Annotated in this window: 48 protein-coding genes, 1 tRNA gene, 1 other RNA gene and 4 pseudogenes (2 of these 54 running past the window's edge); 35 read left to right on the top strand and 19 right to left on the bottom strand. The window is 49.9% G+C overall.

The genetic code is table 11. The annotated features are described in order from the left end of the window. Nucleotides 1–104: the 5' portion of an ABC transporter permease subunit gene (locus HRU77_14540; protein QOJ21787.1), read on the bottom strand. It extends 640 nt beyond the left edge of the window; only the first 104 of its 744 coding nucleotides appear in the window; the start codon lies at nt 102–104; the stop codon falls past the left edge of the window. Between the two features lie 19 nt (nt 105–123). Next, nucleotides 124–852, bottom strand: a complete 729-nt coding sequence (locus tag HRU77_14535; GenBank protein QOJ21786.1) for an ABC transporter ATP-binding protein — start codon at nt 850–852, stop codon at nt 124–126. 431 nt (nt 853–1,283) lie between these two features. On the opposite strand from HRU77_14535, the gene HRU77_14530 reads away from it, so the two are divergent. The 6 genes from HRU77_14530 (at nt 1,284) to HRU77_14505 (ending at nt 6,405) form a co-directional block, all read left to right on the top strand. Further along, on the top strand, nt 1,284–1,967 hold the full coding sequence (locus HRU77_14530) for an OmpA family protein (GenBank protein QOJ21785.1): 684 nt from the start codon (nt 1,284–1,286) through the stop codon (nt 1,965–1,967). A 79-nt stretch (nt 1,968–2,046) separates the two neighbouring features. Then, on the top strand, nt 2,047–3,378 hold the full coding sequence (locus HRU77_14525) for a TRZ/ATZ family hydrolase (GenBank protein ID QOJ21784.1): 1,332 nt from the start codon (nt 2,047–2,049) through the stop codon (nt 3,376–3,378). A 16-nt stretch (nt 3,379–3,394) separates the two neighbouring features. Next, nucleotides 3,395–4,102 carry a bifunctional 2-polyprenyl-6-hydroxyphenol methylase/3-demethylubiquinol 3-O-methyltransferase UbiG gene (gene ubiG, locus HRU77_14520; GenBank protein QOJ21783.1) on the top strand — a complete coding sequence of 236 codons (708 nt, stop codon included), beginning with the start codon at nt 3,395–3,397 and terminating at the stop codon, nt 4,100–4,102. 40 nt (nt 4,103–4,142) lie between these two features. Then, nucleotides 4,143–4,790: an HAD-IA family hydrolase gene (locus HRU77_14515; protein ID QOJ21782.1), complete on the top strand. Its 648-nt coding sequence runs from the start codon at nt 4,143–4,145 to the stop codon at nt 4,788–4,790. A 93-nt stretch (nt 4,791–4,883) separates the two neighbouring features. After that, nucleotides 4,884–5,243, top strand: a transfer-messenger RNA (tmRNA) gene (gene ssrA / locus HRU77_14510). A 106-nt stretch (nt 5,244–5,349) separates the two neighbouring features. Then, complete coding sequence (locus tag HRU77_14505) at nt 5,350–6,405, top strand: formylglycine-generating enzyme family protein (GenBank protein ID QOJ21781.1); 1,056 nt, start codon at nt 5,350–5,352, stop codon at nt 6,403–6,405. A gap of 159 nt (nt 6,406–6,564) precedes the next feature. Here the strand turns inward: HRU77_14505 and HRU77_14500 are convergent, their stop codons facing one another. Then, on the bottom strand, nt 6,565–6,738 hold the full coding sequence (locus HRU77_14500) for a hypothetical protein (GenBank protein ID QOJ21780.1): 174 nt from the start codon (nt 6,736–6,738) through the stop codon (nt 6,565–6,567). Nucleotides 6,739–7,195: 457 nt separating this feature from the next. On the opposite strand from HRU77_14500, the gene HRU77_14495 reads away from it, so the two are divergent. The 8 genes and pseudogenes from HRU77_14495 to HRU77_14460 all read left to right on the top strand — a co-directional run bounded on the left by HRU77_14495 (nt 7,196) and on the right by HRU77_14460 (nt 18,068). After that, entirely contained in the window at nt 7,196–7,873 is a 678-nt protein-coding gene (locus HRU77_14495) for a hypothetical protein (GenBank protein QOJ22204.1), read from the top strand. Between the two features lie 36 nt (nt 7,874–7,909). Further along, nucleotides 7,910–8,611 (top strand): hypothetical protein, encoded by a 702-nt coding sequence (locus HRU77_14490; protein QOJ21779.1) that lies wholly within the window; start codon nt 7,910–7,912, stop codon nt 8,609–8,611. A 6-nt stretch (nt 8,612–8,617) separates the two neighbouring features. Further along, a pseudogene (locus HRU77_14485) lies at nt 8,618–9,892 on the top strand (hypothetical protein). 83 nt (nt 9,893–9,975) lie between these two features. Further along, a complete protein-coding gene (locus HRU77_14480) occupies nt 9,976–12,105 on the top strand; it encodes a hypothetical protein (protein QOJ21778.1) in 2,130 nt (709 codons plus the stop codon). Between the two features lie 10 nt (nt 12,106–12,115). Beyond that, nucleotides 12,116–13,231 carry a pyridoxal phosphate-dependent aminotransferase family protein gene (locus HRU77_14475; GenBank protein ID QOJ21777.1) on the top strand — a complete coding sequence of 372 codons (1,116 nt, stop codon included), beginning with the start codon at nt 12,116–12,118 and terminating at the stop codon, nt 13,229–13,231. A 23-nt stretch (nt 13,232–13,254) separates the two neighbouring features. Next, entirely contained in the window at nt 13,255–15,636 is a 2,382-nt protein-coding gene (locus tag HRU77_14470) for an N-acetylmuramoyl-L-alanine amidase (GenBank protein ID QOJ21776.1), read from the top strand. Between the two features lie 188 nt (nt 15,637–15,824). Beyond that, on the top strand, nt 15,825–17,246 hold the full coding sequence (locus tag HRU77_14465; GenBank protein QOJ22203.1) for a dipeptidase: 1,422 nt from the start codon (nt 15,825–15,827) through the stop codon (nt 17,244–17,246). A gap of 18 nt (nt 17,247–17,264) precedes the next feature. Next, nucleotides 17,265–18,068 (top strand): amidohydrolase family protein, encoded by an 804-nt coding sequence (locus HRU77_14460; protein QOJ21775.1) that lies wholly within the window; start codon nt 17,265–17,267, stop codon nt 18,066–18,068. A 7-nt stretch (nt 18,069–18,075) separates the two neighbouring features. On the opposite strand, the gene HRU77_14455 is transcribed toward HRU77_14460, so the two are convergent. From HRU77_14455 to HRU77_14410, 10 genes are all read right to left on the bottom strand, one after another. Next, nucleotides 18,076–19,473, bottom strand: coding sequence for a sigma-54-dependent Fis family transcriptional regulator (locus HRU77_14455; protein ID QOJ21774.1), 1,398 nt, complete (start codon nt 19,471–19,473; stop codon nt 18,076–18,078). Nucleotides 19,474–20,559: 1,086 nt separating this feature from the next. Beyond that, nucleotides 20,560–21,624, bottom strand: coding sequence for a glycosyltransferase (locus tag HRU77_14450; GenBank protein QOJ21773.1), 1,065 nt, complete (start codon nt 21,622–21,624; stop codon nt 20,560–20,562). Nucleotides 21,625–21,628: 4 nt separating this feature from the next. Further along, complete coding sequence (locus HRU77_14445; protein ID QOJ21772.1) at nt 21,629–22,912, bottom strand: hypothetical protein; 1,284 nt, start codon at nt 22,910–22,912, stop codon at nt 21,629–21,631. A gap of 63 nt (nt 22,913–22,975) precedes the next feature. Next, on the bottom strand, nt 22,976–24,142 hold the full coding sequence (locus HRU77_14440) for an acylneuraminate cytidylyltransferase (GenBank protein QOJ21771.1): 1,167 nt from the start codon (nt 24,140–24,142) through the stop codon (nt 22,976–22,978). After that, a complete protein-coding gene (locus HRU77_14435; GenBank protein QOJ21770.1) occupies nt 24,142–25,020 on the bottom strand; it encodes an N-acetylneuraminate synthase family protein in 879 nt (292 codons plus the stop codon). Before HRU77_14435 ends, HRU77_14440 begins: the two co-directional genes overlap by 1 nt. Nucleotides 25,021–25,148: 128 nt before the next feature. Beyond that, on the bottom strand, nt 25,149–25,934 hold the full coding sequence (locus HRU77_14430) for a hypothetical protein (protein ID QOJ21769.1): 786 nt from the start codon (nt 25,932–25,934) through the stop codon (nt 25,149–25,151). Between the two features lie 28 nt (nt 25,935–25,962). Next, nucleotides 25,963–27,450 (bottom strand): hypothetical protein, encoded by a 1,488-nt coding sequence (locus tag HRU77_14425; GenBank protein QOJ21768.1) that lies wholly within the window; start codon nt 27,448–27,450, stop codon nt 25,963–25,965. Between the two features lie 5 nt (nt 27,451–27,455). Continuing rightward, nucleotides 27,456–28,538, bottom strand: coding sequence for a hypothetical protein (locus tag HRU77_14420; protein QOJ21767.1), 1,083 nt, complete (start codon nt 28,536–28,538; stop codon nt 27,456–27,458). A 63-nt stretch (nt 28,539–28,601) separates the two neighbouring features. Continuing rightward, complete coding sequence (locus HRU77_14415) at nt 28,602–29,555, bottom strand: Kdo hydroxylase family protein (protein ID QOJ21766.1); 954 nt, start codon at nt 29,553–29,555, stop codon at nt 28,602–28,604. A gap of 134 nt (nt 29,556–29,689) precedes the next feature. Beyond that, entirely contained in the window at nt 29,690–30,994 is a 1,305-nt protein-coding gene (locus HRU77_14410; GenBank protein QOJ21765.1) for a hypothetical protein, read from the bottom strand. Nucleotides 30,995–31,257: 263 nt separating this feature from the next. On the opposite strand from HRU77_14410, the gene HRU77_14405 reads away from it, so the two are divergent. Further along, nucleotides 31,258–33,843: a glycosyltransferase family 39 protein gene (locus HRU77_14405; protein ID QOJ21764.1), complete on the top strand. Its 2,586-nt coding sequence runs from the start codon at nt 31,258–31,260 to the stop codon at nt 33,841–33,843. 77 nt (nt 33,844–33,920) lie between these two features. Then, the gene (locus HRU77_14400; protein QOJ22202.1) at nt 33,921–34,388 is read left to right on the top strand and encodes an MEKHLA domain-containing protein; all 468 of its coding nucleotides are present in this window, start codon (nt 33,921–33,923) and stop codon (nt 34,386–34,388) included. A gap of 36 nt (nt 34,389–34,424) precedes the next feature. Here HRU77_14400 and HRU77_14395 read toward each other — a convergent pair. Further along, nucleotides 34,425–35,489 (bottom strand): annotated as a pseudogene (locus HRU77_14395) (IS3 family transposase). Nucleotides 35,490–35,511: 22 nt separating this feature from the next. Continuing rightward, a complete protein-coding gene (locus HRU77_14390) occupies nt 35,512–36,132 on the bottom strand; it encodes an IS5 family transposase (GenBank protein QOJ21763.1) in 621 nt (206 codons plus the stop codon). Nucleotides 36,133–36,424: 292 nt separating this feature from the next. On the opposite strand from HRU77_14390, the gene HRU77_14385 reads away from it, so the two are divergent. The 3 genes from HRU77_14385 (at nt 36,425) to HRU77_14375 (ending at nt 38,520) form a co-directional block, all read left to right on the top strand. Beyond that, nucleotides 36,425–36,516: transfer RNA gene (locus HRU77_14385), tRNA-Ser, on the top strand. A 166-nt stretch (nt 36,517–36,682) separates the two neighbouring features. Then, on the top strand, nt 36,683–37,915 hold the full coding sequence (locus HRU77_14380) for a tyrosine-type recombinase/integrase (GenBank protein QOJ21762.1): 1,233 nt from the start codon (nt 36,683–36,685) through the stop codon (nt 37,913–37,915). A 359-nt stretch (nt 37,916–38,274) separates the two neighbouring features. Further along, complete coding sequence (locus tag HRU77_14375) at nt 38,275–38,520, top strand: hypothetical protein (protein ID QOJ21761.1); 246 nt, start codon at nt 38,275–38,277, stop codon at nt 38,518–38,520. Nucleotides 38,521–38,539: 19 nt separating this feature from the next. Here the strand turns inward: HRU77_14375 and HRU77_14370 are convergent, their stop codons facing one another. Continuing rightward, a complete protein-coding gene (locus HRU77_14370; protein QOJ21760.1) occupies nt 38,540–38,926 on the bottom strand; it encodes a DUF3579 domain-containing protein in 387 nt (128 codons plus the stop codon). A gap of 469 nt (nt 38,927–39,395) precedes the next feature. Here HRU77_14370 and HRU77_14365 point away from each other — a divergent pair, with 469 nt between their 5' ends. From HRU77_14365 to HRU77_14310, 12 genes are all read left to right on the top strand, one after another. Beyond that, on the top strand, nt 39,396–40,217 hold the full coding sequence (locus HRU77_14365) for a hypothetical protein (protein ID QOJ21759.1): 822 nt from the start codon (nt 39,396–39,398) through the stop codon (nt 40,215–40,217). 144 nt (nt 40,218–40,361) lie between these two features. Next, nucleotides 40,362–40,640 carry an AlpA family phage regulatory protein gene (locus tag HRU77_14360; GenBank protein QOJ21758.1) on the top strand — a complete coding sequence of 93 codons (279 nt, stop codon included), beginning with the start codon at nt 40,362–40,364 and terminating at the stop codon, nt 40,638–40,640. After that, nucleotides 40,637–40,864 carry a hypothetical protein gene (locus HRU77_14355; protein QOJ21757.1) on the top strand — a complete coding sequence of 76 codons (228 nt, stop codon included), beginning with the start codon at nt 40,637–40,639 and terminating at the stop codon, nt 40,862–40,864. The genes HRU77_14360 and HRU77_14355 overlap by 4 nt, the downstream gene beginning before the upstream one ends. A 498-nt stretch (nt 40,865–41,362) precedes the next feature. Next, nucleotides 41,363–41,908 (top strand): hypothetical protein, encoded by a 546-nt coding sequence (locus HRU77_14350; GenBank protein QOJ21756.1) that lies wholly within the window; start codon nt 41,363–41,365, stop codon nt 41,906–41,908. Next, entirely contained in the window at nt 41,886–44,723 is a 2,838-nt protein-coding gene (locus HRU77_14345) for a DUF927 domain-containing protein (GenBank protein QOJ21755.1), read from the top strand. Before HRU77_14350 ends, HRU77_14345 begins: the two co-directional genes overlap by 23 nt. Then, nucleotides 44,716–45,369: a hypothetical protein gene (locus HRU77_14340; protein QOJ21754.1), complete on the top strand. Its 654-nt coding sequence runs from the start codon at nt 44,716–44,718 to the stop codon at nt 45,367–45,369. Before HRU77_14345 ends, HRU77_14340 begins: the two co-directional genes overlap by 8 nt. Before the next feature lie 514 nt (nt 45,370–45,883). Continuing rightward, nucleotides 45,884–47,602, top strand: a complete 1,719-nt coding sequence (locus HRU77_14335; GenBank protein ID QOJ21753.1) for a replication endonuclease — start codon at nt 45,884–45,886, stop codon at nt 47,600–47,602. Then, nucleotides 47,580–47,849: a hypothetical protein gene (locus tag HRU77_14330; protein QOJ21752.1), complete on the top strand. Its 270-nt coding sequence runs from the start codon at nt 47,580–47,582 to the stop codon at nt 47,847–47,849. Before HRU77_14335 ends, HRU77_14330 begins: the two co-directional genes overlap by 23 nt. 81 nt (nt 47,850–47,930) lie before the next feature. Continuing rightward, nucleotides 47,931–48,353 (top strand): hypothetical protein, encoded by a 423-nt coding sequence (locus HRU77_14325; protein ID QOJ21751.1) that lies wholly within the window; start codon nt 47,931–47,933, stop codon nt 48,351–48,353. 166 nt (nt 48,354–48,519) lie between these two features. Continuing rightward, nucleotides 48,520–49,605: a site-specific integrase gene (locus HRU77_14320; GenBank protein ID QOJ22201.1), complete on the top strand. Its 1,086-nt coding sequence runs from the start codon at nt 48,520–48,522 to the stop codon at nt 49,603–49,605. A gap of 36 nt (nt 49,606–49,641) precedes the next feature. Continuing rightward, nucleotides 49,642–49,944 carry a type II toxin-antitoxin system HigB family toxin gene (locus HRU77_14315; GenBank protein ID QOJ21750.1) on the top strand — a complete coding sequence of 101 codons (303 nt, stop codon included), beginning with the start codon at nt 49,642–49,644 and terminating at the stop codon, nt 49,942–49,944. A 16-nt stretch (nt 49,945–49,960) separates the two neighbouring features. Beyond that, on the top strand, nt 49,961–50,335 hold the full coding sequence (locus HRU77_14310; GenBank protein ID QOJ21749.1) for a transcriptional regulator: 375 nt from the start codon (nt 49,961–49,963) through the stop codon (nt 50,333–50,335). A 12-nt stretch (nt 50,336–50,347) separates the two neighbouring features. Here HRU77_14310 and HRU77_14305 read toward each other — a convergent pair. Continuing rightward, nucleotides 50,348–51,159: pseudogene (locus tag HRU77_14305) on the bottom strand (transposase family protein). A 505-nt stretch (nt 51,160–51,664) separates the two neighbouring features. On the opposite strand from HRU77_14305, the pseudogene HRU77_14300 reads away from it, so the two are divergent. Further along, a pseudogene (locus tag HRU77_14300) lies at nt 51,665–52,476 on the top strand (transposase family protein). Continuing rightward, nucleotides 52,427–53,113 (top strand): site-specific integrase, encoded by a 687-nt coding sequence (locus HRU77_14295; protein ID QOJ21748.1) that lies wholly within the window; start codon nt 52,427–52,429, stop codon nt 53,111–53,113. Before HRU77_14300 ends, HRU77_14295 begins: the two are co-directional and overlap by 50 nt. A 153-nt stretch (nt 53,114–53,266) precedes the next feature. On the opposite strand, the gene HRU77_14290 is transcribed toward HRU77_14295, so the two are convergent. Next, nucleotides 53,267–53,602, bottom strand: a complete 336-nt coding sequence (locus HRU77_14290) for a DUF1311 domain-containing protein (protein QOJ21747.1) — start codon at nt 53,600–53,602, stop codon at nt 53,267–53,269. 545 nt (nt 53,603–54,147) lie between these two features. Beyond that, the gene (locus HRU77_14285; protein QOJ21746.1) at nt 54,148–54,810 is read right to left on the bottom strand and encodes a PEP-CTERM sorting domain-containing protein; all 663 of its coding nucleotides are present in this window, start codon (nt 54,808–54,810) and stop codon (nt 54,148–54,150) included. A 371-nt stretch (nt 54,811–55,181) separates the two neighbouring features. Here HRU77_14285 and HRU77_14280 point away from each other — a divergent pair, with 371 nt between their 5' ends. Further along, complete coding sequence (locus HRU77_14280; protein ID QOJ21745.1) at nt 55,182–56,447, top strand: MFS transporter; 1,266 nt, start codon at nt 55,182–55,184, stop codon at nt 56,445–56,447. A gap of 207 nt (nt 56,448–56,654) precedes the next feature. After that, nucleotides 56,655–57,671 carry the 5' portion of an MFS transporter gene (locus tag HRU77_14275; GenBank protein ID QOJ21744.1) on the top strand. The gene runs 603 nt beyond the window's last position, so only the first 1,017 of its 1,620 coding nucleotides appear in the window; the start codon lies at nt 56,655–56,657; its stop codon lies off the right edge, out of view.

The following is a 57,671-nucleotide window of genomic DNA, read 5'->3' as shown; positions in this document are numbered from 1 at the left end:
AGGAAAACCCACGCCGTCACGGCCTGAATCAATGCCAGCAACAGCCAGGCAAGCGGCGAAATAAATAGCATGTGCAGCTCTTTACGGATAATAGTGGCGATCATTTTGATAATTCCGCTTTGCTTATTGCGTCAGCTGCGTAAAAACCATCTCCAGGCTGTGGCCCTGCTGGTGCAATTGCGCCACGGTTTGATCGAATACCACGCTGCCCTTATGCATGAGCTGTACCCGGTCACAAACATTCTCAACCTCGGACAGAATATGGGTCGACAAAATTACACTGCTGTCAGCGCTCAACTCCCGGATCAACTCACGGATCTCACGCATCTGATTGGGATCAAGTCCTACCGTCGGTTCATCGAGAATAATCACATCCGGATGATGAATGATGGCTTGTGCAATGCCGGCACGCTGCTGATAGCCTTTCGATAAGGTACCGAGCAAATCCCTGCCGTGATGTCCCAGGCCGCACCGCTGCTTCACATTATTCAGTGCCGCCCGAATTGATTTTTTGCCGACTTGGTGCAGCCGCGCTGCAAACAGCAGATATTCATCCACAGTCATATCCAAATAAAGCGGCGGAATCTCGGGCAAAAAACCCAAATGCGACTTGGCTTCCCGCGGTTTTTCCAGCAAATCGATGCCGCAAATCGAAATACTCCCGTGACTCGGCGCCAAATTACCTGTCAACATACGTAATGTGGTGCTTTTGCCCGCACCGTTCGGGCCGAGCAACCCCAGTACTTCACCGCGCTTTAATTGCAAATTAACTTCATGCACGGCAACAAAATGGTCATATTTACGCCACAGATTGTGCGCCGACAAGGTTAAGGCTGCTGTTTCATCAGTCATACAACAGTGTCTCTGGGATTGAATGGTTTCATCAACAATTTTCTTTCATTTTATACGTAGAGTTTCACAATCTCGGCGGCCTGACAGTATACGTCCGATAAACCGATAATTCACCGACTTCAGTATGATTTAAACATTCGCATCGCATGCAAAAAAAACAATGCTCTATTAGCATACCTTTAATTCTATTAAGAAAAACACCAAAACATGATCACTCAATTGCACAAGACGATTAGGTTTATTTCGACTCGCTAAACGACGCAGATTTGTTGCAATTTTACAACATATTGATTTGATAAAATAAACAAACAAACTGATAATTGCACACTTAAAAGCTTGAAGTAGTAGAATGCGAGAAAGCTTTTAGATGCAAAATGCTTTTTTGCATTATCAATATAAAATCCGTAGTTTTCATTAAAAAGGACAACAGCATGAAGAAAATATCAGCTAAAAATACTCTCATGGGAATGATTCTTATACCGGCAATGTTTTCTGGTGCTGTTCTGGCACAAGAAACAGTTATTGATAAAGATAAAACCGTAAAAAAACCTGAAGCTTATGGTGTTGACGATCGCGGTGTAGTTGCAAGAAACACAACAGGACTTTGTTGGCGCACCGGTTACTGGACACCGGCCATGGCAATTCACGAATGTGATCCAGATCTTGTTAAAAAACCGGAAGATGCAGCCGCAGCCGCTGGAGCTCCAGCTGCCGGTGCGGCAGCCGCCAAAACCGCACCGGAGAAAATTACATTCTCTGCCGATGCGTTATTTGACTTCGACAGCGCAAAACTTAAACCCAATGGCGTTCAATCTTTGAATGAGTTTGTTAATGGTATAAAAGACCTTAAGTACGATACCATTATTGCAGTGGGCTACGCCGACCGCATCGGTTCCGATGAGTACAACAAAAAACTTTCGATACGCCGCGCCGAATCGGTTAAAGCACACTTGGTTTCCAGAGGTATAGAACCAAGCCGCATTTTTGTCGACGGCAAAGGCGAAGCAAATCCTGTGACCGGCAATAGCTGCGTTGGCGATAAAAAAACCAAAGCCTTGATTGAATGCCTGGCACCGGATCGCCGTGTTGAAATCGAAGTAGCAGGTACCCGATAAGCGAATACCAGTTATCTTTTAACTGATAAAGCCCTGCCCTGATGTGCAGGGCTTTTTTCTTTCCAACGATTCGAATCGCATGAATGGTTTGCAGCCGATCGATACTCTGATAGAAGCGAAATGGATTATTCCCGTTGAACCGGCCGGGATTGTTCTCAATCAGCACGCCATCGCCGTCGATGAAGGAATCATCCGGGATATTTTGCCGATATCCGAAGCGAAGCTCCGTTACGAACCCCGGCAAACAGTCACACTGAACGATCATATTCTCATCCCCGGCTTGGTTAATCTGCACACCCACGCAGCCATGACTTTGATGCGCGGACTGGCCGATGATTTACCGCTGATGGAATGGCTCCATCAACACATCTGGCCGGTAGAAAATCGTCATGTGAATGCGCAGTTTGTACTGGATGGCGCGCAGCTCGCGTGCGCCGAGATGATCAAAGGCGGCATTACCTGCTTCAACGACATGTATTTTTTCCCGGAATCTTGTGCGCAAGCTGTCATCAGTTCCGGGATGCGTGCCGCCATCGGCATGGTGGTGATCGACTTCCCCACTGCCTACGCCAGCGATGCGGATGATTATCTGGCCAAAGGATTGCAATTGCGCGACCTATATCAGCATCCGCTGCTATCCTTCTGTTTTGCGCCGCACGCGCCTTACACCGTCAGCGACAAAACCTTCCGCAGCATACTGACTTACGCAGAACAACTGAATGTGCCCATCCATACGCATTTGCACGAAACGCGGGACGAAATCCGCTTAAGCTTGCAATCCTCGGGCGTGCAGCCGATCGAACGCTTTCGGCAATTGGGTCTGCTCAGTCCGAATCTGATCGCCGTGCACATGACGCACCTATCCGATCATGAAATAAAACTTGTACATCAATACGACTGTCATATCGCACACTGCCCCTCCTCCAACATGAAACTCGCCAGCGGATTGGCTCCGATCTCGTCCTTATTGAATCAAGGCGTCAATGTCGGCCTTGGCACCGATGGCGCAGCCAGCAATAATCGCCTGGATATGTTTGAGGAAATGCGCCTGGCAGCGCTACTGGCAAAAGCGACCAGCGGTCGGGCCGATACTCTGCCGGCGCACCAAACTTTGCAAATGGCTACCCTGAATGGCGCCAAGGCATTGGGGTTGGGAGAAATAACCGGTTCATTGACCATCGGCAAAGCGGCTGACATCACGGCGATCGACTTCTCCGATCTCAATCTCACACCGTGCTACGATCCGGTCTCACATTTGGTTTACACAGCAAGCCGCGAACAAGTGAGCCATGTGTGGGTAAATGGTAAAATGCTGCTGCACGGCAAAGAACTGACGACACTCAACTCGGTTGAATTGCAATACCGCGCGACATACTGGCATGAGCGTATCGCAGCTACATCTCAACACTAGGCACAAAGGAACGCATATGGAAAATGACGGCATCAACGCTGACCCGCTGGAACTGGAAAAATTCAGCCAACTCGCGCACCGCTGGTGGGATCCCAACAGCGAATTCAAGCCATTGCATGAAATCAACCCATTGCGTCTGAATTACATCAACGACCTGACCGGCGGATTGACCGGAAAAACAGTATTGGATGTCGGCTGCGGCGGCGGTATTTTGTCGGAAGGCATGGCGTCGATGGGTGCGCACGTCACCGGCATCGATCTCGGCGACAAAGCGCTCAAAGTCGCCAAGCTGCATCTACTGGAAAGCGGGCATCACGTCGACTACCGCAAGATCAGCACGGAATCGCTCGCCAAAGAACAACCGCAACATTACGATGTGGTCACCTGCATGGAAATGCTCGAACATGTGCCCGATCCCATGAGCGTAATCCGCTCCTGCGCACAATTGGCCAAACCGGGCGGCTGGGTATTCTTCTCAACCATCAACCGCAATCCGAAATCCTATTTGTTTGCCATCATCGGCGCGGAATATATCCTCAAGCTGTTGCCGCGCGGCACGCACGAATACGCCAAATTCATCAAACCGTCCGAACTGGCCCGCATGGCGCGCAACGCCGGTTTGACGGATGAAGAGTTGATCGGCATGACGTACAACCCGATTACCAAAGTCTACGCTCTGGAAAATGATACCGACGTCAACTACATCATGGCTTACCGCAAATAATCCGATACCACTCTGTCATTCCTTCCGCACCCGCTGATTCATGATTAAAGCCGTACTTTTCGATTTCGATGGCACATTGGCCGATACCGCACCCGATCTCGGCCATGCACTAAACCGGCAGCGCATTGCGCGCGGCCTGTCCGAACTGTCCATCGCGCAAATCCGTCCGCTGGCTTCCGCCGGCTCACGCGGCTTATTGGGACTCGGCTTCAGCATTAAACCGGGCGACAACGGTTATGAATCCATGCGCGACGAATTTTTGGATTTCTATACACAGCGCCTTTGCCACGATACCTGTTTGTTCCCGGGCGTCAGCGAATTGCTCGACCAACTGGAGCAACGTAACCTGCCCTGGGGCATCGTAACCAATAAACCGGCTCGATTCACCCATCCGCTGATTGAAACGCTCGGCTTGGCACAACGCGTAGCCTGCGTCGTTTGCGGTGATGAGCTGGCGAATACCAAACCGCACCCGGAACCGCTGTTAACAGCCAGCACCAAAATCGCCATTTCCCCCGCGCATTGCATCTACCTCGGTGACGACATCCGCGACGTTCAGGCCAGCCTGGCCGCCGGCATGCAGTCGATCGTGGCACGCTATGGCTATCTAGGCAACGATCAGCCGCCCGAAACGTGGGGCGCCCGGCATCTGATCGATCACCCCGAAGAACTGCTCGCTTATCTATAAAGAAACGCTCGCTGTTTCTGTTAAAATGCGTAGCCATAGGATTTGAACTTTTCAGTACCATCACTATCCTATGCACAACCATTACGAATACCTGGGGGCGATCCGGTTTCGACGTGGGTTGCAAAGCAGCGCAGGGCATACCGAGGATCAGATTACCTCGTAAATCCATCTGAAAACAATAGTCGCAAACGACGAAAACTACGCTTTAGCCGCTTAATCGGCTAGCCTCTGCACCGGTGGGCCTCAACGCCGGGTCTGGCAACAGACAGCAGAGTCACTAACGGGGATCGCGTTCTGTAGGGTCACTTTATAGAACGTTAAACAATAGGTGACTCGCCTGTCATCAGCCTGCCGGTTGGCGGTTGCCAGGTCAAATCAAATAATCAGGCTAAGTATGTAGAACTGTCTGTAGAGGGCTTGCGGACGCGGGTTCAATTCCCGCCGCCTCCACCAATCGCAAAACCCCAATCGTTCCCGGCTGGGGTTTTTTTTCGTCTGATCGGGCCGGTTCCCGCATGTTTTGGGGTCAAAGCCGTCCTCAATTGTGTCTGGGGAGAGTTTGCATGAGCAAAGATCCGGCCAATTCAGCTGCCGGCCGGCAGAATATGCTGAGAAACCCTTATCGATCTATCGAACTCAATTTGAGCGTCAGTTTGCTACAACCGTGCCGTGTAAAAAAATGAAGACTCAATATAATCCAGGAAAAGGCAGCGTACGTTTTTTATTACTCAGTAGATTTCTGTGGATTTCAGTTATTGCGATTCTGGTAATCATGAGCGTGCCTTTTGTTACGTCAATTTATGACAAACTCATTCGAGATCAAATGAATTCTGACAGTGATTCAATGCAATCCGGTGAAATAATCCTTCCCGAACTCGTGTTGATCCCGGCCGGTTCTTTCGATATGGGTGAGCAGAACGCTGCGTTTAGAGAAAATCTGAAGGAGGAAGAAAAAAAGTATTTTGGTATCCCGGGTAAACATATCCAAATTGACCGGCCTTTTTACATGAGCAAATACGAGATTACCAACGAACAGTACGGTAGCTACCTACGAGCGCAGAAATCCAGAAACCCGGCAGAAAAAAATTCGAATATTCCGCCAGCCGGTCAAGAAAACACTGCAGCAAAACTACCCGCGGTAGAAATCAATTGGCAAGGGGCGATGGCTTATGCAGCCTGGCTGGGGGAACAGAAACAGCTCAGCTGCCGTCTGCCCACCGAAGCGGAATGGGAATACGCCGCCAGAGCGGGACTGAAGACTGCTTATCCGTGGGGTAATGAAGTCGGAAGTAATAATGCCAATTGCAGTGAATGCGGCAGCCAGTGGGATAGCCATCAAGCGGCGCCAGTGGGGCAGTTCAAGGCAAATCCTTATGGCTTGTACGATACATCCGGAAATGTCTGGGAATGGACCTGTTCGTCATGGCACGATCAATACGACGGACAGGAACAGCAATGCGCCCGTATGGATGAATTTGGCTCACGTGTGTTACGTGGCGGTTCCTGGGCCTATGACTCGAAGTATATGCGCTCATCCGTTCGTGGCGAGTTCGATGCCGGCATCCGGTACAATAATTTTGGATTTCGGGTGATGTGTCTTTCTCCCGCCCAATAGCCGGCAGGCTGTAAGACTAGCCGCTCCCTGCTCCATCCCGCAATACCGGCCGTAGCACCGAATTCCGCCCCCCCGCCGTACCGCCCGTTCACCGATGGCCTGCAACGAGGTCATCTGTCAAACTTGCGACGATTTAACAAGCCGCTCCGCATTTAGGTGTCACGAAGGAAACCGCTCGCCGCCACTTCCGGGCAAAACAACAAGCACGATTGAATAAATATCCGGCAACTCGAAAATGAACTTTGGGAAGCTGCCGACCAATTGCGTGCCAATTCCAAGCTCACCGCCGCCGAATACGCCATGCCGATGCCCGGTCTGATTTTTCTGCGTCACGCCAGCAATCGCTGACCTTACCTCTAATTCTGATGCAATACAGCCGGTATGCTTTGGGCACGAAGCCGTAATCCTGCACCATTTGAAGCAATTATTATTTCCCTGAGGCTGCTCGTCGTCATGAGCACCACAGTCAAGCATGATGCACTTTGGAGTGTATCACCTCAGGGCGAAATCTTTTTCGCTCGCAAGCGGGAAGAGCATCCAATACCGAAGTTGATTTCGCTGAATTTACTCTTTCTTTCTATTCAATTCCTTTGAATCATTCTTTACTTTCATTTCTATTTTCAAGCCATTAGATATTTTCTTTGAGATTTATTGCAACTTTGATTTTCTTGGCATGTGACTTGCAAATATCAAGATGAAGGAGATTGGGATAAAACCGATTTACCTGACGGGGGCTTACAACACTTATTTACGCAAGCACTTGAATAAAAAAATTGTGGAGGGCTATACCATGTATCAGAGCGAAAATACTTTTGAATTTAATCCAGAAATGAGCGGCTTTGAAGCTGAACAATATGAAGGCGAACAGTTCGAGCAATTTGAATATGGCGAAGCGGAATGGGGGGAAGTATTTAATGAAAGTGAAGTAATGGAACTCACTGCCGAGCTTCTGGAAATCACTAACGAAGCAGAACTTGACCATTTTCTGGGTAATTTGATTAAGAGAGCTGGCAGTGCCTTAGGTAAAGTAGTGAGATCTCCCATCGGTCAAGCAGTGGGCGGAGTGCTCAAGGGCGTCGCCAAAAAAGCTTTACCGATTGCCGGTGGCGCGCTGGGTGCTTATTTTGGCGGGCCTCTTGGCGCTAAGATCGGCAGTGGCTTGGCTTCCGCAGCTGGAAGCGCGCTTGGACTCGAACTTGAAGCAATGAGCCAGGAAGACCGCGAATTTGAGGGCGGAAAACAATTTGTGCGTTTTGCCGCCAATACCGTGAAGAATGCCATATCAGCACCGCCTGCCGCCAATCCCCGCAGCACCGCGCAAATAGCCGCTAATAAAGCCGCACAAGTCTATGCGCCCAATTTGATAGGATCAGGATCAATATCAACCATGCCTTCAGCCATATCTGACAAAGGGCGCGGAGGCCGATGGTTCCGGCGTGGGCGCAACATCATCATTGTTAATTGCTAAGCAGTTTCTATAAACATATCGATGAGGAGAACAAAAATGCACGATATCGATCGCACACAACTAGAAAGCAACCCCGAGCTGGAAAATTTTGAACATGAGCAATACGAATATGGAGAATTCGGTGAATATGGCGAAACAGAATGGGGAGGCGAGACCGGTGCTTTTAGCGAGGCAGAAACCATGGAACTCGCCGCTGAACTTCTGGGAGTCAGTAACGAAGCAGAGTTGGACCGATTCTTGGGAAGTCTTATTAAAAGAGCAGGACAAGCAGCTGGAAAATTTATCAAATCCCCTGTCGGTCAACAGCTTGGCGGCTTGTTGAAAGGCGCAGCCAAGCAAGCTTTACCCATGGTTGGCAGTGCCATTGGCGGTTATTTTGGCGGCGCTGGTGGCGCCAAAATAGGCAACCAGGTTGCCTCTACCGCGGGGCGGATTTTTGGTCTGGAACTGGAAGGGCTGAGTCATGAAGATCAGGAATACGAAGCTGCCAAAAGCTTCGTGCAGTTTGCCGGAACAGCTGCAAGAAATGCAGCACTCTCACCGCAGGCAGCCAATCCGAGAGCAGTTGCGCAATCAGCAGTTGCAGCGGCCGCCCGTCAACTTGCTCCAGGTTTGGTGCGCGGCGCGCCTGCTGTAAATCCCGGTGCTTTAGGCAAAGCATGCCCTTCCTGCGGGCGGGGTGCCATGAGCGGGCGCTGGATGCGGCGCGGAAACAAAATCATATTGTTTGGAGCTTAACTTGCCATGCGCGCCGCTCCTTACGCCACATGGATGCTCGAGCAAGAAGCTCGTGCTTTGCTAACCAGGTTGAAACGCGTCAAGCCATTCGCCTTGCATGAAACCATGCTGCCAGCGGCCTCGCTATTACCGGCAACGCAAACCGGCATCGAGCGTTATCTAATGCAGGGGCGGCGAGAACTAAGGGATCTGATCCAGCGTTACATCGCCTGGTTGCGCGGGCCGTTGGGCCGTAGAGCAACCCCTGCTCATGCGCAACAGCTGTTTTCCCTGTTGCGGTTGAGATTTAATGCCGTGCTGACACAATTTGATTTATTCAACGATGCGATCACGCAGCGCAGCGAGAATGAAATCGGTGTGTGGCTTTCCGGCCTTGAAGTTGTCTCAGCGGATGCACTTGCCATTCCGGGACATTATTACGAGGTACCTCCCGTTATCTGCTATCTCGATCGTGGTGTTGGTGCGGCGATCCGTCGCGCCAGAACACGGTTGCCAGGTGGTGGTGAAAATCCGGTAGCGGTGATTCGTATTCCCAGGGAACGTATGGTAGGCAGTGGTATCGCTTCCTCCCTGATTCATGAGGTGGGGCATCAGTCGGCTGCATTGCTCAACTTGGTAAATTCCTTGCGGCCTGTGTTAAAGGGAATGCAACGCGGCAGTGGCGCTTATAGCACCACCTGGTCGTTGTGGGAGCGGTGGATTTCAGAAATCATCGCCGATTTCTGGTCGATTGCCCGTATTGGCATTGCTTCCACGCTCGGGTTAATGGGCGTAGTCAGCTTGCCGCGTGCTTTCGTGTTTCGTCTGAACCGCGATGATCCGCATCCGTCGCCTTGGATTCGCGTCAAGTTGAGTTGTGCGATCGGCCAAGCACTCTACCCGCATCCGCAATGGCAGCGTTTGGCAAGGCTATGGGAATCGTACTATCCGCTGGATGGTTTGGACGCGGCGCAACGGCAGAATTATCAGGCATTGCTGGCGACTTTGCCCGGCTTCGTAGCATTGCTGATCAACCACAGGCCTGAAAGCCTGAGCGGGCGCAGCCTGACTGAAGCCTTGCAGGTGCAAAACCGTCAGCCGCACCGTCTTCAGGCATTGTTCCTAGCGTGGCGCAAAAATCCAGTGAAAATGTACCGCGCATCACCAGTACTGACTTTTGCTGTGATCGGTCAAGCACGCGCCGACGGCCACATGAGCCCGGAACAGGAAAGCGCCATACTGGGAAAACTGCTCACCCACTGGGCGCTGCGCAACACCTTGGCAGTATCTGCAGTTTGTTCGATGCGATCAGAGCAACCGAAATCTTGGCTTGAGAATTACTACCAACAAAATCGTTTTATTAACTATTCACTTAGGAGAATGCCATGATTACAAAATCCAAAAAAATGCCGAACTGCGAAGCTCCCTGCAATGGCACGTTGAGAGTTCGTTTATATGATTCTGGGGGCAATAAAATACCGATTAAAGGAGCGAGCATTAAAGTTCTGGAATGGACACTCAGTAAATGGCGGCATATTGAAGCACAGATCACTGATGAAAATGGGCATGCCGTTTTTGAGCTTCTAGGGGGTGATTCACATCGATATGGTTTAGCTTATGAAAATGCCTTTGGCTTTCATGAAGAGCCGGCTGCGTGCTTAGGTGATGAACCACAAGAATTATTTTCGATAGACTGTAATTGCACCAAGCAGATTAATCTTGGGGTGCCAGTAAACTTCACACAGCAGCTTGTGATGTGTGGCCCTAGATCTGAGGAGCTGCTATGTCAAGATATTGTAGCGGGTCAACCGGCTAAACTTCGTATATCGCATAGTGCTGCTTTAGGGACCCCGGATATTAAATTGTCTTCTAATCAGGGTGGTTTATCTCAACCTTCAATCTTTATCGATGGCATGGATCGAGTATATGAAATAGCCGTCGATACGACAGGAATGCAAGGTGGTTATTCCTTTAATGCATCTCTCAAGCATGCTGACGGCTCATCAATCGCCACAAACTTGATTGGCACGGCAGTGCGCAATGTACAACATGTCGATGCCAGAACAACGACCAGCCTTACTCGGACAGAGACATCTTTCACAGAAGATACCGCGTTTTGGACAGGTATTCGTAATAGTGCAGAAGCACTTTCGTTTAATAATTATCTGAGTTTCATGGATTGGATTTTCTGTGGTAAGCAGAAACCCCGGGAATTAAGTCAATTCGAGAGTGATCGTTATGATGAAAAGCATGTGATGTGGCGGGATAAATTATTGAAGAATCGTTTTTTACCTTTCACAGATTCCGATGCATATCGTGTTGTTAAGGCGGCTACAGAAGCTTTTGTAATGGTAAATTGCGGTATTCATCGCAATGATTTGCAACCTTTTGACCCAGCCCGAGATGAAGCATATTTGAACCGCCGTGATCTGCCAATACCACCGAGCGGTCTGAATCATGCCTTCAACAAAGATTATCTGGTAGGTGTCGATGGCAATGGTGACGTATTGCCATATCTCGCCGTTATCCGCCGCAAGTTGCCTGACATTCCGATCAAAATTAAACCATTCGAAGAAGCGAGCCCGAACGGTGACGCAGATGAATGTTTTGGGCTGCTGCAAGAAAAACTCGCTAATCCTTGCTTGTTGGAACTCATTTGGTCTTACTGGCACGAAGAAGGCATGCTGGTGCAAACGACCAATGCCGTTACGCGGCGGTTCCAGAATGTGCGCGCATCCGGCCGGGATCCACTCGCCAATCTGGAAATGGATCCATTGCGTCCGCTCAATAATGTGTTGTGGGGTTATATCCAGGACGAGCAACACCGTTTGACGGTTAACCGGCGTAATTACGAGTACGATCATCATTACGGATTACGTCTGGAGGGCAAAGCGGTGCAGAACTTCCGTCCCGCCGATACGCGTTCGAAATTCCTCGAAGCTTTTCATCACTTGCTTCGGTTGTGCACCGTATTTTATAAACAGGATGACGATACCACCGTCAAGGCCGACGCCTTCCCGGTACTCAATGCGCTGAAAGAAGTGCATCTGATTCTTTCGCAAGGGGCGCACAATCAGTTTGGCGACTTGCCGTCGACGGCTCGTATCGAAATGCTGATGCAGCAGTGGCTGCTGGCCAGGCCGGAGTTCCGCGAATTGCTGCCGACGCGCATCATGGTGGCTTATCCCGAGCCGTGGATGGATCGTGTTGACGCGATGAAGAAATTGCAAGGCTGGACGGACACCAGCGTGTTGCATTTCCGCAACCTGGGCATGTTCGGCGAGCAACTTTTGCTTTCTATCCGCTGGGGGCATTGGAGTGATGAATTCGAGCCTGTTAAGGCGCTCAACTGGGCACGGTTCTTCCGTCCTCAGGCACAGGGTTATATCCATGCCTACCGTGCCGCAACCGGAGTCGACTTATCGGTCGATTTGACCGCCAATGTGCCCGTGGATTCGACTTTGCCCTCGGTATTGTTGCAAAAACGCTTGGCAAGTCAGCAACGAGCCATGTGAGATGTAGGCGATGATCAATTTCACCTCAGCGCTCTATTTAGGATTGCATCATCCGAGCCATTTTTTGCAACCCTGGCAGCAGCTTACACTGGGGGTTCCGGCAGCGCTTACCGAACCACCCGGTGCCGAAGAGGTAGCAGGAAAATTGGCGCAGTTACAAGGGTGTGAACAAGGTGTGTTGCTGCCTTCCACGTTGCATCTGTTCTGGGATTTATTTGCCATGCTGCGCCAGCAACCAGCGGCGTTGTTTCTGGATGAAGAGGTTTATGCGATTGCCAGATGGGGAGCAGATCAGTTTCGTGCCAAAGGGGGCGATGTTTACACATTCCGACACCACGATCCTGATGCATTGTTGGTTCAAATCAAACGGCAAGTGCATAAAAAGAAATATCCCGTGGCGATTGCCGACGGTTTTTGCCCGGCGTGCGGACATGCCGCACCGGCCGGAGAGTATCTGGAGATTGTGAGGCGTTTTGGCGGTTTATTGGTATTGGATGACACCCAAGCTTTGGGAATTCTGGGCGAGTCGCCAACGTTGCACAATCCTTATGGCAAAGGCGGGGGTGGCCTGTTGCGCTGTAGTGGAAACTTTGGGCCGGACATCGTGGTGGGCTCATCACTGGCAAAAGGTTTCGGTGTGCCGATGGCGGTTTTAACAGGCAGCAATAAACTGATCAAGCGCTTTAAAACAGCCAGCGATACCCGGGTGCATGGCAGCCCGCCGTCAATAGCTGTTATTCACGCAGCCGCTCATGCATTAACGGAGAACAGAATCCGAGGTAATTTGCTGCGGCACAGACTGATTCAACGGGTTGCGCAATTTCGCAAAGGACTGGAAATAATCGGCTGGGATTCCATTGGCGCCTGGTTTCCGGTGCAAACCTTGCGAGGAATCGTTGGAAACGCAGCGATTCGAATGCATCAGTACCTTTCTCGGCACGGTATTCAAACGGTATTGTCTCGGCCCCGCGATAACGGCGAGGCACACCTGAGTTTTTTAATCACAGCACGGCATAGCGCCGGGGAAATTGATCATTGCATCGACATACTGAGCACAGTGACAAACAGCATCGACAAGGCTGCAAATCGCAGTGGCACGCCCGCGTATTCGGGCTTCAGAACATGACAACTATATGCGAGAGGTAAATCATGAATCAAGAACTGAGCTTTGAAACCATACCGTTAGAACTTACTCCAGCAATTACCGGAGAAATGTTTGAGGTGGAAAGCGAGCGAGGAATCCGCCGCTCATTTGCAGGGCCTAGAAACCGCAGTTCACGGCCTGGCATCCGTCCCGGTATGAGACCAAAAGGGACCAAACATCCGCCGTTCTCGAGAACAAGGCCTTTCGTAAAGGGATTGCGGCGGCCGTTTGGAAGCACTGTCTATGAACCTTATCCAATTGCGAGCGAGCCTTATTCCGGCGAACCAGAACCATCTTCCAGTTCAGAACACGTGCGCTGGGTACAGGATTGCTTAAACCAAGCGGCGGGAACGCAACTTCCTGTGACCGGAATCATGGGTCGGGATACACGTAGCGCCGTTCGGAATTTTCAGCGGCAGCAAGGACTGAGGGCGAGCGGTATTGTCGGGCCGGATACGGAAGATGCATTGAGGGCGGCGTGCACCGGACAAAATGCCGGGGAAAATTCCGAGCTTGAATCGTATATCAAAGAACCTGGTTTTATCGCGTGGTTAACTTGGCAACCCAGCAATGAAAAGCCGCAGCTGTATACCTGGGATGAAATTCAGAAGCGCCCGCGCGATCGGATCCATGGTGATGTGGGTGTGTATATTGTTGTTCTATTTGAACGAAGAACCATTGGCGGAAAAACAAAAAAAATAATCACCAAAATCCTGAAAGTTGGAAAGGCGATTGATGATTCCTTCCGGCAAAGGCTGGAGCGTGAAGATCATCAAAAAATACGCGCTAAGTATCCGGAAAAAGTTGGCTATTATCTGGCTAAAATACAAGCAAGCGGTACATGCCCTGTTCGCGGTTGTGGCTCTGTAATAGAACACTTGATAACACGCACCTTGATCCGGGCAGGGAAAATGCTGCCTGAACATCAACGACCGATTGTTCCCATCAAGGCGCTCGATCAAACTCAGGTGGCCAATATTCTGCCGAAACCTTTGGCTATAAATCTTGGAAAAGCCTATGCTGCAACCGGCCCCATGGATGTCCGGAAACAAAGAATCGGGCCTGTGGCAGCCCCAGCCAGCGGCTCCGGTAATTTGATTCTACCGAAGGATGCTATATGGGAACTGGAGTATCCCTTCAGCGAAGCCGAAGAATTGGAGCTTGCCGCCGAATTATTGGCCATTTCCAACGAAGAAGAGCTGGATCTATTTCTTGGCAAATTGTTCAAAGGGATCGGTAGAGGATTGAAGAAATTTGGCCGTTTTGTCGGCAAGAAAGTGCTACCCGCACTGGGCAAGGGCTTGAAAGCAATTGGCAAAGCTGCACTGCCGATTGTTGGCAAAGCACTAGGATCTTTTATTCCGATACCGGGCGTTGGCACGGCTATCGGTGGCGCCATCGGAACAGCGGTTAGTAAAGCGCTGGAGCTTGAATTCAGCGCTTTGCCTGCAGAAGAAGCAGAATTGGAAAGGGCGCGGCGTTTTGTGCGCATTGCCGCGACAGCAGCCAAACAAGCAGCATTAGCCGATCCGCATGCCAATCCCGAAGCTATTGCCAAGGCTGCCTTGATGGCAGCGACTAGGATGCACGTGCCGAGTCTTCCGGCAGCCGTTCGGGCAGATCTAGAAGTGAACGGCGTGGTTCGTAATGAATGGTACGCCAATAGTATTCAACCAGAACAATCCGATCAGGAAGCATTTCTTGGTGATGTATGGAACTCCATTAGCACGGGGGCTCGTAAGCTTTCCAGTGGGGTTGCCGATGTGCTGACTGGTTGTGCGCCCATTGAGGATCGGACAAGTTTTACGCCTAAAGATAAACGTAAAGGAAAGCCGCGCGATATGAGTAAAGTATACGCGCTGGTATTGCACCAAACTGCCGGCAATCAAAAAAATACACCACCAAACCGATACGATAGCGTGACTGCGCATTTTGTAATCAAGCCAAACGGACAGATATTGCAATTGCATCCATTGGCAGCCTACCTTAATGCCTCAAATGGGTTTAATGCTGGCAGCGTAGCTGTTGAATTTGCAGGTAATTTTCCTGATACAAGAGGCAAACGGTATGTCTATCCGAATGGCGCATCACCTCAAGGCATTGTGACCGCTGAACAGATAAAGGCTGGGCGCTGCTTGGTACGTTACCTGGTTAAAAATATGGGACTTACCCATATTCTGGCGCATCGGCAATCTAGTGCAACCCGTACAAACGATCCGGGGCCAGATATTTGGTATCACGTTGGCCAATGGGCGATTAATAATCTGGGTTTGCGAGATGGCGGGCAAACTTTTAAAGTTGGAAGCGGCAATCCCATACCGGATATTTGGCGGACATGGGGGAAAACAAGACAACAACCTGAGCTTGGTGAAGAAATCATTGCTTGAAGTCAGAAATTTGTTACCCGAGCTAGTCCTATACTGAAAGACGAGTGCCATGGTGAATATATTTAGCTTCAAAATATTACCATTCGAGGCTGTCGGAACGCTCAGAAGCAAAACAGTCAGGTCGGCCTTGTTCTCATTAGAGTTCGCGATTAATCGATATCTTGAGAGATTGAATTGCCGTGTTAAATATTTCAACTGATGTACTTGCTTATACACAGAACAAGCGCGCGCGCTTTATTTCTGAGTTGAAAGTATTTGTTCGCTTCCCGAGCATCAGCGTACAACCGCAGCATAAAGACGATATGCAACGTTGCGCGGCCTGGCTGGCCGGCCATTTGCAAAAAATCGGCTTGGAGCGGGTAGCTGTGATTCCTACCGACGGTCATCCCGTAGTTTACGCTGAGCACTGCCATGCAGCGGGAAAACCTACAGTACTGATTTACGGTCATTACGATGTGCAGCCGGCCGGTCCGTTGTCTGCATGGCAATCGCCGCCATTCGAGCCGGTGATTCGTGGAGACGATCTTTATGGCAGGGGTGCTTCGGACGATAAGGGGCAGCTTTTTACACATATCAAAGCATTGGAAGCATTGCTTCGGAATGGCCAGGGATTGCCCGTTAATATCAAGTGCCTGTTTGAGGGCGAAGAGGAAATCGGCAGTCCCAATTTACCTGCAGTCATAATCGCCAATCGGCAGATACTTACTGCTGATTGCGCCGTGATATCGGATACGCAAATTCCTGCTGCCGATCATCCTGCCATTACTTACGCCTTGCGAGGTTCAATCCATTTTGAGCTGGAGATCATCGGGCAAAAGCGGGAACTACACTCGGGCGTTTTGGGCGGCGCCGTTCATAATCCGTTGCAAGCACTCTGTGAAATGATTGCGCAATGGCATGATGAGGCTGGACGTATAGCTATTCCTGGATTTTATGATCGCGTGCGGCAATGGGATGCGAAGGAGCGCGCTTACATGCGCAGGGTTGGGCCGTCTGATGAAAAAATATTGCAAGATGCCGGAGCGGCAATAGGTTGGGGGGAACGGGATTATTCATTGTATGAGCGTACCACGATCCGCCCTTCTATCACGGTAACCGCCATTCATGGCGGATATCAGGGTGGCGGTGTTAAGGCGGCCATCCCGACGCATGCTCTGGCCAAACTGAATTTCCGGTTGGTTCCTGACCAGGATCCGCAGGAGATCGATCATTTATTCCGCAAATATGTGGCGAAGATTACGCCACCGGGTATGCGGACAAGAATTCGCACTTTTGCATCATCCCGGCCTGTACTGATCGGCCGCAACCATCCTGCAACAATTGCTGCGGCACACGCCTATCGTCATGGATTCGGGACAGCGCCGGTATTTTTGCGCAATGGCGGGACGATTCCGGTAGTTGACTTGATTCAGGAAATCTTACATCTGCCTGTTGTGCTAATGGGTTTTGGTTTACCGAACGATGGTATTCACGGAGCGAATGAGAAATTTCATTTACCAAACTTTTTCCATGGAATTGAGACCAGCATCCGGTTTTTGACGGCAATAGGACAGGGGCAACATGCCTACCCTATGACCAAGAGTAACGACTCATATTTATCGAATTTATGAAGTACTGAGGAGGCTAAGATGATCATCGATTGCCATTGTCATGCCGGGAGCGGCGATGGTTTTACCGGCCCCTGGGATACCCGTGCACCATTAGAGGATTATCTGCGCCGTGCCACCGCAGCAGGAATTCGGCGCAGCGTTTTGTTTGCTGCATTTCATTCGAATTATGCAACCGCCAATAAGGAGGTAGCAAGGATTGTGGCAAGCCAACCGGACAGGTTTTATGGATTTGCATTTGTGCATGCGGCCAGAGACCGGGGACGAGTGCATAAATTGATCGAAACCGCTGTCGAGCAATATGGATTTGCCGGAATCAAAGTGCATCGCCATGATGCGCCCATTACCCGGGAAATCTGTGATACGGCAAGGGTTTTCGCTTTGCCGGTACTTTACGATGTGGTGGGAGAAGTGTCGGTTTGTGAGTTGCTGGCGCAAGAATATCCGGATGTCAACTTCATTATTCCCCATCTGGGCAGCTTTGCCGACGATTGGCGTGCACAATTGGGTCTCATCGACCATCTGGTTCGTCACCCCAATATCTATACGGATACTGCTGGTGTGCGGCGTTTTGATTTGCTGGAACAAGCGGTGAAACGCGCCGGAGCGGGCAAGATTTTGTTTGGTTCGGATGGGCCATGGCTTCATCCAGGTATTGAAATGGCAAAAATCAAGGCATTACGCCTTTCACCGCAGCAGGAAAAATTGATTTTGGGAATCAATCTGCTAAATTTAATCCATACTGCACAGCAGCAGTGGCCACCTGCTTTATCCGAAAAGCAGAACGTGCAATTCGCTTTTACGAATAAAGCCATCAAGCAGTGATGCGTAATTAATACTCACTGTTTTCCTGGCGTTGTGCTGCCCGGCGCAACTGTAAGGCGCGGTCAGTTACGCCAAGACGTTGCGCAGCTCGCTGCAAATTACCGTTTGCTTCGTCGACTGCGATACGAATCGCGGTTTCTTCCGTGTTTTTGCTGATAGTTTTGAGTCCCATGCCGCGGCTAAGTGCGATACGGATTGCCCGCTCAAAACTCATATCACGCCATTCTTTCCAATCTTCAGATAAAACCGGCCGTTCATCAGGCGGGATACAACCTATCGTAATAGGACCTTCACCCGCATAACGGCACAACATCCGCGAAATGACCTGTTTGAGGTCACGCACATTGCCGGGGTACTGCCTGCGTAACAGATATTCTTGAACGGGTTTATCAATGGCGGGTACATCGTGGCTCGTGCAGTTTTTTTTTAGGAAATGATTTGCCAAAGGTAAAATGTCTTCTGATCGTTCGCACAGAGGTGGTAAACGGCATATATAGCTGGCAATCCGGTAATAGAGATCGGCACGAAATTCGCCGCGTTGAACTTGTGCCATAAGGTCGCGATTGGTGGCGCAAATTAACCGGAATGACGTGCGTTGCCAGGCATTGCCGCCAACACGTTTGTAAGTTTGCTCTTGGATTACCCGTAAAAGCTGAGTTTGCATTGTTATGGATAATTCGCCCACTTCGTCCAGAAAAAGCGTACCACCATTCGCGAGTGCAAATACTCCATCCCGTGAAGATGCAGCACCTGTAAATGCACCCCGTTCATGACCGAAAAATTCACTACCCGATAATTCCGGCACAATGGTCGTGCAATCCAGAATTACAAGCTCGCCTTTATCAGAGCGATTGTCGAGCGTGTGTATGAGATTGGCCAGTAATTCCTTTCCTGTACCACTTTCTCCGAGAATTAAAACGGACACGTTAGTAAAATACGCTACCTCGATGACTTGGCGCAGTATGGTTTGCAAAGTTTGGCTTTTGCCGACCAGTGCATTCTGAACAAGTGAAGAATTGAGCAGATGATTGATAGCTTCCCAACGGCGGAGGCGGGCGACGATCTCAAGGATGATCAAATTATCTTTTGTACAAACCAGTACGTCAGACGCACCTGCTTCCATTAATTGCCAGATGACTTCTCCTGAAATGGCTTCTTGGCAATAAGCAAGGACTTGTACTTGACCGTTGTGACTAAGTTCGCATAATTGTTCGCAAAATTCTGTGGTTACCTTATTGCTAAAAACGATGCCAGAATGACTGCACGGTACGCAATAATCTTGTACTTCAATGTCATGCTCGATCAAAAGATCGACGAATTTATGAAAAGTTTTCTCCGAGTATTCTCCGACGCCGCGAACCCAGACGGTGATTGGTCTAGACTTATCATTGAAGAAAGTATCCATAGTGTTTAGCAATGAACTGATTGACCCAAATAGATCCAAAAAGAATCCATAAGGACTCTTCTCATGTTCGATAATTGCTTGTGGTCAGTGTCGCTATACTTGGATTTTTTGATCAGCTGAATTACTTCTTACTAGTATTCAGCAGGTTGTTATTGAAATGCTGCTCAAGCAATTATTTTTTTCACTGACCGGTGGTTGACTTCCGTGCTTGGAATTTCATTCTAAAGTAAATTACCTTTTTCTTGAAGAAAAAATTATGTGTTTTTGTTACCGTACGAGCCTAGAGAGTTTCCCATTCGGCTAATTTAGCATGCAGATCATGAACATATTTATAAGTTAGTTGCCGGCAATATCTTCTTCTCACCGCGTTAATACCTTGAACGCCATATCCGATTCTGATTCTTCGTGTACCTCAGTAGCTCTAATCCGGTAGCCCATCGCCCGGTAACCGCGCTGATGTTTATTCCATGTCCGCAATAGCTACTGGCAAATTTATGATACATAAAATATTATTTATAGTTGGTAATATGACCTGCCATAAAATAGGCATTGCAAGCACCAACGTGCTGAGTGGCGGATGGTCGAAACCTTCGCCCACCAGTCTGGCCGCGGCCAACAAGATTCTGGGCGCATCAAGTGGCAATGCATTAAGCTCAACGATCAAGGTAGTGTGCCTTTTTCTTCGATATCCATCCGTACAGGATGAACAGTCCGGTTACTGTTTGTTCATAGTAGACTGAATGGCCTTCAAATGATCAGTTCGCTCGATTAGCACCGGCATTTTGCGGTCTTGACTACAGCAGCGGCAGTTTCTGTTCGATCCTGGTCATTGGCAAGATGCCAAAATGATCTGAACAGCTCGTCATTACAGCGACAAGAAAACTGGTTTGATAAAATAGCAATCGATGAAATATGGGGTATTGACAGGTGGTTTGCACCAAACTAAATGACATGGGCATCAAGGCAGTGTCGGCGCTTAAAATCGCTTCACCATCAAGAATGCGCTCCTTTTTTAGTAGTAATGGAGAAAACCATTTGCCAACCGCTGAAGTTACTTACCAAATGCTGCTGCCAGAAACCGCTTTTTCATTTCACTCTGAGTTTGGTAACGGGGTCTTGTGCGGCAGTTTCCTCAAGCATCAAAATCTTAAGACCTTGCCATTTTGCCCAAACAGTCAGTAGTACGCGCAAAAAAAAGGGAGCTCCCGGCACGATCCATATTTCTGTCACCCGTCTGTCGGCGCGCTGCCAGCCGCGCGACAATACTTTCAATATTATGCTTAGCCGCGCAGCGTAGCCATGCATTTGTAAGCAGCTCAAACGAGAAGGCTGTACCGGCGAAAACCAATGAATGGAACCGCCGCTGTGAAATACTTGTTCGATTACTTTCAACAAATCTTCGCTAAAATCCGCCAACGTGCAATTGCCTGAGAGTAACAGAATATTCCGCTGCGCTTCGGGATAGCGCGACAAGTACACAGCGCGATTGCGCCGCGCCAGTTGAATGCGATCATCGCCGAACGATCCTGCGCCTTTATGATAGATATGGACGTTGGGGTGAACGCCAAAACGCCAGCCGTTTAAATCCAGGCGGCGGCCAAGGTCGATATCTTCGTAATAACCGCGGCCGAATGCGGCATCGAAACCACCGACCGCCAGAAAGGCGTCGCGGCGGATCAGAATGGCATGGCCACGCAGATAATAAGTCTGAATATAATTGCCTTCGCGCAACACGTAGCGGCTGAAATCGAAACGGTTATAGCTGTTGCCTGCCGGAAGAATGGCCGCCAGTTTGTCATCGGCATCGAATGCCGCGCACAGTTGCGGCAGGATGTTCTGATTGACTTCGGTATCGGAGTTTAGAATCAACGCATAAAAAGCATTCGAACGGCTGACGGCTGCGTTAACCGTCAAACCGAACCCCTGGTTTTTTTCCGCGCGACAAACTTCTATGCACGCATACGGCAGATGATCCAGCATCTCGCGCGTTTCACTCCCGGATGCATCATCTTGAATGAGTACGCGTTGTAGGGATTCCCCCAGGTGAGCGACGACCGAATCGATGCACCGCTTTGTCAGTTCCGGTGCGTTATAAACCGGGATTACGACGTCAACAGTCTTGGCGGCGGATTGCGTTAGCGGATTTTCCATACGTTCATTGCTGCGTTTCTCGGAGCCGGCAACTTGCTTCCAGTAATGCTACATAACGGGGTAAAACATCCTCATCTCCGCCACCCTGGATAATTTCCTTGAGAAAACGCTGGCGGTGTTCTTCATCATAAAACGAGCCGCAACCCGCCGCTATCAACCCGTCAATTCTTTGGTAAACATCATCGCGGCAGCACAATTCGGTCTCGGGCATGTAATCGGCCACAACGGAACGGCCCGCGTGCAGATAATCCGCCGCCAGCACCGGCTTTCCCGCGACGACCGCTTCAAAAACAACCGAAGTTGCGAGATCCATGACGACATCCGCCCAATGCAATAAATGAACGGAGTGTACATCATCTGCCGCGATGCTGACATTCGGCAAACGCAAAATGGCCTTGTTTCGTGTCAGAGGCTGCCGCCAGCCGCCACGGGTGTGCGGTTTGATGATGATGTCAACAGCGGGAAAAGCCGCGATCATCTGCACCACCTCGCTGACTTCTTCCCAGAACGTGGTGAAATCGCTTTTGCGCAAGAAGATGACCAATTTAAGGCGGCTGGAGGAACGTGCAAGCGGTGAAGGCGGTTGTAATTGCACCAATTTATCCAGCCATTCGGTGCAGTAACGTGGCGACCCCAGCACCGCGATCGACTGTGCTTGCATGAAAGGCCGGAAACGCACGGCGCATAATTCGTTCGGCACTACAACTTGATCGAATAAACAACCGGCGGAATACATGGTATCCGGTTGCAATTTCCACTCGCCGCGCCGGATCAGGTGATTGGCATGCGGGCTGTCGCCGTGCGGCAATGAAACCGCGCCAAGATCCCTATCGTGCGCCAGGGTAATGACCGCTTCGACCCACTCGATGCACACCGGAGAATTCCGCGTCACCCAGTCGAATACAATCACGCCTTTACCGCTACCGGCAAAACTTCTCTCCAGTACCTTTCCGGCCGTATCCCGCCAAACTTTCCACCGGTTTCCGGCGCCGTAAATTTCAATCGCTTTCTGTGCCAGCGGTTTCAGCAACGAGCGCTTCATACCCGGCGACAATAACAACGTTTGCAGCCGCCATAGCAGATACTGCAACGGCGTCAACGCATCGCGGATATGCGCCACCCGCACGTCCGGCAGCTTGCGCAGGAACTCAATGCGGTAATCGTTACAGACAGTGCGATGACCGATCAGCACCACATCGCAAACATGGCCGGATTTGACCCATTTGAAAATGACCGGGGTGATATGATCGATATCGTTGTAATGACGAAGAAAGAAGAGTGCTTTCATGTCATTTTTTGTGAGGAACCAGCACAACCATTATTCATTCAACGTGTGATCGATACCGGATACCTACGCAATCATCTGACCGGAATTTTTCATTTTTACAATAAGATCGCAAACTTCGCGCACCGCACCGTGACCGGCGGAATGCTCGCAAACATAACGGGCATTTTGCAAAACTTCCGGCACTGCATCGGCCGGACAACATGCAAACCCTACATTCTCGAGGCAGGCCAAATCGCACAAATCGTCACCGATATAAGCAATGTCTTGCAACGCAATTGCCTTGCGTTTTGCCAGTTCTTTCAGTTGCGCAAGTTTGTCGTTTACCCCCGGATAATATTCATCGATGCCGAGTTTTTTCATTCTCGCCGCAACGGCCGGGCTGTTTTCGCTGCTCATAACGCAAACGCCGATGCCGTTCTTGCGCAGCAGTTGCAAACCATGCGCATCGCGCGTGTTGAATTTCTTCAACGCCTCACCCTCCGGCCCATAGTACATGCCGCCATCGGTAAAGGTGCCGTCGACATCCAGCACCAGCATTTTCACTTGCCCGGCGTATGCGCTGAGCTTCATCAGCTTTTGCCGCAACAACAACTGCTCGACGATGATCCAGTCGGTTTGATCGTCGATCTCGATCGCTGTCTCCGGCGCCATCTCATGAATGCCGATACGCCCGCCCAGCCGGTTGCCGAATTCCTCGAGAATTTCCAGTCGGGTGAAATAAAAAGCGCCATTTTCCATCATGCACCCTGCAAAATCCTGGCGCCGGGGACGCTTTAACGGATCGTAATTGATCGGCGTACCGCCGCCAGTCCAATAAAACCGCTTGGATTCCACCGCCGTTAACAAGGAATCGAGATGTTCATTTTGAAACTTCCGCTTAGCCGCAATGAAATCTTCTGCGCGCGTGAGCGGTGACGTGGCTTGGATCAAACACACCACATCGAAAGCGGCGCGTTGCTTGAACTCAAGCATGGCGCTTTCCGTACTGGCTGTGTCGGTGGAAGTTTCGGCAGAACGATCCAGCACCGTCACCCCTGCCGGAAACTCCTCCAGCACTTTGTCACGGATTCGTGCAGAATCGCTCGCCACGTAAATTTCGTCGAAACACTGCGAAGCGATCGCCTGTTCCAGGCTCCATGCAAACAATGGCCGCCCTGCGATAGCGCGCACATTTTTATCGACAATGGATTTCGAATTGGCGCGCAGCGGCATAAAAGCAACCCAGCGCATCAGTTGAAGTGTACCCCCTGAACCCGTTTCAGCTTGGCGCGCTGCGGCGCTTCGATGGCCAGTATCGGCGCATCCTTGAAGGTCAGCGCCTGAGAAACGGCGTGCACATCGCGCACCAGGCGGCGCAGGCCGTCCGGCTCCAGCGACGCCGCATGATCGGTTCCTTTCCAGGTGCGATCCAAAGTGAAATGACGCTCAATCCAGGATGCACCCAACGTGACTGCCGCAATGTCGACCGCAATTCCTAAGTGGTGCCCGGAAAATCCGATTTCCTTGATGCGCGAACCAAAGCGGTTTTTCAGCGTTTGCAGCTCGAGCAAGCACACTTGATCGAATGGCACGGGATATCCGGAGGTGCAGGCATACAACACGACGCGTTCCGCCGCATGGCATTTTTCCATCAATTGTACGATTTGCTCTTGTTCCTCGTACGTAGTCATGCCGACGGAAATATGAATGTCGCCGTGATAATCCCTGGCGAGGAATTCGAGCATCGGGAAATTGAGATTGCACGCCGAGGGTATCTTGATGAACACAGGGTTGAGACCGGCGATTTGCTTGGCTGAAGTCAGGTCCCACACGGAAGTCGAATAACCGATGCCGAACTCCTTGCAGTATTGCTGCAACTGGCGGTGCTGATCGACATCAAACTCAAGAAACTCCCGGTGTGCGCCATAGGTATCGCCATAGCTGTTCTGCGCATTGGGATGCGGCGCATTATATTCTTCCGGCGTCAGCAGTTCCTTATTGGAACGCTTCTGGAACTTCACAAAATCGCATTTCGCAAATGTCGCCGCGATTCCGATCATTTCCTTGGCGATTTCCATGTCTCCTTTATGATTACAACCGATTTCGGCAATTACCTTAGGCACTTTCATAAAATTTCCGGTTATTCCATTATTAATCAATTGATAAACTAAATACCAGCAAAAAACTGGCGATTGCATGCTGTACTTTCAATAAAAAGAAACCGTCTCACATTTTCATGGACTCCGTAAGGCTCAATCTAGTTTGTAACCCAGGTCGATGATTTATTCCCTTTTAAATAAGCCGAGCGGCGCTGCGGTGACAGTAGATCCAAATCAGGAAACCACGGCATGTGCAACGCGGAAAAATCCCCGGCAACCCGCACGGCATCGAAAAAATCTCCGTTATAGTATTTTTTGCGATAAATCGCAAACGTTGTATCGATGGGCGCGGCATACACTTCCAGCCGGTCATGCTGGAGCGGTTTATTCCAAAAGCGCGATTCCCATTGCGATACCGTCACGAGTCTGTCGAAAGGGACAATATTTCCCAAGCTTGATTTCATACGGCGCTCGGTCAAACTGTACTCAACTTGGTAAGGCAGAGCGAAACCGGCCTTGAAGCATTTGAAGCGATCGCAGACATCCGTCAGCTGCCGGATGAAATCCGCCGGTAAATGCCGGTTAAACAGCAAATCGGGATCGGTGTAGCCGAATATATCCGGCAAAACATCGTACACCGGTCCTTGAAACCCTACGCGCGCACCCATGTTTACCGCTGAGCGCACAACGAAAGCGCTTTTTGCCGCGGCGATCCCGGAAAGAATGGCGAGCGTCTCGGTGTCCTTGGAAGCATTGTCGATAATGACCGGCTTGATGGATCGGGCGTTGAGCTGCCGCACACAATGGTCGACGTAAACGCCGTTATTGTAAGACACAACCAGTATCGGCACCGCACCGTCCAGAGCATCGACCGCCGCTTTGATTTGCGCCGCGAGGTTGCGGACCGGTCTTTTATAGAGGTAGCGATGAAAAAATTTTTTCATGACCTAATCCGGCAATGCTCCATTGCGCTCACTCTTTTACGGTGCGGAAATTTTCACTGATTTCCGCTGCGGGTGCGGCTTGCGGCATTTTTCTCACGCGTTGGGAATGAACCATGAAAAGATGCTTTGAGTGTTGCTCGATTTTGATCGAGTCGAAGCGATGCAAAAGCTGGCCGAAGCGGGCGATTTTTTGCTCCAGCTCGGTCACGGAAATTTCCGGAAAACGATGATCGTGATACGCCATGCGATTGGGTCCGGGGCGGCGCATATAGAGGTTGGTCAATGCCGCTTTAATTTTGACGAATAACCAGCCCTGCACAAAGGTGCTGAGCGGCCGGGGTGGCGGGCGGTTTTTGGAATAACCGCTGGATTCCAACACATCGATAATGCGCTCGCACGCCAAGGGGCCTTTCTGCGCCGCCAGATAATAATCGATCAGAGCCTGGCGTTCCTCGCCGCCCGCACCGCCGAGCTCCCCTGCCAGAATCCGGTTCAATGTCGTTTGCAGTTCTTCAAAGTTGAAGCACTGGTAACTGAGCTTTGTCGGCAATCCCTGAAAATCATAGTCATAAAGCTTATTCAATGTCGCCAGATAAGAAACTGCCGGAACGCCGAGAACATAGGCTTCCAAGCCTGTTGTGCAACCGTTGTGCACCAGCGCCTTCGCCGCCAGCAACCAAGGGATGACGTTACCTTCTTTGTTGATGACGATCCGATCGCTGCGCGCCGCGAGATCTTGATAAATTTGATTGCTCTCGCTGGGGTGCGGGCGGACAACGATAGTCATAGCGGGAAATGCCCGTTCGAGCGCCGGGATCAATTGTTTGAAATCCTCCAGTATCGCTAACTTGTGATCGCGCAAACCTTTGGCAAACTCAAGACTCATGCCTATTCCCGCTTGACCGCGGCGCGCCGTCTTATCGGAATCTTTCGCGGCCTGAAATAAACCGATGCTGGGAATGAAAGGATTCACATCGCTGAAATTGGTGTTGATCAGAATGAAATCGCCATAACGATCGCGCAACTTTTTAACTTCCGGATCAAAAAACGGGCGCAATTCCGGCCGCAGCATATCGCCGCGCGGATTACCGGTAATGTGAATCGGCAGATTCTGCGGCAGATCGGGATATTGCCGCATCAAGTCGACATTCTCCTGTCCCCAGGCGAAAACATGCGACACTTTATTGATCGTTTGCGGGGAAAGCCGGAGTGTGAAATAGGTATCGGCAGGCGGATGCACCAGCGCTTCTTCTTCCCAGGCGGCAATTTCATGTCCTAGTTGACGCAACGCCTTGAACATTGAATTGCTAAGACTGCGCATGCTTTTAGCGAGATAAACGCCGCGCGGAATGGACGCCACTTGAAAGTGCGTGAAAGCTCGTGAACCGATCAGCACGGGAAAACCGCGCTCCGCCGCGAAACACGCCAGCAGAATTTTTGCATCCAGTTCGCGCACCTGACTCTCTACCGGAATAATCAGCGTCGAGGCGCAATCCCCCACATGTGTATTTGTCATTTTTATCACGCAGTGACTAAATCTGTTTGCAGTGGTTGTACGAAATCCCTTTTTTCTATCCAGTCGCAGCGCTGCGAAAATACCCGGAACAGTTCCGGATCGCTTGAAATAGCCGCAATCTCATGGTTAAGCCAGAAGGATGGATTGGTCCAATTGAAACTGCCGAAAATAGACCATACCTGACCGCGATCCTCCACCAGCACCAATTTGAGATGCATCGGCAACTCCTCCGCATTCCGGCTGCGTTTGAAGCGGATTCCGGCGCACATCAAACGTTGCTCGACCTTCGATGTAACGCGCCGGTATGTCGCCTCGACGAATATCTCCAGCGTCACGCCGCGCCGCGCCAGTTCGATCATAAAATTAACCGCCGCCGCGCTCCTGATGTGCGACGCAAAAATACGCACATGCGCATTATCGCTTACTTTGCTTAAAAATTGCATGACCGGATGCGGGCGCACGCGCGGCCAGAAATGAAGGGTGGTATCGCCACTGCGGATCGCTTCATTCGCTGCCGCGGAAAAACGGTAGAACAATCCCGGCCGCGCTTCATGCAGGTTGCGCGCGTGCCTTATCAGTTGCGCCACCAGCTCCGCATCGGTCAGTCCTATCAACGCATTGTAACCTTTATCTTGATCGCCGATCTCACGGATGATATCGAGCCTCTCTTCCGTTTGATTTCCGGAGGGATTGAACGAGCCGATAAACGCAATGGGTTTGGGATGCGAGAAACAGTAAAGTTTTTCGTGCAATTGCGGCGCCCATGTCCGCCCTGATGGGGCCGGCAACCCCGGGAATGTCACCAGATGCAAGCCATCGCCCAAACCTTCCGGCCCCGATAGCAAGGCAATCACGTCATCGTTAGCATCGGCCGTGCGCGGTTTACCGGCCAGGCTTACGGTAACGTTCACACCGCGCTTGCGCGCTTGAACCAGGGCTTCGGCCAGTTTCAGATCACGGAAATAGTACGTGACCCAATCGATTGAGCCGCCTGCCGGAACAGCAGCAATGTGCGCCTCCAGCACATTGCGCAGATAACCCGCAGGCTGATCCGGACCGCCAAAATACACCTCAGCTGACGATTTCATTTCCACCCCGAATGATTCATGCAAAATGTATTTTGCACAGCAAACCTGCTTTGTTATCCACTCTCATGTCAGCGCTTCACCGGTCAATCTTTCCAGGATGCGCAGCGGTGAGCGCGCCGGATCGTTCATCGCTTCGACCGGCAAATAAAATGTCCGATCCAAACTATGCTGTCCCGATATCGCACCGTGCAGCACCAAATCGGTAATCGCAATCCAACTTGATCCGGCAGGGAATTCCATCAGTTGGCGCGGCGCCGTAGTCTGATATTCCTTATCGCGCATTCCAAGCGCGCGCAGCGCCGCGATGTATTGATCATACTTGGTCTTAACGCCATCGACGATACCGAGCTGAGCCAACAGCTTAGAAAACCAGGATGGACTTTTGACATGTACACCGGGGAGAAAGCGTTGCACAAAAGGTTCAAAAGGTTCGCCGAGCTGCCAGATGCGCAATCGATCCGCCGGATTGATGTTGGTGAAAACACGCAGCATACTGCGTCCTTGCGTCGGGTAACCGTAGCTTGAGTCGATATGGAGAGCCTGCGTGCTGTTGCGCGCAAAAGGCCGGTAGGTAACCCGTTTGCGGTCTAACGACTGGCGATAGCTGGGAAACAATTGGGTGATGACACTTTCGGTCCATTGCCCATAACGCGCCATAATCGCTTCAAGATCGACACGGGCCGTATCCTTGATCTGGGCTCGCACCATTTTGCCGTGTATTTGTGCGTAATGATATTTCTTGATATGCCCGTTTTTCGGATCGAAAATAATCGTAGGTTTACCGTTTTCAACATCGGGCACTTGCGTCAGGATATTAGCTGTATTGGATATCAATTCCCGTTCCCGTTCGGAAAGCTCAAACCCTCCTTTGGGGAGATAAATAAGGCCGCCCTCTTCCAGCGTTTGAATAGCCGCGCGCTGTACCTCGGGCGACGACATGTCCATACCCGGTTCAATGGTGAGCATTTTCAGGATTTCAGTTTCATCGCTTTTAGAAACATGCTGCTCATTTATCATGCTATATCCTCGACTTATTCAGAAACGAAAATAATCCGGCAGCGAATTATACTGGATTATGCTCATTTTATTAAAAGACGTATTAACCGATTAAACATTCTTTAAAACCGGCGCCGTAAAACGCTCACCTTCGATCAATGCGCGTACTGGGTTGCGATGGTCCGTTGCAGATTGAATGCCAGGAGTTTCCCGAGCCGCTCATTACCCAGCGGTCCTTTCTGGGCGCGTTGAATGATGTCCAAATCCGGTGCTTTATTGGCTTCAATCAAACACGGGCCATTTTCGAGTATGGCGACATCCCAGCCGATGACGACTTGATCCGGAAAAAGGCGATTGTGTGCGTCCTGCACAAAATCAACCATCGTTTCCCAGCAAGGAAGCTTGCGCTGTGAAATCGCCGTATGGGATAGAGGATGCTGCTCGTACCAGCCATCGGTTACCACTCCCCAGCCGCCGCGCGTGCCTTCCCCCAGCACACCGGTATTGATATCGACATTGGCCGCGATACCGCCGGCGTGATAGTTATCGACGATCACATCGGCGTATCGCTTCATGCGGAAGACTGCATTGGTGACTTCGTAACCGCCCGTTTCATTGCGGCAGCTCATAACGCGCACGGTCGCCAGCGCGCCACAGGCCAGATCGGTAATTTCGGGGTGATTGACCAACCGCGGCTGCACGATATAAGCCGTGTGCTCCGAATTCTTCCGCAGAATTTCAAGCACCTGGCTTCCATTGGCGCGGCTTCCGTCGTTGCAGAGAAATTGTCCGGAACCCAGATAATCCCAGCGTATCGTACCTCTGCCGCCTTGCCCGTTGAGCGGTTTGACAAAAAGATCGAACTCGGGAAAATCAGACCGGTCCCAATCCACCGGCCTAATCTCTTCATTCCGGATTATCCAAAGGATGGGTGCTGCGGTTACGCCGTTTTTCCGGCAATGCGCCATAAAAAGCGTCTTATCGCGGATGCATTGCGTACTGCGTTCGGCAGGAACAGGAAGTCCGCCGTTATAGTCGCGCATGAAGCGGTAGATCGCCGCTTTCGTTTCGAAGCGGTTAAGATATTCATTGGCGTGCTGCCGTTTCGCGTCATCGTGCAGCTCAAAGATGTAGTACCAGGGCGGCAAAATCGCACAACGGCATGCAACACCGATTTGTTCATAAACTTGCCGGATAATTCCTTTCCCCGTCCGTTTTTTTATAGCGTATCCATTGAGTGCCGTGAAAACTGTTGTCAGAATGATTATTAAGAAAGGCAGAAGCGGTAACACCAGCAGCATGATACTGCGATCCACCCAATTGGCTTCGCGCCAAACGACACGCCGGAAATCGCGATGAATCGACGTTGCTGCCGTATCATCTTCCGTTAATTGCGAAAGAATCCATCTCGCACCGCTTAAATCCCGGATGATCCTGTCAAACCCTAAATCAATCCCCATTTTTAGTTTTCCTCATTTATACTGGCAGCGATCTCATTACATCATCGGCTTCCAGGCGCGCGTTATTTTATTGTCATGTCTAATAAATCATTTTTCCTCAAACACCTAACTTAGTTACAATTACAATTCAACTTGTCACATAATGTTAAAATAACCTTAGTGAAGATGTTGTGAATACAAGCTGCGAAAGTATTTTCACGCCTTTATTAGAAATTCACATTTGTTCCGACAATCAAGAAAACTAACTTCCTTCACTTTCAGAGATGCCCTCAACACAATTTTCCATTGTCATTCCGACATTGAATGAAGCCGACAACATCGATCCTTTATTGACATCACTGTTTGCGCTGAATCTACCGCCGGACCGCTTTGAAGTCATTTTCGTCGACGACGGTTCGCGCGACGGCACACCTGAAAAAATTCATGCATGGGAAACGAAAGCACGCGTGAGGTTGATCGAACGCACCGAAAAACCCGACTTGATCGCATCGATTCTGGCTGGCGCAGCCGCCGCGCAGAGCGAAGTCATTGTCGTCATGGATGCCGATTTGAGTCATCCGCCCGAGCGCCTTGGCGCGCTGGTCGAACCGGTAATAAACGGCAGTCACGATATCGCGATCGGCAGCCGCTATGTTCCCGGCGGCAGCACCGAGGGCTGGCCGTGGTACCGGCAATGGCTATCGCGCATTGGCGGCTCGCTGGCGCGCCCATTGTGCGATGTCAACGATGCCACTTCCGGCTTTTTCGCTTTCCGCCGTGAACTGGCATCGGCCGTTTCCGGACAAGCGCGCGGCTATAAGATTCTGCTGGAAATGTTGATGGCCGGACAAGGAAAACTGAAAGTTATCGAGATACCGATTTGCTTTCGCGACCGGACACGCGGCACCTCGAAATTGTCGTTTCATCACCAATGGGCTTATTTACATCGGTTAATGGCGCTGGCTGGCGGTGCAGTGGCTGCTCAGGATGCCAGCCGGTACGCGGCAACCGGCCTGTTCTGCGCACTGATCGATATTGCCATCTACCAGCTCTTGATAAGTAGCGGCGCCGGGCTGGCTTTGGCGCATATCGCGAGCTTTCTGGTTGCCGCCACAGTGTGCGTATTCAATTTACGCGATTCATTCCGGCTGCAACCGGCGGGCCCATTGCACTGGCGCTTGATTGGCCGTTTTGCCGCACTCGCCGGCATTGCGCTGTTCACGCGCGGCGGCTTATTGGCTTTGCTGGTTTATGATTGGCATGCGCCGCCGCTATTGGCTATTTTTCCCGCTATCGCGATTAGCACAATCATAGTCTACCTGGGATCCATCTTTTACTTGCCATCCGCGACACAGAATTCACCCGCTCCGGATATACACTGGCGCGTTGCTTCGATTGGCATCGTGGCGCTCATCGTATTGCTGCGTCTGATTTATCTCGGCCAAACGGAGCTGATTCCGGACGAAGCGTATTACTGGAACTACGCCCAGCACATGGATTTAAGTTTCTACGACCATCCGCCCATGGTGGCATGGCTGATCTGGCTCGGCACCGCAGCCGCCGGTAATACCGAATTCGCTGTAAGAATCGGCGCATTTCTTTGCGGCCTGATCACGATGGGATTTCTGTATGCGTTGGCGCAGAATCTGTACGACAAATCGACCGCCATGCGCACCGCGCTGCTGCTGGCTATTCTGCCGTTCACCTTTGCCACCGGCTTTCTCATGACAACCGATGCTCCAGTAATGGCCGCCTGGGCCGCCACGCTCTATTACATGGAACGCACCTTAGTTGCAAACCGCAGCTCAGCGTGGCTGGGCATGGGAATCGCATTCGGTCTCGGCATTTTGTCCAAATATACGCTCGGATTGCTCGGTATAGCCGCGCTATTATTCACGCTCGTCGATCCGGTTGCACGCCGCTGGTTGATCCGCCCCCATCCGTACCTTGCGGCATTGCTGGCGCTGATACTGTTTTCCCCGGTTATTATCTGGAACATGGAACATCACTGGTCTTCGATCGTGTTTCAGTCATCGCGCGCGCGCGGTGTCGGCGATGATTTGTTTTCCCCCCATCTCCTGTTCGTCGATCTGCTGGTACTGCTAACACCTGTGGGTTTAGCCGCCGCACTTTGGGCGCTGTGGCCCAAGCATCAACCGAACGGTAGCGAGACGGCGCGCAGACGCACTTTATTTATATGCCTCTTCACGGGCGTACCGCTGGTCATATTTTTTGTTCTGAGCACACTCGACTCATTGCGCTTTCACTGGACAGCTCCCCTATGGCTGGCCATAGTGCCTACCATGGCATGGATGATGGGACAAATCGTCAATCCGCGCAGCATAGCGGGCCGCATTCAAGCCGCCTGGAAACCGACCATCGCCATTTCCATTGTGGTCTATGCTTTAACACTGCATTACGTAGTGCTCGGGATTCCAGGTATCCCCTACCCGTCATTCATGAGCCGTTATTATTGGCGCGAAACCACCAGCGAGATCGAAAAAATTGCCGCCGATGTACAACAGCAAAGCGGACAAAAACCGCTCGTTGTCGGCATGAGCAAATGGTCGGTCGCCAGCGCGATGTATTTTTACAATCGGCAGGGAGAACCGATGGATATTCGTTCACGCAATATGTTTGGCGACAGCGGCGCCATGTACCAAGTCTGGCACCCATCGGAACCGCCGACCACCCGGCCGATCATCCTGATTGGCATGGAGCCGCAGCACCTGGAACGTGATCGCGCAGGCAACGACATTGCCCGATTACTCGACCAGCCCGGCCCGGTACAAAGTATGACCATCACACGCGAAGACAAGCCCTTACGGACAGTTTATTATCGAATCGCAAAAGGCTATTTGGGGTTGTAATTCTTGCACATGATTGGCTCGCAACAAAATCACCGCACCCCAAACTCAGTTAAATTTACATTCCGATACCGGATATGATGCAAACCAACTGGACTGATCCCGAAATGGTGCAATGGTGCCAGTATTTGCTCGATAGCTACGCACACTGGGTGCAGCAGGAGTTGATTGAACGCACGGGCACGCCGCTGAAACAAGCGGAGCGGCTATTCAACAGCACATTTGTAGTAGCATCGCACGGTGCGGAAGACGATCCGGTTTTGAATTACGGCAATCAGGCAGCGCTCGATTTATGGGCGATGAATTGGCAGCAATTTACACAAACCCCATCTCGCTTGACAGCGGAACCCGCCAAACGGGAAGGACGTGCCCGCATGCTGGAACAAGTGAAAAAGCAAGGTTACATTGCTGATTACAGCGGTATCAGAATCTCCAGCACCGGCCAACGTTTTCTGGCCGATCCGATTCTTATTTGGAATATCTGTAAATCTGACGGCACAGTCATTGGGCAAGGCGCCACCTTCTCTGCATGGAAATACTTAGAATGAATCGCCCCGGTATTTCCGGAGACTATTTGTCTTGAGTCAAACCGTATTGGTTGGCTCCCTTACTTGACGATAATATGCCATTTCAAATTCTGCCGGCGGGATATTTTCGATCGGCTCCAGTAACCGGCGATTGTTAAACCAATCGACCCATTCCAAGGTCGCAAACTCCACATCGTCGATATTGCGCCAAGGGCCGTGATGCCGGATAACCTCGGTCTTATATAGTCCGTTAACTGTTTCAGCCAGTGCATTGTCATAAGAATCCCCGACACTACCAACAGAAGCTTCAATATTGGCCTCAATCAGGCGTTCCGTATAGCGAATCGACAAATATTGACAACCGTGGTCGCTATGATGAATTAATCCCTCGATTTTCCGCCGCGCCCACAGTGCCTGTTCCAATGCATCCAGTACTAAATCGGTGCGCAATGACCGGCTGACCCGCCAGCCAACAATGTACCGGGCAGAAACATCAGTTATAAAAGCCACATAAACAAACCCCGTCCACGTTGCAACAAAGGTAATATCCGCGAACCACAGCTGATTCGGACGAGTGGCTACAAATTGCCGATTGACTTTGTCGGCTGGACAGGCAAGTAAGTCATCTGCAACGGTTGTCCGGCACCTCTTACCGCGCCGGATACCTTGCATCCCAAGCTTCTTCATCAACCGCTCAACGGTGCAACGGGCAACGCCAATGCCTTCTCGCAACAATTGCCGCCATACTTTACGAGCACCATAAACCCGGAAGTTGCTTTCCCAAATCCGTTGTATTTCAGTCGCCAGCTTTATATCCCGCTTGATACGTTCGGGCAATCGATCCTGATGCCGCTTTGTCTCTATCGACAAATACCATCGTCATTTCGACCGGCGGTCGAGCTCCGCCTGTGCGAAATATGCCGATGTCGACATACCGCCTCGAATTCCCTGATCCCTCTCCGCTCTTCTTACCCATGCCCGCAACGTTTCCGCCGTGCAGCCAATCTTCGATGCTATTGTTTTGATCGCCGGCCATTGCGATTCATGCTTCTTTTGCTGCTCGAATACCAATCTTACCGCTCGTTCCCGTACTTCCGGTGAATAACTGATTTGATTCTTCATCTTCTCCTCCTCTCAAATCATTTTATCTCCGGAAATCCCGGGGCGATTCACGATCCGCGTTTGTATTCATCGCTGTGTAGCCCGGCTCATTAAATATAACCTCGTCTTCCGCCCGCAATAGCTTGGGCAGAACATTGATATCGGCTTCGTTGGTGGCGGTAATTTTAACCGCGTGCACCGCCCCGCAATCCACATCGGCCCCAACATGCACCTTCATGCCAAAGTACCATTGCTTTCCCTTCTTCGTCTGGTGCATCTCAGGATCACGTGCCTGTTCCCGATTCTTGGTCGAACTTGGCGCATGAATAAGTGTGGCATCTACCATAGTACCTTTGGAAACTAACAGCCCTTGGGTCTTAAGGTGGGCATTGATCGCTTCCAGCAATACCGCCGTCAATTCGTACTTCTCCAAAAGATGACGGAAATTCAGTATCGTGGTCTCGTCCGGCAGGGCATCGGTAATCCAGCCGAATCCCGCAAAGCGCCGCATGCTCTCGATCTCGTACAGGGTATCTTCCGTCTGCCGGTCTGACAGGTTGAACCAATTCTGCAGGCAGTAGATACGAAACATATTCCCCAGCGCCATCGGCTGGCAGCCCCGCCTCCCTATCTTGGGATAATGCCGTTCAATTTGCGGCAGCAACGCTGCCCAGGGTAACCCCTTCCATCTCGCTTAAAAAAACCTCCCGGCGTGTCCGGCGTTTCTTGTGATTGTAGTCAAGATCTGCAAAGCTCGATTGGCGTGACATGGCGTATCTAGAAAGTTAGCAGGTAATAACTATTATCTTAAACTTTGGGATTTATTCAGCGTTTCCCTAACCCGCTCACTCCCTTTTTCAGAGTCCCCTAAAGCGAAAATTCCCTTCCGGCAACAAAAACAAATTTGCCCGAAGCCACGATCTGGTTTATTCTTTGCCCCCTTGCAGGACTTTGCTGGAGAAGTGACCGAGTGGTTGAAGGTGCACGCCTGGAAAGCGTGTGTACGGCTCAAACCGTACCGCGGGTTCGAATCCCGCCTTCTCCGCCACTTTACAATCCGCACACTTCCACAACAATCCACGAAACACAATAAAGCAGTTCATCTACAAGCAATTTACTTTCCGTAACAGTCCAAAATAATCCGCTAGAATCCGATAAAAAAGTGTGGTAAAAAACGTGGTAACAATTTTTACCACATAAAGAGTTACCACATTATGGCCATCAAGGAATTATTGACTGATCTATCCTGCAAGAATGCGGCCGCTGAAGGTTCCAAAATTCGCAAGCTTCACGATGGCCAAGGGCTTTATCTTTGGGTTTATGAAGATGGCCGCAAGTATTGGCGGCTGCGCTATAAGATTCATGATAAGGAAAAATCTTTATCCCTTGGCGTTTATCCTGTTGTTGGGTTAAAGCAAGCAAGGCAGCTTGCACAGGCGGAACGCGTGAAGCTGATGGGCAATATCGACCCTTCCATTGACCGCAAGCTGAACAAGCAAAAAGCCAAGGAAGCCGCCGCCAATAGCTTTGAAGCCACCGCCCGCGAATGGTACACAAAGCAAACGCATACATGGGCAGGCAGTCATGCAAAGGATGTGCTGCGACGGCTGGAAGGCAATGTATTCCCTTATATCGGCATGTACCCTATCAGCACGATTGAAGCCCCACAGTTGCTCAATATGATCCGCATAATTGAACAGCGAGGCTCTTATGATCTGGCGCACCGAGTGCTGGGGGTATGCGGTCAAGTATTCCGCTATGGCATATCAAGCGGCCGCTGCACCCGCGATCCTTCCAGCGATCTGCGGGGCGCACTCACACCGTACAAAAAGAAAAACCAGGCAGCGGTTAAACCGGAAGAATTGCCGGAACTGCTGCGATCAATTGCCACCTATGAATGCATCGGCGATAGGCAAACACAGCTTGCCTTGCAATTGCTGGCTTTAACCTTCGTTCGTACCAATGAACTGATAGGCGCGCTATGGGAAGAAATCGAATTGAACAATGCGCTATGGGTTGTGCCAGCTACGCGCATGAAAATGAAAAATGAACACGTTATACCCCTTACCCATCAAGCATTGAACATACTGACAGAACTCAAAAGCATCGCCGGTGATAGCCGTTACCTGCTGCCCGGCAGAAACCCAAACAAGCCCATCAGCAACAATACATTGCTTTTTGCACTGTACCGCCTGGGGTATAAAGGCAAAATGACCGGGCACGGCTTCCGGACGGTTGCTTCCACGGCATTGAATGAATCCGGTTTATTCAGTCCCGATGCCATTGAGCGACAATTGGCGCACGGTGAACGGAATGAAGTCCGGGGCGCATATAACCGGGCGGAATACTTGCCGGAAAGAAAGAGAATGATGATCTGGTGGAGTAACCATATCGAAGCCCTGGAAAAGGGAGCGGAAGTCATTCCGTTGTTCGGAAAATCGAATTGAAATTTTTCACCGTTTTTTATGTTTATGTCCCACCCCCTTAAAAACTTGTCGGAACAGTCGGAACAGTCGGAACAAAATCTCGAAACCCGCACGAATCATTGCTTTCCGTGTTCCGACATTGTGCGTTTTCTGTTCCGACAAACCCCGTTTTGTTCCGACAATTTGGGGTAATTCCGGGGTTTTATGTTCCGATTCGCGCCTGATATTTCGGGATTTTCGGCAAGTTTTAATGCGAAAATACGGCGCGGAATTTCCCTGTTGCGCACCACATTCAAGACGACAAAAAGCTAAAGAGACTGCTTATTGCATTTTCAATTAACCGCGCCTATTATCGTAAATAGGATAAGTGAAAAGATGCGATGCATAAATTATCAGATTACATCAAGTTAGCAGCGGAGACACATTTTGAAGAAACGGGAAGCAGTGAGTTGAATGCTTACTGGATTGCTGAATTCTTTCAAGACTATGGCTTGCAAGATGCCTACCCATCACAAAGCCTGATTAATTTTGCAAACTTGGTACAGAAAGAATTAACGAAAAACGAAGAGCAAGCCGCCAAGAAAGCACGCTTTTACTTGGATAAGATCATCAATTCCATAGAATGATGATCTTAGTGGATTCACATCAATGCCTAAACGGAAATTTAACCTTTCTTTGCTGCATCAATAGAATCAGTCTAAGTTTTTTCATAAATGATATGAGCTCTATTTCTGCGGCTAATGTATCCTCACAAATCACTTCTTTTTCTGGTATCACTTTAAGCCTATTATCATAGGCAAAACCCATAATGAATTTGTACCCGTCCGGGTTTGTATCTTTTAATGCCCCTTCTACTAACACACAGATTCCGCTCTGACGTATAACAGGATGAACATGTTTTGAGTATACCCAGCGTCCATTCCTATAGCATGCAAGGCCCCCGCAAAGCCTTTCCGCCCAGTCGCTCGGTCTGAATCGTTGATTATCTTGGGTTACGCCCAGAATCAGCCACTCTTTAGGTTCGGTTTTCATACGCTTAACCAGCGATGAAAAGAGAATCTAAATTTGCGGAACTGCTTTGGCACAGGCCATAGAAGTTTTTCTGTGGCGATAATTGAGGGATTTTTGCAAACAATGGATGGCCATTCCATCGCATCAAGATGAGAATTTCGATAATCGCGGCGCTTTATGCAAACCTCAAACTGATCCATTGTTCCGCCTCCACAGAGGGCAATGCGTTCAGACAAATTTCAAATGGTTGCTCAAACCTTGACATCTAAATTTCAGTCACATTTTGAAATAGTTAATATGAAAATCCTGTGAAGCGAGATAACAAAAACATACAGAAAAAATTCACATATCGATTGCTTAATATTTTTTAGTTCAAGAAAGTTTTTTCGGATAAGATTATTTAACCACCCCATAGCCCGGCCAGGTGAAAACGGTTTCCTTCAACCGCCTGGGGTGTCCTATCTGAAGGATGCACTTTGAAGGGTGTGCTATGCCAGAAAAAGGCAAAGAATCCAATAAACAAACAATCAAGCAGCTTCCTGACCGGTATCCGCGAACCGAAGAAATACTCATATTCTGGGATATGAGTGAACTTGATCATGTATTTGATTCACTTGATGAAGTGAAAGAGAATGCAAATTCTATGAAGCCTGATGTTACACCTGAAAAATGGAGTAAATCGATAGACTACTCATGCATTTACGGACTTATTGGGTTTCTTAGAAAAGCTTGTTTTGAGTATGAGCGGTTTTGGATTGATGAGGAAGATTGGAATCTGGAAGAGGATGAGGAATTTAATGAGTGCATGAATGATCCGGATGAGATCCAATGGCTTGTTACTGAACTTGATTTTGGAAGAGTAAAACCGGTGAATGGCAAGAATACAAGATTTTATGAACCCGCATATCTAGCTGCTGCCAGATCGTTGCAATTGGCCATGTATGCCTATAAATATGCTGGCGATAATGAGTGGTTGAGTTATTGCATTAACGAATTAAAACAAACATTAACCCGCTATCATGCCGCTGCACTTGAAATCGTTATGCACCGGAACAATGCGTATCTGAATAATAATCAGGATGATCTTGAGATAGTAAGAAAAATAAGGGCAAGATCGAAAAAACGGGCAGATAACCAGAAGGCGGAAGCGGCAGAAAGAATACAGGAAGCTATAAAAATATTTGATGAACTTTGGAAAAATAAAAAAGATTGCGAAACAAAAACAAGCATTGTTGAGAAAGTTGCTACAGAAATGAATCTTTCCGTTCCGGCAATATGGCGCTATTTAAGCACAAGAAAATTATCTAACTAATAATCAATCATATAGAAAGTATTTTCCACTGATTACTATCAACCGGATGGATTGATAGTAATCCAAAGAAATAAGCTTTCTCACGTGCCCGCAGTCCACAATCACGGGCACGCATACATTTTAAATCGTATGGAGAAAGCTTATATGAATCAAACTTTATCAACCCCGCAGCATCATTTAACCGGCGAAACCGGGCAATTGCCAGCAATACCGGCAACAGAAAAGCTTCTACCACTTCCGGAAGTTGAATCACGATCCGGCTTCAAAAGCAGTTTCATCTATCAATTAATCAAACAGGGAAAATTCCCGGCACCGGTCAAGATCGGCAATGCCAGCCGCTGGCGTGAGTCTGAAGTTCAGCAATGGATTCAAGATCAAATCAAAGGCGATACACCCGCTAAGCGTGCAGAGGTGCGGGCATGAGCAATCTAGCCCCTACTGACCTGATGCTGCAAGCACGGGACACAGCGACACAATACTTCAATCAAGCCGTTCGCATCATTGATTCAAAATTCGGTGAAGGCTATGCAAAAGCACACCCGGAATTGATCGCTGGTTTTATGAGAACCGCAGCATCAGATTTTCATACTGCAATTCTGAATCAGAAGTTTGATGATCTGATTGCGGAAATCCGCGATTCACTCTAAAGAGTTGGGGACAATCATGATGAATGAAGTTATCCCGGCTTCGGGAAACGTAGCTGTATCGTGCAATTGCAGATTACCGCCACTTCCGCCCGGTCAGATTCATGACCTGTTGCAAGAATGGATTGCGGATCATCCATATCACACGCGGAAGCAACATATCTTTGCTTATGACCTTTTCAAGTGGTTAGAGCGGCGATCAAGCGGAGGAAGTGAATAATGTTCTCGTTGACAAATACGATCTTCTGGCTTTATTCTTTGGCCGTCAATGCAAAATCATTGACCGGGTTTGACAGCCTGTTACTTGAGCGGATACCGCCGCTGAGCGGTTTTTTTGTATCCGTTATTTATTTGCCCTTTTGTTTTTATGGGTGGGTATTTTGGGGAGCCGAAAGGCTCGCCGGTCTCAAGTCCGGTCTGTCAACCCGATTTATCCGCCCGCCCCGTGTCCCTCACGGGTGGCGGTTTTCTCGAAACCGTTCAAACAAAGGAGCATGAATCATGAGTAAGTCAAAAAATACAGCCACAGATACCCCGTCAATCAGCAACGTTGAAAGATTAAAAGAGCTTGAGAAAGCGCGGCTATGGGCATCAGAAACGCCCTGCATGCTGGAATTCATAGATTGTGGAAATCTTGTTGATCTTGACGGGTGCGATATGTCACTCAACAAGGAACAAATGAATGGGATTTTTCTTTTGCTCGATGGAATCCTTTCAAACCTTGAAGGAATCAGCGTAATAGCGGATGAATGCGGGACAGAAGAAAAAACTGCGGGAACCATTCGAAGATTCTGTGACGATGCCATGAATATTATTTCGCTTGCCATGAAACTCGCAAAGGTTCGTTTAGCGGAGGAGGAAAACGACGAAGAAAGAGTTTCTGATGAAATATGCATGGCGAGCATATGGGTTGCTGGTTTCTTAGCATCGCTAAGATTGGCCAATGAGATACACGTAAGCAATATTTATGAGTGTGTTCAAGAGCTGATCGGAGCAATCCCTGCACATTCTGAGGGGGATGGTAATGAACACAATTCCTTACATTAAACGGGTTTCAGTAGCCGCTCTGGGTAGCATTGATAGTATCTTGAGTCACTGGCTACCCGGCGGCAAGCGTGAAGGTAGCGAATACCTTACGTTAAACCCTAAGCGTGCGGATAGCGCACCCGGTTCATTTAGCATCAATCTTAAAACCGGCAAATGGTCAGACTTTGCCACCGGTGACAAAGGGCTTGATCTGGTGGCACTGGTTGCCTATCTGGAAAGTGAATCCCAAGGAAAAGCCGCCCGCCGTTTGGCGGCTTTTCTGGGACTCGAACTGGAAGAAATCAGCCCGCCAAAACGCGCCAGTAGCGATTCCAGAAAACCGGGCAATGGTAAACCATCAACCAGCAACAAAGAATCTAACGCGGCTACGATTCCGCCGGGCGGCGGTAGCGATGGCGACGGCTGGCAATGCGTCATGCCGGTTCCCGATGATGCGCCGCCGCCACCGGCTGCGCATTCAAAGCACGGGAAACCGTCAAGGCGTTATCCGTACCTTGCGCAAGATGGCCGCGTGAATTTTTATCATGACCGATACGACAAGCCCAAGGGTGAGAAGAAACAGTTTTCACCGCTGACACTTTGGCGGAAAGCCGATAAGTATGAATGGCGGTTCAAGGTTCCGCCGGGCTTGCGTCCGCTGTATGGCTTGCCGGGATTGCTGCAATTCCCTGTTGCTGTGTGCTGGTTTACCGAAGGCGAAAAGGCAGCCGAAGCCCTGCAAAAGCTGCTGCCTGATCATCCTGTTTTGTGCTGGCAAGGCGGAAGCCAAGCCGTTGAGAAATCGGATTATACCCCGCTGGCCGGGCGTGATTGCGTGATCTTTCCGGATTACGATCTACCCGGCAAGAAGGCCGCCGGTGATTTGCTGAAACGGTTGACGGCTGCGGGTGCTGGTTCGGTTCGTGTGTTGCATGTCGACCGGCTGGAACGCGCAGCCGGTGAACCATTGCAAACGGGAGACGATGCCGCCGATTTGGTGGCGTGCGGCTGGGATGCTGGCCGGTTCGCTGAGTTTCTGAAGCGTGAGGATGCATTCCTGTCTGATGCCAATCCCGCCACCGGGCAATCGGATTCAACCGATAAACCCGATGAGCCGCAAGCGGAAGCCGTGCAACGCGGCTTCATGCTGATGGATGATTCCGTGCTTTTTCTCGAACCGGGTAAGGACGGTATGCTACGCCGCCGCAAGATATGCGGAAAACTGGAAGTATTGGCGCGTACACGCACAGCCGATAACAAGGATTGGGGGTTGGTTTGCGCCTTCCGTGATCCGGATGAAATGCCAAAGCGGATTATTATCCCGATGAAAGATTTTTGCGGCGATGGTATGCCGGTTGCATCGGCGCTGCTATCAGAAGGGCTGGAAATCATGCCCAAAGCCCGTCCATTGCTTCTTGAATACTTGCAGACAACCGAGATCAAGAAACGAGCTCGAACGACCAACCGCACCGGCTGGCATGGGACTGCTGACGGCTTGACGTTTGTTCTGCCTGATGCCTCACTGGGTCAATCCGATGAAGAGTGGCTATTCAATGATAACCGCCCGGATTCAAACCCATTCAAACAGCGTGGCACGCTGAAGCAATGGCGGGAACAGGTGGCGGCTTTGTGCGTAGGGAATAGCCGCCTGACGTTTGCGGTGTCGGTTGCGTTTGCCGCCCCGCTGCTGCATTTGATTGAAATGGAATCCGGCGGCTTTCATTACCGGGGCACGACTTCCAGCGGCAAAACGAGCGCTTTGATTGTGGCCGGTAGCGTGTGCGGTTCGCCCGAGTATTTGCAGCGGTGGCGGTCAACGGATAACGGGCTGGAAAGTACCGCCTTGTCTCACTGCGATGCGCTTCTAACCCTGGATGAATTGAAGATGATCGATGCTCGCATTGCCGGGGAATCGGCCTACATGCTGGCAAACGGTGCGGCCAAGGTGCGGGCGAATGTGACCGGCGGCGCACGCAGTACCGCTAAGTGGCGGCTGCTGTTCCTGTCCGCCGGTGAGTTGAGTCTAGCCCAGCATGTGGCGGAAGGTGGCAAGAAAACGCCCGCCGGTGCTGAATTGCGCATGGCCGATATTCCCGCCGATGCCGGGCATGGTTTGGGCTGTTTCGAGAACTTGCACGGCTTCGAGAATGGGCATGAGTTCGCCAAAGCTTTGGGCGCGGCGGTTAATAAATATTACGGCACAGCCTTCCCGGCATTCATTGAAAGCGTGCTGAAACACCGGGAAACATTGCGGGAATCACTGTTCGATGCCCGGCAAACGTTCGAGAAAGCAACGCTGACCCAAGCTGCCAGCGGTCAAGCGCAACGGGTAGCGGCAAGGTTTGCTTTGGCCGGTGCTGCCGGTGAACTGGCGACAGAATGGGGTATTACCGGCTGGGATCCGGGCGCATCGATGCAAGCCGCCATCACCTGCTTTAAGGCATGGCTGCAAGCATTCGGCGGTGAAGGCAACAAGGAAGAACGTGCCATGATTGAACAGGTGCGGCATTTCCTGGAATTGCACGGTGAGGCAAGGTTTACCGATAGCGACCGGGCAAACGCCGATGACAGCCATGCGCCAAAGACTTTGAACCGTGCGGGCTTTCGTGAAAAGAACCATGAAGGGGAATTAGAGTTCTTTTGCTTGCCGGAAGTGTTCAAGACTGAAATCTGCAAAGGTTTCGATTCCCGATCAGTTGCGCGCCTGCTGATTGATCGCGGTTGCATGAAGCCGGGCGATGGTCGCAATTTAGCAACAAAAAAACGGCTTCCGGGTTGCGGTATGCAGCGGGTATTTCACATCCTTGCAACCATTTGGAGTTCACAAAATGATTGATTGGGGTGCGCTGATCAAGCCGGAAGATGGTGAGCAAAACCCTGGAAATAGTGCGGAATGTCGGAACAAAACGGGGGTTGTCGGAACGAAAAACGCACAATGTCGGAACACGGAAAGCAATGATTCATGGGGGTTTAGAGATTTTGTTCCGACTGTTCCGACTGTTCCGACAAGTTTTTTAGGGGATAGGAAAGAAAATAAAAATCATGCGCCCGGTGAAGGCGGGGCTTCAGATAATTTCCGCGCCGCCCAAACGCATCCGGTGAATCCGATTGCCGTTACCCTGCTATTAACCTGTTGCAATAAAGCAACAGTCAGCAAAGAAGAAATACTCGAAGCAATCTGGAAACTTCAAACGATTCCGCAATCCGAACAAATCAAATCATGGGCGATACTGTGTCAGAGTTACGGTATCAATCCACACAAAGCAATCCGCCCTTTCACTGAACACCGTGGAACCGGAACAAGCTGCCAAGGGTGCAAGCATATCAGCATGGAACGGATACCAACCGATGGCCGCCCGGTGTATCGCTTCGTGTGCGGCAAGCAGCACCACATGCTTGAAGCGTTCTATATCGGTGAGCGTGTTCTGATTGCGCCGGAGTCATGCAATGACTACAAAATAAAAAGTGGGGAATCATTGTAGATAATCGGAACAAGAATAATTGGAAGTGGTGTGACATACCCACGGGGCAGGTAAAAAGTATAGCAAAGTGTATTTATAGACCGTTTTGTGCGTCAAATTTTTATGTGCGGGAAACTCAGAGGGGGGGTATATCCCCCAGCCATGACATGACCGGGGGTGGTCAAAATCTCTATGACCTCTTAGCACCTAGACCGCTCTCAGCCTACGTTTGCAAAAAACCGCATTTAGACAGGGGGGGGTTAAAATAATCATTGCCTAGAAATTAGGCAGATCAACTGCCTAAAAACCGGGCAGCGATTAAAAAAATGTGGTAAAAAACGTAGTAACTTTTCTATAGTGAAAAATAAATAACTTTATTTACATATAGTTATTTGATCAATGTGAATGTCGCCTTCCCGCCAATTCAAGGTCTCATCCAGACCACTCAAGACCAACCAGGACTCATAAGAAACAGGGTGTTAGTTGTGTTTCGAAAAATGATCGACTGGTCTCAGTTGGTCTCCAAAGGCCTCGGTTGTGGCACAAAAATGACACAAAATTGCCACAAGTCATTTTTGCCGATGAGCGCACAAAGCCATACGGCACAGCAAATTGCCGCCGCATGCGCCAGCATATTTTCACTGAGCTTTCTCCCATTGCCGGAGACCTGGCCGCCCGCTATGTCAAAACCGCCGAGCGTTCCAGTTTCGAGCAAGCCAATCATGAACTGCAAGATATTTATAACCAGCTGCGCATCGAGGATCTGAATCTATGCGGCGATAGTGAGGAATTGTTCCAAGCCGCCAAGCGCTTCGCCGAAAAATGCCATTCAGCCCGCGCCCGTGCGCAATCCCCTATCGACGCCTATCAAGCCTGCCTGCGCATCGTCGATCACTACCAAGTCAAACGGCCATCCGTCAAAGACAACGATCTGGAACCGGCACTGAATCGCATGTGCTGCTCGCGCTGGTGGTATCGCCGAATCCAGATACTACGATTACGCAAGATCGAAACCATTGCTCGCAATATCGAGTTGGTCAACCGTCTGCGCGGCACGTATGCGAGCGACTACACCATTCATGTTAAGCGCAAACAAAAGGAACGGAACCGGCTGTATCTAGCCTCGAACTTCGTAAGCAACCAGAACGGCGAGATTTTTTCCCTGCAGAACCTAGCCGACCGTTCGGTATCTAATCCAGCCGTTCGCCGTGCCGAATTGATGACACGAATCCGCGGGTTCGAGATGGTCGCCAATTATCTTGAACATGTGGGTGAATTCTATACGCTCACCACGTCATCGCGCTTTCACGCCTGCTTACATACCGGCGCTGCCAATCCACGCCATAATGGCACTACCATCCTGGAAGCGCACCAGTATCTGACGCACCTTTGGGCGCTGATTCGCGCCGAACTTGATAGGTTGGATATCCGCCCCTATGGTTTCCGCGTGGTCGAACCGCATCACGACGGCACCCCGCATTGGCACTTGCTATTGTTCATGCCGGATAAACACCGCGAAGCTGTGCGTAAAGTCATGAGCCATTATGCGCTTTTGGATAGCGGCAACGAGCCCGGTGCATTAAAACGCCGCTTCAAAGTGGAGCCCATCGATCCAGCAAAAGGCTCGGCTGCCGGTTACATTGCTAAGTACATAGCCAAGAACATAGATGGCTATAAACTGGAACAAGACTTGTACGGTAACGATGCCATTCAAGCAGCCGAACGCATCACCGCTTGGGCCAATACCTGGGGTATCCGTCAATTCCAACAGATCGGCGGCCCTAGCGTCACCGTCTGGCGGCAACTGAGAAAACTCGGCAAAACCGACGACCCAGAACTGGAAGCTATCCGCCAATCGGCAACCGCCAGCGACTGGGCGGCCTTCATGCTGGCGATGGGCGACCCCGAAACCCCGCACAACCAGCAAGCCATCAAACCGTTCTACGATGAACCCAAAAACCTCAACCCGTTAACCAGCGATGTGTATTCACCGCTGACCGGGCGTTATGGTGACGCTGCACCGTTACGGGTGACGGGTATTGTTTGGAGGGGATTGGGTTATAGTACACGTAAGCATGTCTGGATGCCTTTGACGGCAGGCAGCGAGGACGTGACATTGCGGAGCGTGGCGCGAGACGCGCGCACGCCATGTCGCACCACAGCTGTTTCTCTTGGACTTGGACTTGTATCAATAACTGTACCAACCCCTTTTTATCATCCGGAGGTTATCCATGAAATCCCAACTCAGCACTAAAAAAGACCCGATAAAAGACATCATGAATCCATTTACATTAAATGAAGCCGTGTCCTTGATCTACCGTTTGGCCGTCCTTAAAAAAGACGTCATACCACCCGGCAAAAAATACAGCATCACGCAAATCGGCCATATTTGCGGCATGTTGACACTAAACGACCAGATCGAGATCGTCATCAAGTTTCACGACGAGATGCGGCAATTCACTAAAGAAGAGTTTTACGCACAAGTGCAGCTTTTAGACTAAACAGGACAAATATCATATTGACTGCCATGATCAGCAATGTATCATGACGATAACTATTTATCGTGAGGAACACTACTGATCATGGAAGACCAAACAAATAACCCCAGAAAACTGCTCGCTCTCGATGATGAGACGGAACAGAAAATGCTCCAGAACATGCGGGAATTTAGAGGGGTTGGCACTACGCTTGAAAGTGCTCTTGGCGCATTGGTAATGGGGCAGTATTTCGGCTGGCGGGTTCTCAAGATTCTGCACAACCCGGCCACTTACCGCCGCTATGAAAAAGTGCTCGGCGTTGAGTTTAAAGACGTATGCCCGGAAATCACCGAATTCGGCCAGAAAAAAAGTATTGGCTATGCCATCACCGAAAAGCTTGGCAGTTTCTGGGCGGTGGTCATGGGTAAGCGCAAGGTAGCGGACAAGGGCTTGATCGATAATCAAGCGGAAGTTGAAAAGCAAGTGGCCAAGCATATCGCTGACAATGACGGGGAGGAAAAGAAATGAACCACTCCGAACATATACTGGTAACGATCAAGAAGTTTTCTGAATTAACCGGCTTAACTGAAGAAGCCATCCGCCAATTAATCAAGAAAGGACAATGGCGATACAAAATTCACTGGAACAAAGCGCCAAACGGCCGAATCTTCATCATCGCAAAGACAGCATACGCATGGATGCAAGGCAGCGAGGCATAACGATTCGCGGCAATAGCGTACAGATCGCCTTTACTTATCAAGGCGTACGCTGCCGGGAAACTATCCTTATTCCGCCGACCAAAGCCGCACAAAAAGAGCTAGCGCTTAAGCGGCAAGCCATACTGTATGAAATCAGTATCGGTACTTTTGATTATTCCAAGCACTTTCCATACAGCAAGAAAGCCAAGGAATTTAGGCAAACCCGCCCTGATCGCTACACGATTAAAGAAGCAATAATAAACTGGCTGCAACGCAACCAAGCCAAGCTGCAGAAAAGTACGCTGCAAGACTATAACAGCGCGATTTATTATCATTTGATCCCTACTTTTGTCGATCTGCCTATTGCCGAACTGACCGCGAGCAAAGTCAAGGAATGGCTGTCGGAACTCACCTGTTCCAACAAACGCAAAGGCAACATCCTGATTCCACTGAGCCAAATGTTTGAAGAGCTTTACCATGACGAAATCATCGACAAAAACCCGTTGCAAAGAGTTAAAAACCTGCCCAACCAAACCCGTGAACCCGAACCGTTTACGCAAGAGGAAGTAACAAAAATCCTGAACGAACTCACCGGCCAAGTAAAAAACCTGATTCAGTTCGCCTTTTATTCAGGTCTCAGAACTTCTGAACTGATCGCGCTTCGCTGGCAGGATGTGGACTTTGAAAATAACCGAGTATTTGTCAGAAGCGCTTATGTCAGAGGACAACTGAAAGAAACCAAGACCAAATCGGGAAAACGGGAAGTCACATTACAGCCGCAAGCCAGAGAAGCCCTGCTCAATCAGAAAGCTTTCACAAAAAAACAGAATGAAACCGTTTTTCACGACCCGGATACCAGCCAACCGTGGAGAAACGATCAGCCGATCCGCAAAAAAGTCTGGATTCCGGTACTCAAGAAAGCAGAAATAAAATATCGCAATCCTTACCAGACACGACATATTTTCGCATCCACGCTGCTTTCAAGTGGTGCAAATCCTCTTTGGGTCGCCCAGCAAATGGAACATAAGGATTGGGGGCAGATCAGAAAAGTTTATGGTCGATGGATTCCTTCATCAAAATAGTTGCCAAAGTCCCAAAACGGGACTAACATCTCACCCATGAGAATCATTGCTCTGTCTAGCTTGAAGGCATTCTGGGAAGATGATCCATCTTACGCCGATGCGATTCAGCCTACACTCGCTTGGTACAGACATACATTAAAGGCTAACTGGGCAACACCCGCGGAAGTCAAGGCGGATTTCAAAAATGCCAGTATCCTGAAAGATGGCAGAGTCGTATTCAATATTGCCGGTAATAAATACCGGCTAGTGGTATGGATCAACTACGCTTACAGCATCGTTTATATCCGTTTCATCGGAACACATGCCCAATACGATCAAATCGATGCACAAACGATTTAGTATCAGGAACAACAATATGAACATCAAACCCATCAGAACCGATGCCGATTACCGCACTGCGCTAAAAGAAGTGGAATCGCTCATGACGGCAGAACTCAATACGCCGGAAGGTGAAAAACTGGATATTCTGGTAACGCTGATCGAAGCCTATGAGCATAAGCACTTCCCACTTGACCTCCCCGATCCTGTCGAAGCCATTAAATTTGAAATGGAACAGAAAGGCTTAACAGTCAAAGATCTTGAACCGATGATTGGGAAAAGCAATCGCGTCTATGAAGTCTTAAACCGCAAACGCGCATTAACGCTACGAATGATTCAGAAACTACACCAGCAACTAGGCATCCCTGCTGAGTCTTTGATAAAAAAACCTACTCAAATATATATTCCTTAGGTGTAAGAAATCTCAGGGTTGTTTACAGAGAGGTTGATTGAAATAAGCGAAGAGTATTTCATAAGGGGTAGCATTATTCAAACTCTTATGAGGCTTAACGGTATTGTAGAAGTTAATGAAACGGAGAAGCTGAATGCGTCGATCGGCGCTGTCTTTAAAGTGAATCTTACTGTGCCACATATCCATCAGGGTGCGGATAACCCGCTCAGCTTTACCGTTGGTTTGCGGACGATTGATACGGGTAAACTTCTGACCGATACCGTGTTGCCTGCAAGCTTTGACGAAAGCATGGCCGTCAGTTCCTTTAAATTCTTTGCCGTTGTCAGAATAAGCATAGTCGATCTGGTAAGGACATTGAGCAACAGTGCTTGTGAGAAAGCAAGCTGCACTATGCTGGGTTTTATCGGGAAGATATCGGCATACAATTCCCTGGAGAAATCATCGATGGCCACAAACAGGTACTCGCGAGGTTTATTGGCAGACTGTCCTTTCAATAATGGAAGCCGCTTGGTATCGAGGTGAACGAGCTCGCCCGGATAAGATTTGTTATAGCGCTTCGCTTCGCGCTTGAGACGTTCCTGGATGGTTTGCTCTACTTTAGCCAAACGTTTGAGGCCATACTGCAGTGTCTTGAAGCGCTGATTGGTACTGCTACGCGGAGTAAATTCCTGGAGTCTGGCTCGTTTCAGTACGTCATAAATCGTTGGCCGGCTGACGTGAAAGTATTCTGCCAGCTGAACTACCTTCCACAGCCGGGTTTGATACAGCCGCCAGATTTCCTGACGATCCAATAATGTTAAACGAGTGCGTTTGTGTATGTTCATCTACAGTATTCTCCTGAATACTGTAAACAACGCTAGAAATTCTTACATATAAGGATAGGATGAAATGAGTTTTTTCGAATGGCCGTGTGAACTGGTTTTCAGTGTTTGTACCTTTTTAGTAACGACAAAGGCTTTATTGGCATTTATTCTTTGCGTTATTTCGATCGGGATGATTTTCATAGTAATAAAATTAATAATCAGGGATTTGAGGAAATAAATAGATTTTGAAATATAAGTGTTTCCACGTACATATAAATTTTCCAAAGGATGAAATAATGAAATTGTCATGTTTTACTATTCTCGAGTTTCATGACATACCGCACCAGCCAGCGCACTCGCGTAGCCGGATGGCTGGAATAATCCTTGGCCTAGTGCACTTTCTCTCACTCCTATCCATTCACCAAATGGAGTCCCGCTCGCGAAACCTGCAGGCAAGAACCTTGCTTACAGGTATTCGCTGTAAGAATTTCTAGCGTTGTTTACAGTATTCAGGAGAATACTGTAGATGAACATACACAAACGCACTCGTTTAACATTATTGGATCGTCAGGAAATCTGGCGGCTGTATCAAACCCGGCTGTGGAAGGTAGTTCAGCTGGCAGAATACTTTCACGTCAGCCGGCCAACGATTTATGACGTACTGAAACGAGCCAGACTCCAGGAATTTACTCCGCGTAGCAGTACCAATCAGCGCTTCAAGACACTGCAGTATGGCCTCAAACGTTTGGCTAAAGTAGAGCAAACCATCCAGGAACGTCTCAAGCGTGAAGCGAAGCGCTATAACAAATCTTATCCGGGCGAGCTCGTTCACCTCGATACCAAGCGGCTTCCATTATTGAAAGGACAGTCTGCCAATAAACCTCGCGAGTACCTGTTTGTGGCCATCGATGATTTCTCCAGGGAATTGTATGCCGATATCTTCCCGATAAAACCCAGCATAGTGCAGCTTGCTTTCTCACAAGCACTGTTGCTCAATGTCCTTACCAGATCGACTATGCTTATTCTGACAACGGCAAAGAATTTAAAGGAACTGACGGCCATGCTTTCGTCAAAGCTTGCAGGCAACACGGTATCGGTCAGAAGTTTACCCGTATCAATCGTCCGCAAACCAACGGTAAAGCTGAGCGGGTTATCCGCACCCTGATGGATATGTGGCACAGTAAGATTCACTTTAAAGACAGCGCCGATCGACGCATTCAGCTTCTCCGTTTCATTAACTTCTACAATACCGTTAAGCCTCATAAGAGTTTGAATAATGCTACCCCTTATGAAATACTCTTCGCTTATTTCAATCAACCTCTCTGTAAACAACCCTGAGATTTCTTACAAACCCAGCCATGTCGACCCGTTCACCCAGGAAGAACAGCAAGCGATAATCAACGCCACAACTGGCGCAATAAAAAATCAGATCATTACATTCTTTTGGACGGGGATGAGAACCAACGAATTGATCGCGCTTGAATGGTCAGACATTGACTGGAAATGCAAGAAAATCAGTGTGAACAAAGCAATAACCAATGCCGGCCGCATCAATGAAACAACAAAAACAAAATCAGGAAAGCGTGAAATTGATATGCTGCCGCCGGTTGAAAAAGCATTGATCGATCAGAAAAGCCACACGTTACTGCAAGGCGGAAAAGTTTTTATTAATCCGGCAGCGTGTAAGCAGTGGACTGGCGATCAGCAAATCAGGAAAGGATATTGGATACCTCTGTTGAGAGACGCTGGTGTGCGCTACAGGAACCCCTACCAAACGCGCCACACCTACGCATCGATGATGCTCTCTGCCGGGGAGAATCTGGCCTGGGTATCGAATCAAATGGGGCACGGAGACGTATTAGTTACAACCAGAACTTATGCTCGATGGATTAAGACGGATGAACAGCAAGGGAGCAAAGCACTGGAAATGTTTGGTCAGCAAATAGTCAGCAACGATTATCAATTTAATTTATAAACATGAAGTTATAAAAATAATAAGCGGGTTCGAATCCCGCCTTCCCGTAGATTAGCCTACATTATTTATGTGTTTGGTCAGTATTTATGATCGAAAAACAGCAATCAAACTTAAAGCGATGTGCAACTGCAAATAAATGCAGTTGCACACATATCACGTTGATTGATTTTCCAACTTGCTTAAGCGTTCTTTGAGGTGCCGAATCCGTTCCAAGGTTCGCGATTCAAGGCAGCTAAATGCTTCGTCTCCTATTCTAGCGCTCCTACAATCCGCATTTTTAAACCGGTTCCAATATTTCTGGGACATTCTTAAATTCTCTCTATCCTCATTCGTCAATTTCTCCATCAATTGTTTCTGAACTTCTTTCAATTCAAGCTGGGAAGTCTGGTATCCCTCCACTTTCTTGGTTTGAGCAAATGTTAAGCCTGCCGACAACCCCATTAAAATGATTATTAACTTAAGCAGATATCCTGAAAGGTATTTTTTCATTACTATTCTCCCAACTTTTCAATTAATGAGTTTTGAATCGCCTTCTGTAGAAGCACAACCCAGCCATGAGAGATGAATTCTTCACAAAAAGTTCACAAATAACAGCAAACCTACCACCCGCCCAGTACCGGCTCCACTTCAACCAACGGCTTCAGTGTCTTTCAGCGGATTTCGTGCGGTACTCAATGAATCCGGTCTGTTTAGCCCCGCACAATGAGCGGAATGACGTCCGTGGCGCATACAACCGTGTGGAATACTTACCGAAAAGAAAGAGAATTATGATCTGGTGGCATAACCAAATCGAAGCATTGTAAGGGGGCGGAAATCATCCCGCTATCCGGGCAGCCGGTTTGATTTTCTCAGCGGCATCGCCACCTACTGCACCAAGAACTTTTCTTCTTTCCGTGCCGCCGCCCAGACTCGTTGCTTCGCGCTCTGATTAGAAAATTCATGACGACGCTATCCAGCAACACCAAAAAATCCTTTCGAAATAATGCTAAAGAAAGAATCCCCGCGTTGCAAATCGCAAGGATTCCTTGTTCAAACTAAACGTTTGATTTTCTATTCCTAACAGCAAAACCTATCAATCCAAGCCCAACTAACAACATGGCATGAGTTTCGGGCTCTGGCACAGGAGATAAATTATCACTCGCGCTGAATGTTACGAAATCGCCAGTACCACCAATCCGGTATTGCGCTTGCTGAAAGCCATCGCAACACCCCTCAATACCGTACAGATTGAGTGTATGGTAGCCAGCGGCAAGTGTTAATGAATTGATACTCAGATATTGTGATGAATCGCTGTAACTGCCAGCCCACCACATGTCGTTTGTCTTGTAGTCATATGCCACACCATCGACAAAAATCGCACCACCGTGACCGAAATCTACGCCTGCGCGGATTTGCCATGAACCAGCGTTTTCCGGGGATACATAAAAATCAACAGTAGACTTAAAAGCAATATCGGTGAAAGAGCCACTTGGAAACAACCCATGATTGGAAATATTATCGTATGCCGCAACCGTTGTACTTCCGTAACCGAATGCCGGAATAGCAACCGCCGAGTCCACCAGAGACCGGTAGGCTAAAGCGTCTATCTGCGCACCTGCGGATGAAAAACCGGTTTCAATCGTAATCACACTGGCGCTTGCACTGCCACACACCACAAACGACATTGCTGCGGCAGAAAGTCTAAATCTATTTTTCATATAACTCGCTCCATTTATATAAGATGAATCTCTCAAAGGCATAGGAATTATGATCAGAATAATCCTATACCCTTTTTAGATACGAACAATTTACGATTTAATTTAGAAATTGAAGTGGAAATCATTGGCATACAATCAGAGAAATGGAATGTTATCGATGTGCAATCCAACATGTAAGAAAATTCACACTCCTTCCATTCCGCTGCTCAATGCATTATCCGCCCCCTGTTGCAGAATGGCATGACAACCCGGCCGCCTTGTTAACTTCCATAATGCCGTCAAGTTCCATGAAGGTTTGAATAACTTAACTTCTTATGAAATACTCTGCGATTTTTTTACAAAACTCCGCAACATTCTAAGGAAAATCGGTCATGATCAGCCCGTATCGCCAGCACCGCCGCATACTTGTCGCCAGTTTGGTCGGCACCGCTGTCGAATTTTACGATTTTTACATCTATGCGACGGCGGCGGCGTTGGTGTTCGGGCCGCTGTTCTTCCCGGCCAGTTCCGAGGCCGCGCAGTTGATGCTGTCGTTCTTGAGCTTCGGCCTTGCGTTCATCGCCCGTCCGTTTGGCGCGGTGTTATTCGGTCATTACGGTGACCGGATCGGCAGAAAATCGACTTTGGTGGCATCGCTGCTGCTGATGGGTGTATCAACCCTGCTGATCGCGTTCCTGCCGACGTATGCCATGGCCGGCTGGATTGCGCCGCTGCTGCTGTGTATTCTGCGTTTTGGCCAGGGGCTTGGCCTTGGCGGAGAATGGGGCGGTGCTGCATTATTGGCGGTTGAAAATGCGCCTCCGGGGTGGCGGGCACGCTTCGGCATGGTTCCGCAACTGGGTGCGCCGGTCGGTTTCCTTGCCGCCAACGGGCTGTTCTTATTACTGGGCATGGGATTGAGCGAAGCGGACTTTGCCGCGTGGGGCTGGCGCATTCCGTTTCTGGCGAGCGCCATTCTGGTCGGACTCGGTTTATGGGTGCGTCTGAAGATCAATGAAACGCCCGAGTTTGCGCAAGCACTGGCAAAAGATCCGCCGATCCCGGTTCCGATCGGGGAATTGATCCGCAACCACGCACTCGCAGCCTTTGCCGGAACTTTCGCGGTAGTTGCTTGTTTTGCAATTTTTTACCTTTCCACCGCGTTTGCACTCGCGCATGGCACAACCGCGCTGGGATATGATCGCGAGACTTTTCTGGCTGTTCAGCTTGCCGCCACTGTATTCCTTGTGCTCGGCATTATCGCCGCGGGTGTCCAGGCCGATGCGAGCAGCTCGGCACGGGTATTGACATGGGGATGCGTCGCAACCATCGGCATGGGCATGATGTTCGGACCGCTGTTGGGTTCCGGCTCGCTCTGGCTGGTATGGATAGCCCTGTCATTCGCGCTGTTCGTGATGGGTTTTGTTTACGGCCCGCTCGGCGCTTGGCTGCCGTCGCTGTTTCCGCCACGGGTGCGTTATACCGGCGCATCCGTTGCTTTTAATGCCGGCGGCATCCTGGGCGGCGCGGTCGCCCCGGTCGCCGCGCAAGCGCTGAGCGAGTTCGGCGGCACAGCCATCGTCGGCCTTTATTTAACGATGGCGGGAATGTTCAGTCTGGCGGGACTGCTGCTGGCGCGGCGGTATGCAGCGCGATAAAACAAGCTGCGCCGGACGGTTAGCGCGTTCATTCGATGGAGTGAACCCAAGCAAACTTCCGATCTCAAATTCACTGTTGTCATCGCAAAGAGGAGCCTCAGACCATGACCGCCAATATACCTAGCATGATTTTATTCAGTAGCGAGGTAGTAACGCCGGTTAAACGCGACTCCGAAATCTCCGGCATCCTTCCGCGTACCAACTAAAATGCCGGAATCGGTATTCTCACCGTTCAAGCATCGCGTTTTCAGCGTTCTGTGGCTGGCCACGCTGATCTCGAATATCGGTACGTGGATGTTCAATGTCACTTCCGGCTGGATGATGACGGCGCTGTCGCCCTCGCCCCTGATGGTTGCGCTGGTGCAAGCGGCGACGGCGTTGCCGATTTTCCTATTTGCGTTGCCGGCAGGCGTGCTCGGCGATCTTTTCAACCGCCGCAAGCTGTTATTCTGGACGCAAATTTTCCTGGCGGCTGTGCTGTTTATTTTTACTGCACTGCTTTGGCTGGGTATCACCAGCCCCTGGTTGCTGCTGGCGTTCACTTTCTCGATCGGAGTCGGAACCGCCTTTGCGTCACCGGCTTGGCAAGCGATTGTGCCGCGTCTGGTGCCGCGCGACGAACTGGCATCCGCCATTGTCTGGAACGGTGTGAGCATGAATATCGCCCGCGCCACCGGCCCGGCGCTGGGCGGTTTTGTGCTGGCGGCAGCCGGTGCGATGGCGACGGTATTTATCGATGCCCTGTCTTATCTTGCAGTCGCGGCGGCACTGCTATGGTGGCGCGCAACCGCAACGCAAACGGATAACTTGCCGCGCGAGCATCTGAGCGGCGCGCTGCGGGCCGGAATCCGTTTCGCGTTGCACAGCAAACCGTTGCGCTACACCTTGATCCGCGCGCTGGCATTTTTCACCTGCGCATCCGCTTACTGGGCATTGCTCCCGATCGTGGCAAAAGAAACGCTGCAAGGCGGCCCCGATCTCTACGGTATTTTGTTAACCGCACTGGGACTCGGCGCGGTAGCCGGCGCATTCTTGCTGCCGCAACTGCGGAAACGCTACAGCGCAAACACCAACTTGATACTGGCGATACTCGGTACCGCGTTTTGCTTGATAACGTTCGCGCTCGGCCGCCACATGGTGTTCGGCATTTTAGCGGGGTTCATCGGCGGCGTATCCTGGATCATTGCGGTTTCGACACTGAACTATTCGGCGCAAGTCGCGTTG

This window comes from Gammaproteobacteria bacterium, assembly GCA_015709615.1.
Classification (GTDB): domain Bacteria; phylum Pseudomonadota; class Gammaproteobacteria; order Burkholderiales; family Nitrosomonadaceae; genus Nitrosomonas.
The sequence above is the reverse complement of the archived record's forward strand: the minus strand, read 5'-3'. Positions and strand labels throughout refer to the sequence as shown.

Excerpts from the sequence above, each read along its gene's own strand:
- HRU77_14380 (QOJ21762.1), top strand. The coding sequence starts at position 36,683 with ATGGCCATCAAGGAATTATTGACTGATCTATCCTGCAAGAATGCGGCC.
- HRU77_14525 (QOJ21784.1), top strand. The coding sequence starts at position 2,047 with ATGAATGGTTTGCAGCCGATCGATACTCTGATAGAAGCGAAATGGATT.
- HRU77_14330 (QOJ21752.1), top strand. The coding sequence starts at position 47,580 with ATGAAATCCCAACTCAGCACTAAAAAAGACCCGATAAAAGACATCATG.
- HRU77_14420 (QOJ21767.1), bottom strand. The coding sequence starts at position 28,538 with ATGAAATCGTCAGCTGAGGTGTATTTTGGCGGTCCGGATCAGCCTGCG.
- HRU77_14475 (QOJ21777.1), top strand. The coding sequence starts at position 12,116 with ATGATCAATTTCACCTCAGCGCTCTATTTAGGATTGCATCATCCGAGC.
- HRU77_14410 (QOJ21765.1), bottom strand. The coding sequence starts at position 30,994 with ATGGGGATTGATTTAGGGTTTGACAGGATCATCCGGGATTTAAGCGGT.
- HRU77_14435 (QOJ21770.1), bottom strand. The coding sequence starts at position 25,020 with ATGAAAGTGCCTAAGGTAATTGCCGAAATCGGTTGTAATCATAAAGGA.
- HRU77_14515 (QOJ21782.1), top strand. The coding sequence starts at position 4,143 with ATGATTAAAGCCGTACTTTTCGATTTCGATGGCACATTGGCCGATACC.
- HRU77_14415 (QOJ21766.1), bottom strand. The coding sequence starts at position 29,555 with ATGATAAATGAGCAGCATGTTTCTAAAAGCGATGAAACTGAAATCCTG.
- HRU77_14455 (QOJ21774.1), bottom strand. The coding sequence starts at position 19,473 with ATGGATACTTTCTTCAATGATAAGTCTAGACCAATCACCGTCTGGGTT.
- HRU77_14495 (QOJ22204.1), top strand. The coding sequence starts at position 7,196 with ATGTATCAGAGCGAAAATACTTTTGAATTTAATCCAGAAATGAGCGGC.
- HRU77_14440 (QOJ21771.1), bottom strand. The coding sequence starts at position 24,142 with ATGCGCTGGGTTGCTTTTATGCCGCTGCGCGCCAATTCGAAATCCATT.
- HRU77_14530 (QOJ21785.1), top strand. The coding sequence starts at position 1,284 with ATGAAGAAAATATCAGCTAAAAATACTCTCATGGGAATGATTCTTATA.
- HRU77_14370 (QOJ21760.1), bottom strand. The coding sequence starts at position 38,926 with ATGAAAACCGAACCTAAAGAGTGGCTGATTCTGGGCGTAACCCAAGAT.
- HRU77_14480 (QOJ21778.1), top strand. The coding sequence starts at position 9,976 with ATGATTACAAAATCCAAAAAAATGCCGAACTGCGAAGCTCCCTGCAAT.
- HRU77_14450 (QOJ21773.1), bottom strand. The coding sequence starts at position 21,624 with ATGGAAAATCCGCTAACGCAATCCGCCGCCAAGACTGTTGACGTCGTA.
- HRU77_14405 (QOJ21764.1), top strand. The coding sequence starts at position 31,258 with ATGCCCTCAACACAATTTTCCATTGTCATTCCGACATTGAATGAAGCC.
- HRU77_14350 (QOJ21756.1), top strand. The coding sequence starts at position 41,363 with ATGAGTAAGTCAAAAAATACAGCCACAGATACCCCGTCAATCAGCAAC.
- HRU77_14280 (QOJ21745.1), top strand. The coding sequence starts at position 55,182 with ATGATCAGCCCGTATCGCCAGCACCGCCGCATACTTGTCGCCAGTTTG.
- HRU77_14430 (QOJ21769.1), bottom strand. The coding sequence starts at position 25,934 with ATGAAAAAATTTTTTCATCGCTACCTCTATAAAAGACCGGTCCGCAAC.
- HRU77_14285 (QOJ21746.1), bottom strand. The coding sequence starts at position 54,810 with ATGAAAAATAGATTTAGACTTTCTGCCGCAGCAATGTCGTTTGTGGTG.
- HRU77_14365 (QOJ21759.1), top strand. The coding sequence starts at position 39,396 with ATGCCAGAAAAAGGCAAAGAATCCAATAAACAAACAATCAAGCAGCTT.
- HRU77_14460 (QOJ21775.1), top strand. The coding sequence starts at position 17,265 with ATGATCATCGATTGCCATTGTCATGCCGGGAGCGGCGATGGTTTTACC.
- HRU77_14355 (QOJ21757.1), top strand. The coding sequence starts at position 40,637 with ATGAGCAATCTAGCCCCTACTGACCTGATGCTGCAAGCACGGGACACA.
- HRU77_14490 (QOJ21779.1), top strand. The coding sequence starts at position 7,910 with ATGCACGATATCGATCGCACACAACTAGAAAGCAACCCCGAGCTGGAA.
- HRU77_14445 (QOJ21772.1), bottom strand. The coding sequence starts at position 22,912 with ATGAAAGCACTCTTCTTTCTTCGTCATTACAACGATATCGATCATATC.
- HRU77_14340 (QOJ21754.1), top strand. The coding sequence starts at position 44,716 with ATGATTGATTGGGGTGCGCTGATCAAGCCGGAAGATGGTGAGCAAAAC.
- HRU77_14360 (QOJ21758.1), top strand. The coding sequence starts at position 40,362 with ATGAATCAAACTTTATCAACCCCGCAGCATCATTTAACCGGCGAAACC.
- HRU77_14315 (QOJ21750.1), top strand. The coding sequence starts at position 49,642 with ATGAGAATCATTGCTCTGTCTAGCTTGAAGGCATTCTGGGAAGATGAT.
- HRU77_14320 (QOJ22201.1), top strand. The coding sequence starts at position 48,520 with ATGGATGCAAGGCAGCGAGGCATAACGATTCGCGGCAATAGCGTACAG.
- HRU77_14425 (QOJ21768.1), bottom strand. The coding sequence starts at position 27,450 with ATGACAAATACACATGTGGGGGATTGCGCCTCGACGCTGATTATTCCG.
- HRU77_14295 (QOJ21748.1), top strand. The coding sequence starts at position 52,427 with ATGAAATACTCTTCGCTTATTTCAATCAACCTCTCTGTAAACAACCCT.
- HRU77_14325 (QOJ21751.1), top strand. The coding sequence starts at position 47,931 with ATGGAAGACCAAACAAATAACCCCAGAAAACTGCTCGCTCTCGATGAT.
- HRU77_14470 (QOJ21776.1), top strand. The coding sequence starts at position 13,255 with ATGAATCAAGAACTGAGCTTTGAAACCATACCGTTAGAACTTACTCCA.
- HRU77_14400 (QOJ22202.1), top strand. The coding sequence starts at position 33,921 with ATGCAAACCAACTGGACTGATCCCGAAATGGTGCAATGGTGCCAGTAT.
- HRU77_14535 (QOJ21786.1), bottom strand. The coding sequence starts at position 852 with ATGACTGATGAAACAGCAGCCTTAACCTTGTCGGCGCACAATCTGTGG.
- ubiG (QOJ21783.1), top strand. The coding sequence starts at position 3,395 with ATGGAAAATGACGGCATCAACGCTGACCCGCTGGAACTGGAAAAATTC.
- HRU77_14290 (QOJ21747.1), bottom strand. The coding sequence starts at position 53,602 with ATGAAAAAATACCTTTCAGGATATCTGCTTAAGTTAATAATCATTTTA.
- HRU77_14345 (QOJ21755.1), top strand. The coding sequence starts at position 41,886 with ATGAACACAATTCCTTACATTAAACGGGTTTCAGTAGCCGCTCTGGGT.
- HRU77_14375 (QOJ21761.1), top strand. The coding sequence starts at position 38,275 with ATGCATAAATTATCAGATTACATCAAGTTAGCAGCGGAGACACATTTT.
- HRU77_14310 (QOJ21749.1), top strand. The coding sequence starts at position 49,961 with ATGAACATCAAACCCATCAGAACCGATGCCGATTACCGCACTGCGCTA.